45 protein-coding genes are annotated in these 47,706 nt (G+C 72.3%); 19 read left to right on the forward strand and 26 right to left on the reverse strand.

The window, feature by feature from the left end; all coding sequences use genetic code 11:
• Positions 1 to 46: 46 nt before the first annotated feature.
• Positions 47 to 556: a hypothetical protein gene (locus ACFXDE_RS32415; protein ID WP_380498156.1), complete on the reverse strand. Its 510-nt coding sequence runs from the start codon at positions 554 to 556 to the stop codon at positions 47 to 49.
• Between the two features lie 142 nt (positions 557 to 698).
• Between ACFXDE_RS32415 and ACFXDE_RS32420 the strand changes: the two genes are divergently transcribed.
• Together ACFXDE_RS32420 and ACFXDE_RS32425 are read left to right on the forward strand one after the other, a co-directional pair.
• Positions 699 to 1,277 (forward strand): NADAR family protein, encoded by a 579-nt coding sequence (locus ACFXDE_RS32420; protein ID WP_380498157.1) that lies wholly within the window; start codon positions 699 to 701, stop codon positions 1,275 to 1,277.
• Positions 1,278 to 1,474: 197 nt separating this feature from the next.
• Positions 1,475 to 2,530, forward strand: a complete 1,056-nt coding sequence (locus ACFXDE_RS32425; protein WP_380498158.1) for a hypothetical protein — start codon at positions 1,475 to 1,477, stop codon at positions 2,528 to 2,530.
• Positions 2,531 to 2,606: 76 nt separating this feature from the next.
• Here the strand turns inward: ACFXDE_RS32425 and ACFXDE_RS32430 are convergent, their stop codons facing one another.
• Positions 2,607 to 3,989 carry a glycine--tRNA ligase gene (locus tag ACFXDE_RS32430; RefSeq protein WP_359969788.1) on the reverse strand — a complete coding sequence of 461 codons (1,383 nt, stop codon included), beginning with the start codon at positions 3,987 to 3,989 and terminating at the stop codon, positions 2,607 to 2,609.
• A gap of 212 nt (positions 3,990 to 4,201) precedes the next feature.
• Between ACFXDE_RS32430 and ACFXDE_RS32435 the strand changes: the two genes are divergently transcribed.
• From ACFXDE_RS32435 to ACFXDE_RS32450, 4 genes are read left to right on the forward strand one after another with little or no spacing between them, the layout of a single operon-like run.
• On the forward strand, positions 4,202 to 5,245 hold the full coding sequence (locus ACFXDE_RS32435) for a metal ABC transporter substrate-binding protein (RefSeq protein ID WP_380498159.1): 1,044 nt from the start codon (positions 4,202 to 4,204) through the stop codon (positions 5,243 to 5,245).
• A gap of 11 nt (positions 5,246 to 5,256) precedes the next feature.
• Positions 5,257 to 6,021 carry a metal ABC transporter ATP-binding protein gene (locus ACFXDE_RS32440; protein WP_380444819.1) on the forward strand — a complete coding sequence of 255 codons (765 nt, stop codon included), beginning with the start codon at positions 5,257 to 5,259 and terminating at the stop codon, positions 6,019 to 6,021.
• Positions 6,018 to 6,947, forward strand: a complete 930-nt coding sequence (locus tag ACFXDE_RS32445) for a metal ABC transporter permease (protein WP_380444818.1) — start codon at positions 6,018 to 6,020, stop codon at positions 6,945 to 6,947. The genes ACFXDE_RS32440 and ACFXDE_RS32445 overlap by 4 nt, the downstream gene beginning before the upstream one ends.
• Positions 6,948 to 6,982: 35 nt before the next feature.
• Positions 6,983 to 7,393 (forward strand): Fur family transcriptional regulator, encoded by a 411-nt coding sequence (locus ACFXDE_RS32450; RefSeq protein WP_329931091.1) that lies wholly within the window; start codon positions 6,983 to 6,985, stop codon positions 7,391 to 7,393.
• Positions 7,394 to 7,465: 72 nt separating this feature from the next.
• Here ACFXDE_RS32450 and ACFXDE_RS32455 read toward each other — a convergent pair whose 3' ends face one another.
• The 4 genes from ACFXDE_RS32455 to leuA all read right to left on the reverse strand — a co-directional run bounded on the left by ACFXDE_RS32455 (position 7,466) and on the right by leuA (position 12,014).
• Complete coding sequence (locus ACFXDE_RS32455; protein WP_380444817.1) at positions 7,466 to 8,302, reverse strand: isoprenyl transferase; 837 nt, start codon at positions 8,300 to 8,302, stop codon at positions 7,466 to 7,468.
• Between the two features lie 4 nt (positions 8,303 to 8,306).
• Positions 8,307 to 9,053, reverse strand: a complete 747-nt coding sequence (gene recO / locus ACFXDE_RS32460; protein WP_359969802.1) for a DNA repair protein RecO — start codon at positions 9,051 to 9,053, stop codon at positions 8,307 to 8,309.
• A 231-nt stretch (positions 9,054 to 9,284) separates the two neighbouring features.
• On the reverse strand, positions 9,285 to 9,977 hold the full coding sequence (locus ACFXDE_RS32465; RefSeq protein ID WP_380444816.1) for a TerB family tellurite resistance protein: 693 nt from the start codon (positions 9,975 to 9,977) through the stop codon (positions 9,285 to 9,287).
• A 240-nt stretch (positions 9,978 to 10,217) separates the two neighbouring features.
• A complete protein-coding gene (gene leuA, locus ACFXDE_RS32470) occupies positions 10,218 to 12,014 on the reverse strand; it encodes a 2-isopropylmalate synthase (RefSeq protein ID WP_380444815.1) in 1,797 nt (598 codons plus the stop codon).
• 349 nt (positions 12,015 to 12,363) lie between these two features.
• Here leuA and ACFXDE_RS32475 point away from each other — a divergent pair, with 349 nt between their 5' ends.
• Positions 12,364 to 13,413: a M4 family metallopeptidase gene (locus ACFXDE_RS32475; RefSeq protein WP_380498160.1), complete on the forward strand. Its 1,050-nt coding sequence runs from the start codon at positions 12,364 to 12,366 to the stop codon at positions 13,411 to 13,413.
• 143 nt (positions 13,414 to 13,556) lie between these two features.
• Complete coding sequence (locus ACFXDE_RS32480; RefSeq protein WP_329931097.1) at positions 13,557 to 13,823, forward strand: protealysin inhibitor emfourin; 267 nt, start codon at positions 13,557 to 13,559, stop codon at positions 13,821 to 13,823.
• Between the two features lie 46 nt (positions 13,824 to 13,869).
• On the opposite strand, the gene era is transcribed toward ACFXDE_RS32480, so the two are convergent.
• The 15 genes from era to hrcA form a co-directional block, all read right to left on the reverse strand.
• Complete coding sequence (gene era, locus ACFXDE_RS32485; protein WP_359969813.1) at positions 13,870 to 14,799, reverse strand: GTPase Era; 930 nt, start codon at positions 14,797 to 14,799, stop codon at positions 13,870 to 13,872.
• A gap of 49 nt (positions 14,800 to 14,848) precedes the next feature.
• Positions 14,849 to 15,010 (reverse strand): hypothetical protein, encoded by a 162-nt coding sequence (locus ACFXDE_RS32490; protein ID WP_380444812.1) that lies wholly within the window; start codon positions 15,008 to 15,010, stop codon positions 14,849 to 14,851.
• A gap of 102 nt (positions 15,011 to 15,112) precedes the next feature.
• Positions 15,113 to 15,466 (reverse strand): cytidine deaminase, encoded by a 354-nt coding sequence (locus ACFXDE_RS32495; protein WP_380498161.1) that lies wholly within the window; start codon positions 15,464 to 15,466, stop codon positions 15,113 to 15,115.
• A 46-nt stretch (positions 15,467 to 15,512) separates the two neighbouring features.
• Positions 15,513 to 16,058 carry a DUF4383 domain-containing protein gene (locus ACFXDE_RS32500; protein ID WP_380498162.1) on the reverse strand — a complete coding sequence of 182 codons (546 nt, stop codon included), beginning with the start codon at positions 16,056 to 16,058 and terminating at the stop codon, positions 15,513 to 15,515.
• Positions 16,059 to 16,096: 38 nt separating this feature from the next.
• Positions 16,097 to 16,333 carry a hypothetical protein gene (locus tag ACFXDE_RS32505; RefSeq protein ID WP_380444808.1) on the reverse strand — a complete coding sequence of 79 codons (237 nt, stop codon included), beginning with the start codon at positions 16,331 to 16,333 and terminating at the stop codon, positions 16,097 to 16,099.
• A 43-nt stretch (positions 16,334 to 16,376) separates the two neighbouring features.
• The gene (locus tag ACFXDE_RS32510; RefSeq protein ID WP_380444806.1) at positions 16,377 to 17,702 is read right to left on the reverse strand and encodes a hemolysin family protein; all 1,326 of its coding nucleotides are present in this window, start codon (positions 17,700 to 17,702) and stop codon (positions 16,377 to 16,379) included.
• A gap of 19 nt (positions 17,703 to 17,721) precedes the next feature.
• Positions 17,722 to 18,216, reverse strand: coding sequence for an rRNA maturation RNase YbeY (ybeY, locus tag ACFXDE_RS32515; protein ID WP_359969828.1), 495 nt, complete (start codon positions 18,214 to 18,216; stop codon positions 17,722 to 17,724).
• A gap of 14 nt (positions 18,217 to 18,230) precedes the next feature.
• Entirely contained in the window at positions 18,231 to 19,367 is a 1,137-nt protein-coding gene (locus ACFXDE_RS32520; RefSeq protein WP_380444804.1) for a PhoH family protein, read from the reverse strand.
• 206 nt (positions 19,368 to 19,573) lie between these two features.
• Positions 19,574 to 20,497, reverse strand: coding sequence for a ribonuclease Z (locus ACFXDE_RS32525; RefSeq protein ID WP_380498163.1), 924 nt, complete (start codon positions 20,495 to 20,497; stop codon positions 19,574 to 19,576).
• A 5-nt stretch (positions 20,498 to 20,502) separates the two neighbouring features.
• Positions 20,503 to 20,856, reverse strand: a complete 354-nt coding sequence (locus ACFXDE_RS32530) for a histidine triad nucleotide-binding protein (protein WP_380444801.1) — start codon at positions 20,854 to 20,856, stop codon at positions 20,503 to 20,505.
• A gap of 65 nt (positions 20,857 to 20,921) precedes the next feature.
• Positions 20,922 to 21,719 (reverse strand): RDD family protein, encoded by a 798-nt coding sequence (locus ACFXDE_RS32535; RefSeq protein WP_380498164.1) that lies wholly within the window; start codon positions 21,717 to 21,719, stop codon positions 20,922 to 20,924.
• Positions 21,720 to 21,819: 100 nt separating this feature from the next.
• Positions 21,820 to 25,068 carry a S41 family peptidase gene (locus ACFXDE_RS32540; protein ID WP_380498165.1) on the reverse strand — a complete coding sequence of 1,083 codons (3,249 nt, stop codon included), beginning with the start codon at positions 25,066 to 25,068 and terminating at the stop codon, positions 21,820 to 21,822.
• Positions 25,069 to 25,248: 180 nt separating this feature from the next.
• Positions 25,249 to 25,998 (reverse strand): 16S rRNA (uracil(1498)-N(3))-methyltransferase, encoded by a 750-nt coding sequence (locus ACFXDE_RS32545; protein WP_380498166.1) that lies wholly within the window; start codon positions 25,996 to 25,998, stop codon positions 25,249 to 25,251.
• Positions 25,999 to 26,125: 127 nt separating this feature from the next.
• Entirely contained in the window at positions 26,126 to 27,268 is a 1,143-nt protein-coding gene (dnaJ, locus tag ACFXDE_RS32550) for a molecular chaperone DnaJ (protein WP_380498167.1), read from the reverse strand.
• 77 nt (positions 27,269 to 27,345) lie between these two features.
• A complete protein-coding gene (hrcA, locus tag ACFXDE_RS32555) occupies positions 27,346 to 28,380 on the reverse strand; it encodes a heat-inducible transcriptional repressor HrcA (RefSeq protein WP_380444794.1) in 1,035 nt (344 codons plus the stop codon).
• Positions 28,381 to 28,629: 249 nt separating this feature from the next.
• On the opposite strand from hrcA, the gene htpX reads away from it, so the two are divergent.
• Genes htpX through ACFXDE_RS32570 form a run of 3 tightly spaced genes read left to right on the forward strand, consistent with a single transcriptional unit; the run spans position 28,630 to position 31,037 of the window.
• Positions 28,630 to 29,550 (forward strand): zinc metalloprotease HtpX, encoded by a 921-nt coding sequence (gene htpX / locus ACFXDE_RS32560; protein WP_380498168.1) that lies wholly within the window; start codon positions 28,630 to 28,632, stop codon positions 29,548 to 29,550.
• A gap of 44 nt (positions 29,551 to 29,594) precedes the next feature.
• Positions 29,595 to 30,179: a hypothetical protein gene (locus ACFXDE_RS32565; protein WP_380444792.1), complete on the forward strand. Its 585-nt coding sequence runs from the start codon at positions 29,595 to 29,597 to the stop codon at positions 30,177 to 30,179.
• Positions 30,180 to 30,203: 24 nt separating this feature from the next.
• On the forward strand, positions 30,204 to 31,037 hold the full coding sequence (locus tag ACFXDE_RS32570; protein WP_380498169.1) for a DUF3097 domain-containing protein: 834 nt from the start codon (positions 30,204 to 30,206) through the stop codon (positions 31,035 to 31,037).
• On the opposite strand, the gene ACFXDE_RS32575 is transcribed toward ACFXDE_RS32570, so the two are convergent.
• Genes ACFXDE_RS32575 through ACFXDE_RS32585 form a run of 3 tightly spaced genes read right to left on the reverse strand, consistent with a single transcriptional unit; the run spans position 31,028 to position 34,836 of the window.
• Complete coding sequence (locus ACFXDE_RS32575) at positions 31,028 to 31,585, reverse strand: Uma2 family endonuclease (RefSeq protein WP_380498170.1); 558 nt, start codon at positions 31,583 to 31,585, stop codon at positions 31,028 to 31,030. The two genes, ACFXDE_RS32570 and ACFXDE_RS32575, sit on opposite strands and share 10 nt — an antisense overlap.
• 40 nt (positions 31,586 to 31,625) lie before the next feature.
• Complete coding sequence (gene hemW, locus ACFXDE_RS32580) at positions 31,626 to 32,855, reverse strand: radical SAM family heme chaperone HemW (protein WP_380498171.1); 1,230 nt, start codon at positions 32,853 to 32,855, stop codon at positions 31,626 to 31,628.
• Positions 32,856 to 32,913: 58 nt separating this feature from the next.
• Positions 32,914 to 34,836 carry an AMP-dependent synthetase/ligase gene (locus tag ACFXDE_RS32585; protein WP_380498172.1) on the reverse strand — a complete coding sequence of 641 codons (1,923 nt, stop codon included), beginning with the start codon at positions 34,834 to 34,836 and terminating at the stop codon, positions 32,914 to 32,916.
• Between the two features lie 346 nt (positions 34,837 to 35,182).
• Here ACFXDE_RS32585 and ACFXDE_RS32590 point away from each other — a divergent pair, with 346 nt between their 5' ends.
• The 4 genes from ACFXDE_RS32590 (at position 35,183) to ACFXDE_RS32605 (ending at position 41,241) form a co-directional block, all read left to right on the forward strand.
• Entirely contained in the window at positions 35,183 to 36,916 is a 1,734-nt protein-coding gene (locus tag ACFXDE_RS32590; protein WP_380498173.1) for an ABC transporter ATP-binding protein, read from the forward strand.
• A 134-nt stretch (positions 36,917 to 37,050) separates the two neighbouring features.
• Positions 37,051 to 38,949 (forward strand): ABC transporter ATP-binding protein, encoded by a 1,899-nt coding sequence (locus ACFXDE_RS32595; RefSeq protein WP_380444826.1) that lies wholly within the window; start codon positions 37,051 to 37,053, stop codon positions 38,947 to 38,949.
• Between the two features lie 211 nt (positions 38,950 to 39,160).
• A complete protein-coding gene (gene sigJ / locus ACFXDE_RS32600; protein WP_380498174.1) occupies positions 39,161 to 40,072 on the forward strand; it encodes an RNA polymerase sigma factor SigJ in 912 nt (303 codons plus the stop codon).
• 89 nt (positions 40,073 to 40,161) lie between these two features.
• Positions 40,162 to 41,241 (forward strand): NAD(P)/FAD-dependent oxidoreductase, encoded by a 1,080-nt coding sequence (locus ACFXDE_RS32605; protein ID WP_380444783.1) that lies wholly within the window; start codon positions 40,162 to 40,164, stop codon positions 41,239 to 41,241.
• Between the two features lie 118 nt (positions 41,242 to 41,359).
• On the opposite strand, the gene lepA is transcribed toward ACFXDE_RS32605, so the two are convergent.
• Positions 41,360 to 43,228, reverse strand: a complete 1,869-nt coding sequence (lepA, locus tag ACFXDE_RS32610; protein WP_380444782.1) for a translation elongation factor 4 — start codon at positions 43,226 to 43,228, stop codon at positions 41,360 to 41,362.
• A gap of 214 nt (positions 43,229 to 43,442) precedes the next feature.
• Between lepA and ACFXDE_RS32615 the strand changes: the two genes are divergently transcribed.
• Positions 43,443 to 43,748, forward strand: coding sequence for an antibiotic biosynthesis monooxygenase family protein (locus ACFXDE_RS32615; RefSeq protein WP_380444781.1), 306 nt, complete (start codon positions 43,443 to 43,445; stop codon positions 43,746 to 43,748).
• A gap of 239 nt (positions 43,749 to 43,987) precedes the next feature.
• Positions 43,988 to 44,257 (forward strand): 30S ribosomal protein S20, encoded by a 270-nt coding sequence (rpsT, locus tag ACFXDE_RS32620; protein ID WP_218205877.1) that lies wholly within the window; start codon positions 43,988 to 43,990, stop codon positions 44,255 to 44,257.
• Positions 44,258 to 44,583: 326 nt separating this feature from the next.
• Here the strand turns inward: rpsT and holA are convergent, their stop codons facing one another.
• Positions 44,584 to 45,582, reverse strand: coding sequence for a DNA polymerase III subunit delta (gene holA, locus ACFXDE_RS32625; RefSeq protein WP_380444780.1), 999 nt, complete (start codon positions 45,580 to 45,582; stop codon positions 44,584 to 44,586).
• Positions 45,583 to 45,665: 83 nt separating this feature from the next.
• Between holA and ACFXDE_RS32630 the strand changes: the two genes are divergently transcribed.
• A complete protein-coding gene (locus ACFXDE_RS32630; protein ID WP_380444779.1) occupies positions 45,666 to 45,959 on the forward strand; it encodes a hypothetical protein in 294 nt (97 codons plus the stop codon).
• Between the two features lie 286 nt (positions 45,960 to 46,245).
• Positions 46,246 to 47,655, forward strand: coding sequence for a M14 family zinc carboxypeptidase (locus tag ACFXDE_RS32635; RefSeq protein WP_380498175.1), 1,410 nt, complete (start codon positions 46,246 to 46,248; stop codon positions 47,653 to 47,655).
• The last annotated feature ends 51 nt before the right edge of the window (positions 47,656 to 47,706 follow it).

Below are 47,706 nucleotides of genomic sequence, written 5' to 3' on the forward strand. Positions count from 1 at the left end.
GGCCCGGATCGCGGGGATCCGGGCCCTCGGGGAGTCGAGTGCGGGCTCAGGCGGTGGCGGCCGGCTCGGCGTCCAGTTCGGCGAAGAACTCGTCGGCGATCGCGCGCGTGCGCGGCAGGTCACCCAGCGGCTCACCCACCACACGGCCCGCCAGGTCGACGGCGACGGCGATGACGTCCTCCTTGAGCGCGGCCTCCGCGAGCACGCGGTCGGCCTCCAACTGCACCTTGGCCGCCGCGACGATGCCGTCGCGCTGCGCCTGGCCCTCGGCGCGCACCGCCGCGATCAGGGCCGCGCCCTCCTCGGCGGCGTTCTGGCGGATCTCCGCGGCCTCGTGCCGGGCCGCGCTGAGCTCGGCCTGGAGCTGGTCGTGGACGGCCCGCGCCTCCGCCTGCGCGGCCTCCGCCCGCTCGGCCCCGCCCTCGATGGCGTCCGCACGGGCGGCGAGGTTCTTCTCGATGCGCGGCAGCAGCACCGCACCGAGAACGCCGAATATCAGGAAGAAGCAGACGAGGCCGACGACGAGTTCAGCTGGATCTGGCTGCAGTGGTCCCATGCGGCGCATGCTAGTGGGAGCTTTCAACACCCCGGGCGGCGCCCCCTTGGTGACGTCCAGTCAGCCTTGTCCCGCCCGGCTGCTCCGGGTCCGATCGAAATGCGGTTGCGCCGCCTCCGGGACTTCGTGTCAGAATGACGATATGAGCAACGAGCACATGGGGGACCCGGTCGACACCCGCGACCGGACGGAGCTGGCGGCGCTCGTGGACGCCGGCGCCCGGCCGAAGTGGCTGATGTTCTGGGGGCACCGGGCCCGGCAGGACGGCGCGATCGGGCAGGGCGCGCTGAGCCAGTGGTGGCCGTGCCGGTTCACCGTGGACGGCGTGGAGTACGCGAGCGCCGAGCACTGGATGATGGCCGGCAAGGCGCGCATGTTCGGGGACGCCGCGATCGAGCGGCGCGTCCTGGCGGCCCGCACGCCCGCCGAGGCCAAGAAGCTCGGCCGACTGGTCGCGGACTTCGACGAGGCCACCTGGACGGCCGGGCGCTTCGAGCTCGTCGTGGCGGGCAACGTCGCGAAGTTCGGCCAGGACGAGGCCCTGCGCAGCTACCTGCTCGGCACCGCGAACCGCGTCCTCGTCGAGGCCAGCCCGGTCGACCGCGTCTGGGGCATCGGCCTCGCCGCCGACGACGAACGCGCGGAACGCCCGGCCGAGTGGCGCGGGGAGAACCTCCTCGGCTTCGCCCTCATGGAGGCCCGCGCCCGCCTCACCGCCTGAGGCCGGTCGCCCCCCTCACCGCCTGAGGCCGGTCGCCTCCCCCGGAGCGCGACCGGCGCACTTCTCGCAACGACCGCCGTCCGCGCGCTCCTTGACACCAGCCGGAGACGGCCGGACGTGCCCCCGTAACCGCCCCGCCACATTCCGACACCAGGATGTCTCGCAGTCAGGGACCAGATGGACAGGGTGGGGCGATCATGCGCATGCGGTCGAGCGCGCAAGAAAGCGAACTGCAGGCTCACGAACTGCGCGCGGAGCTGGACGAGTTACTCCGCGCCAGCCGGTACGCCGGGCAGCGCGAGCGACGGCTCACCGAGGCGATACAGGCCTCCCCGGACCGGCAGTGGCCGGACGGGGAGCTCATGCGGCAGCTCGCCCAGGCGCGCACGCTGCGCGAGGGCCTGGGCGCCCGGTGCATCCAACTGAGCGACCAGCTACAGCAGTTGGAGTTCGACCTGCGCCAGCACCCGGCGCAGGCGCCGCAATTCGCCACCCCGGAGCCGCCACCGCTGCGCCCGGACATCGGGGCGCTGGCGGGGCGGGTGACCACGCTCCACCGAAGCGGTGCCCTCACCGAGGTGGCCGACCTGCTGACCCAGGCCGCCGTCCGGCTCACCCCGGACGAGACCGCCCAGCTCGCCGGCCTCCTGGCCCGAAGAGGCCCGGGCGAGGCCTCCCGGCAACTCGCCCGCAGCGCCGCGCACACGGCCCCCGAGCACGCCGTCGCGGTGCTCGCCGAACTGCGCGAGGCGGGGCTCGCCGACGAGGCGGCCGAACTGTTCCACGCCTTCTGGGGCTACCCGGCCACCGCCCTGCCCGCCCTCCTCGCGGCCCTGGAGCACGCCGGCCAACTCGCCGACGGGGCCACGCTCCTGTGGGAGTGGGGCTCCGCCCCGACGCCCGAGCTGACCGTCCTCGCCGCCGGCCTCCGGCAGGCGGGCCGCCACAACGACGTCCGGACGCTGCTGCGCCAGGCCGCAGGCCGCCCGACGGCCGACCTCGCGGCCCTCGCGACGGACCTCCCGGCGCCCCTGCCCGCCGTGCTGCTGCACGAGCTCGCCGCGCTCCGCCCGCCCGTCGAACTCGTCCGGCTGGCGGCCTCGCTGGACCACCACCGCGGCCTCTACGACCTGCTCCTGTCCGCCCTGCACGCCGACCCGGCCAGGCACCGCGCGACCCTGGCCGCCCTCCGCGCGGCCGGCCTGCCGACCGAACCCGCCGTGCCCGCCCGCTCCCGCTGGGGCCGGCGGTAGGGCGCCGAGCCCGAACGCGAGGGAGCCCCCGCCCGTCCCGCAGGACGAACGGGGGCTCCCCGGAGAGCGAGCGGCCTCAGCAGCCGATCAGGCGCGCGGCCAGGTACGACTTGACCTGGTCGAGCGAGACGCGCTCCTGCGCCATGGTGTCGCGCTCGCGCACGGTCACCGCGTTGTCCTCAAGGGTGTCGAAGTCGACGGTGACGCAGAACGGCGTGCCGATCTCGTCCTGGCGGCGGTAGCGCTTGCCGATGGCGCCGGCGTCGTCGAACTCGACGTTCCACGCGGTGCGCAGGTCGGCCGCGAGGCCGCGGGCCTTCGGGGACAGCTCGGCGTTGCGCGACAGCGGCAGGACGGCGACCTTGACCGGGGCCAGGCGCGGGTCGAGCCGCATGCCGACGCGCTTCTCCAGGACGCCCTTGGCGTTGGGCGCCTCGTCCTCGAAGTAGGCGTCGATCAGGAAGGCCAGCATGGCGCGGTTGAGGCCGGCCGCCGGCTCGATGACGTACGGGAAGTACCGCTCGCCGCTCTCCTGGTCGAAGTACTTGAGGTCCTGGCCGGAGGCCTCGCTGTGCACCCGCAGGTCGTAGTCGGTGCGGTTGGCGACGCCCTCAAGCTCGGAGAACTCGCTGCCGCCGAAGTTGAAGCGGTACTCGATGTCCACCGTGCGCTTGGCGTAGTGGGAGAGCTTCTCCTTCGGGTGCTCGAAGAAGCGCATGTTCTCGGTGCGCAGGCCGAGGCCGACGTACCAGTCCCAGCGCTGCTGGAGCCAGTACTCGTGCCACTGCTCGTCCTCGCCCGGCTTGACGAAGAACTCCATCTCCATCTGCTCGAACTCGCGGGTGCGGAAGATGAAGTTGCCGGGGGTGATCTCGTTACGGAAGCTCTTGCCGGTCTGGGCGATGCCGAACGGCGGCTTCTTGCGCGAAGTGGTCTGGACGGCCTTGAAGTTGGTGAAGATGCCCTGGGCGGTCTCGGGGCGCAGGAAGGCCAGGCCGCTGGCCTCCTCGGTGACGCCGAGGTGGGTCTTCAGCATGCCCGAGAAGTCCTTGGGCTCGGTGAACTGGCCCTTGGTGCCGCAGTCGGGGCAGTTGACGTCCTTGAGGCCGTTCGGCGGCGGGAAGCCGTGCTTGGCCTCGTACTTCTCCTCAAGGTGGTCGGCGCGGTGGCGCTTGTGGCAGGAGAGGCACTCGGTCAGCGGGTCGTTGAAGGTGGCGACGTGGCCGGAGGCCTCCCACACCTCGCGGGCGAGGATCACCGACGAGTCCAGTCCGACGACGTCCTCACGGGCCTGCACCATCGTGCGCCACCACTGGCGCTTGATGTTCTCCTTGAGCTCGACGCCCAGCGGCCCGTAGTCCCAGGCGGCACGCGTACCGCCGTAGATCTCGCTGCAGGGGTAGACGAAGCCACGGCGCTTGCTCAGGCTGACGATCGTGTCGATCTTGTCGGCGGCCACAGTGCTCTCTTCAGTACGTAAGGCACGGTCAGGGCACGGCTGGTTGCTCGTACCCGAATACCTCAGATTACCGGCCCCATGGGTACGGGGTTCAAATCGGTATCGTCGGACCGGCCCCACTGATTCCCATCGCACCACCCGAGCCGGTCACCCGCCGTTCACCCACCCGAGTGATTTGACAATCGTTTCCAATCAAGATGAGAATGATTGTCATGATGATCCGACGACACGCTCGCACCTCCATAGCCTTGGCCGCCACCACGATCGCCGCCGCGCTCACGCTCACCGCGTGCGGCGGCAGCAGCAGCGCCAAGGACGCGGACGGCAAGCTGAACGTCGTCGCCTCCTTCTACCCGATGGAGTTCCTCGCCCAGCAGATCGGCAAGGACCACGTCGCGGTCACCGACCTCACCGCCCCTGGCGTCGAGCCGCACGACCTGGAGCTCACCGCCAAGCAGGTCGCGAGCGTCCAGAAGGCCGACGCGATCCTCTACCTCAAGGGCCTGCAGCCGACCGTCGACCAGGCCGTCGGCCAGTCCTCCGCGAAGGCGAAGATCGACGCCACCGCCGCCAGCCCGCTGGTCGACCACCACCTCGACGAGGACACCGCCGCGGGCGACGGCCACAAGCACGACGGCCCGGCCGGCGACCCGCACATCTGGCTCGACCCGGCCCGCTACGCGGCGATCGCCAAGAGCGTCGGCGACTCCTTCGCCAAGGCCGACCCGGCCCACGCGGACGACTACCGGAAGAACACCGACGACCTCGTCAACCGGCTCGGCGCCCTGGACAAGGAGTTCCAGACCGGGCTGAAGGACGCCAGGACCAGGACCTTCGTCACCAGCCACGCCGCCTTCGGCTACCTCGCCGACCACTACGGCCTCACCCAGGTCGCCATCAACGGCGTCGACCCGGAGTCCGAGCCCACCCCGGCCCGCCTCGCCGCGGTGCAGAAGGCCGCCAAGGACAACGGCGTCACCACGATCTTCTTCGAGGCCCTCGTCGACCCCAAGCTCGCCAACACCGTCGCCAAGGACCTCGGCCTCAAGACCGCGGTCCTGGACCCGCTGGAGGGCGTCAAGACCGATGCATCCAACGGCGTGGCCAAGGACGACTACCTGAGCGTGATGCGGCAGAACCTGGCCAACCTCCAGGCCGCCCTGGGCGCAGCTCCTGCCGCCGCCCCGACCGGCACTGCCCCGACGACGGACGCCCCGACCAGCCCCGCCCCGACCCCCGCGCCCACCGCCAGCTGACGGGACCCCCGATGAACCACCCGATACCCCCGGCCGTCCGCCTCCACAGCGCCGTCGCCTCGCGCGGCGGCCGGCCGGTGCTGCGCGGGATCGACCTCACGGTCGAGCCCGGCGAGGTCGTCGCCCTGCTCGGCGCGAACGGCTCCGGCAAGTCGACCACCGTCAAGACCGTGATCGGCTCCGTCCCGCTGGAGCAGGGCGCGCTGGAGCTGTTCGGCATCCCCTTCGCCAAGTTCCGCGCCTGGCACCGGATCGGGTACGTCCCGCAGCGCACCACCGCCGCCTCCGGCGTCCCGGCGACGGTGCGCGAGGTCGTCTCCACCGGACGGCTCCCGCAGCACCGCCTGCTGCCGTTCCGCCGCAGGGACCGGGACGCCGTGGACCGCGCGCTCGCCGCCGTCGGCATGCTCGACCGGGCCGGGGACGGCGTCGGCGACCTCTCCGGCGGCCAGCAGCAGCGCGTGCTCATCGCCCGCGCCCTGGTCGGCTCCCCCGACCTGCTGATCATGGACGAGCCGATGGCCGGCGTCGACGCCGCCAGCCAGCAGGTGCTCGCCGACACCCTGCGCGCCGAGGTCGCCCGAGGCGCCTCCGTGCTCCTCGTCCTGCACGAACTCGGGCCGCTGGAGCCGCTGATCGACCGCGCCGTGGTGCTCCGGGACGGCTGCGTCGCGCACGACGGCCCGCCGGTCCCAAACACCGGCCTGCACGCCCTGCCCGGCCACGACCACGTCCACCCGCACGCCGACCACACCCCGCCGAGGCTGCTCGCATGACCGAGATGCTCTCCTACGACTTCATGCAACGCGCCCTGCTCGCCGCCGTACTGGTCGGGATCACCGCCCCCGCCGTCGGCATCTACCTGGTGCAGCGCCGCCAGGCCCTGATGGGCGACGGCATGGGCCACGTCGCGATGACCGGCGTCGGACTCGGCTTCATCTTCCAGACCAGCCCGGTCTGGATGGCCGTCCTGGTCTGCGTGCTCGGCGCCGTCACCATGGAGCTCGTCCGCTCGCGCGGCAACCAGCGCGGCGACATCGCCCTCGCGATGCTCTTCTACGGCGGCATGGCCTGCGGCAAGCTCCTCGTCTCGCTCTCCGCCCAGGCCGGGGCCGGCTCGCTGGAGAGCTACCTGTGGGGCTCCATCCTCACCGTCGCCCCCGCGGACCTCGCCGCGATCGCCGCACTCGGCGCGGTGGTCATCGCCGTCACCGTCGGCCTGCGCCGCCAGCTCTTCGCGATCTGCCAGGACGAGGACTTCGCCCGGGTCACCGGCCTGCCGGTGCGCACGCTCAACCTGCTGCTCGCGGTCATGGCCGCGGTCACCGTCACCGTCGCCATGCGGGTCGTCGGCCTGCTGCTGGTCAGCGCCCTGATGGTGGTCCCGGTGGTGGCCGCCCAGCAGCTCACCCGCTCCTTCGCCGCCACCCAGGCGGCCTCGATCGCGCTCGGCGTGGTCGTCTCGCTGGCCGGCGTCACCGGCTCCTACCAGCTCGACGTGCCCTCCGGCCCGGCCATCGTGCTGCTCGCCATCGCGGTCTTCGCGGTGTTCAGCGCGATCGCCGCGCCGCTGGCCCGACGCCGCCACCGGGCGGGCGCCGACCCGGGGCCGCGCGAGTGCGACGTCCAACTGCCCGGACGGGCTTCTTCGAACACCTCTGACGCGGGCACGCCGGAGGGGCGGGCGGGGCTGGCACAATGAGGTGCGAGACGCCCACCACCCCAGGAGGACCCACGGTGACCACCGCCGGCCCGTCGCCGCGTGCCCGATCGACCCGGCAGCGTGCCGCCGTCTCGGCGGCCCTGGACGAGATCGAGGACTTCCGCAGCGCGCAGGAGCTCCACGACATGCTCAAGCACCGCGGAGACTCCGTCGGGCTGACCACGGTCTACCGCACGCTCCAGTCCCTCGCCGACGCCGGCGAGGTCGACGTGCTGCGCACCGCCGACGGCGAGGCGGTGTACCGGCGCTGCAGCAGCGGTCACCACCACCACCTGGTCTGCCGGCACTGCGGCGCGACCGTCGAGGTCGAGGGCCCGGCGGTGGAGCGGTGGGCCAACTCCGTCGCCTCGGAGCACGGGTTCAGCGACATCGCGCACACGCTGGAGATCTTCGGCACCTGCGCGGAGTGCGCCAAGAAGGCCTGACGGGCCGCACACGCCTGACGGAACGACGGAAAGGCCCGTGGGAACGGATCCCACGGGCCCTTCGTCGTGTCCTCAGCGCTGCGCGGGGACTCCCTGCGCGGGCACCTCGTTCGGGATGGCCCCGCCGAAGCGCCGGTCGCGCATCGCGTACTGCTCGCAGGCACGCCACAGGTCGCGGCGGTCGAAGTCCGGCCAGAGCACGTCCTGGAACACGAACTCGGCGTAAGCGGACTGCCAGAGCAGGAAGTTGGAGGTGCGCTGCTCGCCGCTGGGGCGCAGGAACAGGTCCACGTCCGGCATGTCCGGGTGGTACAGGTACTTGGCGATGGTCTTCTCGCCGACCTTCTTCGGGTCGAGCTTGCCGGACGCGACGTCGGCCGCGATGGCCTGCGCCGCGTCCGCCAGTTCGGCCCGGCCGCCGTAGTTGACGCACATGTAGAGCGTGACGGCGTCGTTGTCCTTGGTCTGCTCCTCGGCGACCTTGAGCTCCTGGACGACGCTCTTCCACAGCTTGGGCATCCGGCCGGCCCAGCGCACCCGCACGCCCATCGCGTCCATCTCGTCGCGGCGGCGGTGGATGACGTCCCGGTTGAAGTTCATCAGGAACTTCACCTCGTCGGGCGAGCGCTTCCAGTTCTCGGTGGAGAACGCGTACAGCGAGATGTTCTTCACGCCGAGCTCGATCGCGCCCTTGAGCACGTCCAGCACGACCGCCTCGCCGACCTTGTGGCCCTCGGTGCGCGGCAGCCCGCGCTCCTTGGCCCAGCGGCCGTTGCCGTCCATCACGATGGCGACGTGGTTCGGCACCAGCTCGCCGGGGATCTTCGGGGGCCGGGCGCCGCTGGGGTGCGGGGTCGGGGGGAGGTACTCCCGCTGCTTGCCGCCGCCGAAGAGCCGTCGCGCTGCCATGTGCTCACTTCTCCACGTATCTCATCGAGCGGATTCCCCGCTCCAGGTGCCACTGCAGATAGGCCGCGACGAGGCCGCTGCCCTCCCGCCAGTACCGCGGCTCGCAGGAATCCGCCGTCTGCCAGTCGCCCGACAGCAGCGCCCCGAGCAGTACCAGTGTCTCAGGGGAGGGTACGGCACATCCGGGCACTCGGCAGTCCGCGCACAGGACCCCGCCCGCCGGGAGCGAGAAGAAACGGTTCGGCCCGTCCAGCCCGCACTTGGCGCAGTCGGTGAAGCTCGCGCCGTACCCGTTCACCGCGAGCGAGCGCAGCAGGAAGGCGTCCAGCACCAGGTGCGACTCGTGCAGCCCCGCCGCGAGCGTGCGCAGACCCCCCACGAGCAGCAGGTACTGCTGGACGGCCGGCTCGCCCTCGTTCTCGGCGAAGCGCTCGGCCGTCTCCAGCATCGCCGTCCCGGCGGTGTACCGGCCGTAGTCGGTGACGATCGAACCGCCGTACGGCGCGATCGTCTCGACCTGGGTGCACAGCGGCAACCCGCGGCCGATCAGCTCACTCCCCCGGCTGAAGAACTGCACGTCCACGTGCGAGAACGGCTCCAGCCGGGCGCCGAACTTGGACTTGGTCTTGCGCACCCCGCGCGCCACCGCGCGCACCTTGCCGTGCTGGCGGGTCAGCAGGGTGATGATCCGGTCGGCCTCGCCGAGCTTCTGCGCCCGCAGCACCACGCCGTCGTCCCGGAACAAGCTCATGCGCCCGCCTCGCTACGCTCGGCAGGGGCATTCGCCCACTCGCACCTGTTCAATGACTCGCTCGCTCCGCCATGCCCACCATTGTCGCCCACCCGGGCGCAGCCGTGTGCCCGCACCCAGGCCGTGGGGGAGGACCTGTGCGGTGCGGGTCACGGCGGGCCCGGAGGGGGGAGACGGGCCCGTTTGTGGGGGTTGGTGATGGCTCTGCGGCAGTGTGTGGAGAGAGCAGGTCTAGTACGGCGCCCGGGTGGCCGCCTCCAGCAGCGCCGAGACCCGGGTCTGGGGCAGGTCCAGGCAGCGCCCGACCGCGGCCAGCGCCTCCCGCTCCTGCGGCAGGTAGCGCCCGTCGGCGAGCGCGATCGCCGCGCCCTGGAGCAGCAGCCGCTCGCGGCCCTGGTGGGCCAGGTGCGGGGCGAGCGGTTCGAGCACCGCGTGCAGTTCCACGGCGAGGCCGCCGGCCTCCCCCAGCCTCCGGCCGGGAGGTGCCCCCAGGTCCTGGGCGTCGTAGAGTTCGCCGCCGAGCCCGGACAGGGCGGCGAGCGCGGCCAGCACCTGGGCCTCGCCGCAGTCCTCGAACCCGGCCTCGCGCACCGCCGCGCAGGCGGCCTCGCGGGCCGCGCGGTGGGCGGTGCCGCCGGCCGCGAGCAGGGCCAGCGCGATCGTGTACTGGGCGTCCCGCAGCATGCCGCCGAGCCGGACGCAGGTGGGCTGTTCGAGGCTCTCGACCCCGTACCGGCCGTCGCAGCCGGTGCACTGCACGCTGCCGATCACCGGTCCGAGCGGGAGCACCGGGGTGCCCAGCAGCCGCAGCCACCGCCGGCCGTGCTGCCGACGGTAGTTGCGGTCCCCGCCGCAGCCCGGGCAGAAGAAGTCACCGAGAACGTCGGTCCGCCACCTCGGGCGAACACCCCACAAGCTGGTCACGGCGCCACTCCCCAGACATGGCAGGCGGCCTGCACAACTATGGGCAGGTCACGCGACCGGACACCGAGGCCGTCCCACCGACCCGGCTTTCCGGTGGATCGATGTTGCCACGCCCGGAGGCGGGTGTCAGTACCCCGAACGCCTTCCGGAGCGAAAAAATGTGGCCCAGGACACAGTCGGGGCGGGCAACGCCGAGGGCCGCCCCGCAGGACGGCCCTCCGTGCGTGCCACTCGTACGAACTACCCGCGCTGCGCCCGGTTGACGGCGCTGATCATCGCCTTCAGGGACGCCAGCACGGTGTTGGCGTCGATGCCCACGCCCCACAGCACCTTGCCGTCCACCGCGCACTCGACGTACGCGGCGGCCTGGGCGTCGCCGCCCTCGCTCAGCGCGTGCTCGGAGTAGTCCAGAACGCGCACGTCCACGTCGATCCGGCCCAGCGCGTCGGCGAACGCGGAGACCGGGCCGTTGCCGACACCGGTCAGGGTGACCGGCACGCCGTCCACCACGGCGCCGGCGATCAGCGCGTCCCGGCCGTCCTCGGTGGTCAGGGTGCGCGAACCGCTCAGCGTGATCCGGCCCCACGGGTTGTCCGTGGTCGGCAGGTACTCGTCCTCGAAGACCCGCCAGATCTCGGCCGGGGTGACCTCGCCGCCCTCGGCGTCGGTCTTGGCCTGGATGATCCGGGAGAACTCGATCTGCATGCGGCGCGGCAGGTCCAGCTTGTGGTCGTTCTTCAGGACGTACGCGACGCCGCCCTTGCCGGACTGGCTGTTGACCCGGATGACCGCCTCGTAGGTGCGACCGACGTCCTTCGGGTCGATCGGCAGGTACGGCACGCCCCAGGTGTGCTCCGCCACCGGCACGCCCGCCGCCTTCGCGTCCGCCTCCAGGGCGTCGAAGCCCTTCTTGATGGCGTCCTGGTGCGAGCCCGAGAAGGAGGTGTAGACCAGGTCGCCGGCGTACGGGTGGCGCGGGTGCACCTCCATCTGGTTGCAGTACTCGGCGGTGCGGCGCACCTCGTCGATGTCGGAGAAGTCGATCTGCGGGTCGACGCCCTGCGAGAACAGGTTCATGCCCAGGGTCACCAGGTCGACGTTGCCGGTCCGCTCGCCCTGGCCGAACAGGCAGCCCTCGATGCGGTCCGCACCGGCCATGTAGGCCAGCTCGGCGGAGGCGACGGCGGTGCCGCGGTCGTTGTGCGGGTGCACCGACAGACAGACGAACTCGCGGCGCGACAGGTTGCGCGACATCCACTCGAACTGGTCGGCCTGGACGTTCGGGGTGGCCCGCTCGATGGTGGCCGGCAGGTTCAGGATGATCTCGCGGCCCTCGCCCGGCTGCCAGACGTCCATGACCGCCTCGCAGACCTCCAGCGCGAAGTCCAGCTCGGTGTCGACGAAGATCTCCGGCGAGTACTGGTAGCCGAAGACGGTGTCCTCGCCCAGCAGCTTCTCCGCGTACTCCATCACCAGCCGGGTGCCGTCGGTGGCGATCGCCTTGGTGGCCGCCATGTCGTTGCGGAACACCACCCGGCGGAACAGCGGCGCGGTCGCGTTGTACAGGTGGACGGTCGCGCGCGGGGCGCCGACCAGCGACTCGACGGTCTTCTCGATCAGCTCCTCGCGGGCCTGCGTCAGCACCGAGATGGTGACGTCCTCGGGGATCGCCCCCTCCTCGATCAGCGACCGTACGAAGGCGTGGTCGGTGGCCCCGGAGGACGGGAAGCCGACCTCGATCTCCTTGTAGCCCATCGAGACCAGCAGGTCGAACATCTTGCGCTTGCGGGCCGGCGACATCGGGTCGATCAGCGCCTGGTTGCCGTCCCGCAGGTCGGTGGACAGCCAGCGCGGCGCCTTGGTGATCACCTTGTCCGGCCAGGTGCGGTCGGGCAGGTCGACCGTGCCGAACGGCAGGTAGCGCCCGTGGCGCATGCCGGACGGCTGCTGGCGCACGCTCGCGGCGGTGATCGGGGTGGGACGGTCGACGAAGGCCCGGCCGGCGGGGATGGGCGCGGCGGAGGTCTGCTCGGTCATGGAACGGCTCTCGGCTTCCTGTGGGTGCGGGGCTGGTCGGGTCCTGTGAAAGGGGGGAAAACACCGACTGGCCGGCCTGCTGCCGCTCACGATCCGCCGTTGGACCGCCGGATGACGCGCACAGCTCGATCCCCGCGGCGAGGGAGCCGGCCCCAGTGGACTACAGGCCCTCGACGCGGCAGCTAAGAAGAAGCAGCCCGTTGCGCATGATGATCCCCAGCGTAACCGAGGCACGTGCGCCCCCGAAGTGATCCGGGCAACCTTCCCACTCCTTGAGACGGCGGCACCGGCGCCTCCGCTTGCGCGCGCGCCGGTGACAACTGGTCATCGAAGCCTCACTCTGGGCCACATGACTGCCGCGCCGCCGCTGTGCACCATCGTTCCGCCGTACGTCCTGGACCACCTCGCCGAGGCCGGTCACGAGCCCGCCGCCCGCTCCCTGCTCCTCGACGCCGCCCACCGCTCGACCCGCCACGCCGCTCCCCCGGCCGCCCCCGCCGGCCCCGCCCGCCCTGCCGATCCGGGTGCCACCGGGCTCAGCCGGGTGATCGCCGACACCGGCCACAGCGAGCGGCTGCCCGGACGGACCGTCCGCACCGAGGGCCAGGCCCCGGTCGCCGACCGGTCCGTCGACCACGCCTACGACGGCCTCGGCGCGACCTTCGCGCTGTACGCCGACGCCTTCGGCCGCCGCTCCGTCGACGGCCGCGGGCTGCGGCTGGACGCGACGGTGCACTACGGCCAGGACTACGACAACGCGTTCTGGAACGGCAAGCGGATGGTCTTCGGCGACGGCGACGGCGAGGTGTTCGGCGACTTCACCGCCTGCATCGACGTCATCGGCCACGAACTCACCCACGGCGTCACCCAGTTCACCGCCGGCCTGGAGTACCGGGACCAGCCGGGGGCGCTCAACGAGTCGGTCTCCGACGTCTTCGGCTCGCTGGTCAAGCAGTACGCGCTGCGCCAGGGCGCGGCCGACGCCGACTGGCTGATCGGCGCCGGCCTGCTCGTCCCCGGCGTGCAGGGCGTCGCGCTGCGCTCGATGAAGGCGCCCGGCACCGCCTACGACGACCCGCGCCTCGGCAAGGACCCGCAGCCGGCGCACATGCGGGACTACGTGCAGACCTCCGGGGACAACGGCGGCGTGCACATCAACTCCGGCATCCCCAACCACGCGTTCTACCTGCTGGCCACCGCGCTCGGCGGCTCGGCCTGGGAGTGCGCCGGACGGATCTGGTACGACGCGCTGACCGGCCGCCGGCTGCCCGCCGACGCCGACTTCACCGCCTTCGCCCGGGCCACCGTGGCCGCCGCCAAGGCCCGTTACCCCGACCGGAGTTCGATCGCGGACACCGTGACGGCCGCATGGGCGCAGGTGGGCGTCAGCCCCGGCTGACGGCACCCCGGCCCCCGAACTCCCGTTCCCCGGGCCGGGGAGCGGGAGTTCGGGACCGGCCGAGACCAGGTTGAGCCGGGCTTAAGGTCACGGTCCGGGAAAAGCCCGGCAAAAACCCATCCCTACGTAGCACCATGGCCACCATGCGTATCCAGGTGACCCGGACCGGCGGCCTCGCGGGAATCGTCCGCCGCGCGGAGCTCGACACCACCGACCGTACGGACGCCCCGCACGTCCACGCGCTCGCCCGCGAGGCCGTCGCGGGCGGGCTGCGGGCCCCGTCGTACGGGGTGCCGGACGGCTTCCACTACGAGATCACCGTCGACGGCCGCACGGTCCACTGCGCCGACCCGAAGCTCACCGACTCGCAGCGCGAGCTGGTGTCGCTGGTGCTGCGCGAGGGCGCGTAGGACGTTCCCCGGGCACCCCCCGCGCGGCACCCGGCCCCGCGGCCGGTCAGAACCCGAGCTTGCGCAGCTGCTTCGGGTCGCGCTGCCAGTCCTTGGCCACCTTGACGTGCAGGTCGAGGAAGACCGGCGTGCCGAGCAGCGCCTCGATGTGCTTGCGGGCCGTCGTGCCGACGTGCTTGAGCCGCGCGCCCTTGGCGCCGATGACGATCGCCTTCTGGCTCTGCCGCTCGATGTAGACGTTCGCGTGGATGTCCAGCAGCGGACGGTCCGCCGGGCGGCCCTCGCGCGGCAGCATCTCCTCGACCACGACGGCCAGCGAGTGCGGCAGCTCGTCCCGCACGCCCTCCAGGGCGGCCTCGCGGATCAGCTCGGCGACCATGATCTGCTCGGGCTCGTCGGTGAGGTCGCCGTCCGGGTACAGCGGCATGCCCTCCGGCAGCAGCTTGGTGATCAGGTCGGCGACCAGCTCCACCTGCTTGTCGCCCACCGCCGAGACCGGGATGATCTCGGCCCACTCGATGCCCAGCTCGACGCCGAGCTGGTGGACGGCGATCAGCTGCTCGGCCAGCCGCTTGGAGTCGACCAGGTCGGTCTTGGTGACGATGGCGACCTTGGGGGTCTTCTTGATCTCGGCGAGCTCCTTGGCGATGAACTTGTCGCCGGGGCCGAGCTTCTGGTCGGCGGGCAGGCAGAAGCCGATCACGTCGACCTCGGCCCAGGTGGAGCGGACCAGGTCGTTGAGGCGCTCGCCGAGCAGGGTGCGGGGCTTGTGCAGACCGGGGGTGTCCACCAGGACGAGCTGGGCGTCCGGGCGGTGGACGATGCCGCGCACGGTGTGCCGGGTGGTCTGCGGACGGTCGGAGGTGATCGCGACCTTCGTCCCCACCAGGGCGTTGGTCAGGGTCGACTTGCCCGCGTTGGGCCGGCCGACGAAGCACGCGAATCCGGATCGGTACGGGGAGGAAGGGGCACTCATGCGCTCCATTCTCCCTGATCACCGGGAGCCGGCCGACCCGACCGCGCGGTCAGCCCTTGGAACCGCCGCCGCGCGAGGTCAGCGCGGCGACGATCAGCAGCAGGAGGAAGGCCAGCGAGCCCCCGAGCCACCAGGGCGAGCCGGTCTCCTGCCACTTGCCCATCCCCATCACGAACAGCAGCAGCCCGGCGAAGAACGCCACCGTGCCCATGTCCCCAGCCCCCTCACCGATTCCCCTCCGGTGAGATTATCTGCTGAACGCAGGAGCGTTCCGCCGGGCCGCCGACGCGTCGGGAACGCGCGAGAAGGCCCCTCAGGAGGCCTGGACCGCCACCCGGAGCGTCCCGTCCGGACCGGCCAGCAGCAGCGGCGTCCCGGCCCCGCCGAGGTCCCGCACGGCCGCCAGGTCGGCCTCGGCCGGCCGCTCCGCCTCGCTCACCACGGCCGCCGCCTCCAGCGACTTCGCCCCGCTGGCCACCGCCATCGCGACGGCCGTCTGCAGCGCGCTCAGCCGCAGCGACTCCAGCGCGACCGTCCCGGCCACGTACGTCCGCCCGGTCTCGTCACGCACCGCGGCCCCCTCGGGGACGCCGTTGCGGGCGCGGGCCGAGCGGGCCAGGGTGATGATCTTCTTGTCTTCGGGGTCGAGCTCGACGTTGTCACTCATGCGCCGAGCATAGGCGCCGACCGGCCCGCGGGGCCCGGGGCGGCCCTCAGTGGCCGACCGGCTGGGTCGGTCCCGGGTTCGGGTTGAGGACCTTGACGAAGGTCTTCGGACCGGACGGCAGCGGCGTCTCCCGCTCGATGCGCCCGCGCCAGAACGGGTTGTCGTGCGGCAGGTGACTGCTCACCCGTCCGTACATCCCGAACGTCGTCACGACGGTCCCGAACACGAAGGCGAACAGCACGTTCGACATCCGGAAGTTGAGGATGTTGGCGTCCGGCCGGCCGAGCACCGTCAGCCCGTAGAACCCGGACAGCACGAACAGCACGCCGACCACCATGTTCAGGTTCGACGCGAAGTTCCCGCCGATCACCGCCCCCACCACCAGGATCGCGCCCACCACGATGGACAGGATGCTCAGCGCCCCGTTGGTCGACAGCCCGGCGACGCGGTCACCGTGCGTCGCGAGGAACCCCGGGTGGTCGGCCAGGCCGAGGCACCCGAACACGATCAGGAAGATCCCCCCGAGCCCCGCCCCGGCCCGCCACACGGTGGCGAGCTTCGAGTCGACGGGCAGTTCGTCTTGCAGCTTCATGGCGACCTCCACCATGGGCCGGCCGGGCGGCACCCGGCCTAGCTGTAGGGATGGCTCCCCTGCATGTGCGGGACCTCGTGCATGTAGAGCGAGCCGCACTGCTGACAGCAGCGCAACCCGGTGCCCCATTCCTGCTCGGGCCGGGTCTCGGCCTCGTCCGCCATGGTCCGGCCGCACAGCGCCATCGCGAGGTCGCCGTCCCGGACCACGTGCCAGACCTTGACCCCGCCCGCCGCCCCTTGCGGGCCGTACTCCGCGCGAAGTTGATGCGTCATGCCCTCCATGGTCGCTCCGCCGCCCCGCCGCCGCTACTCGCGGCTACTCGCCCTGGTCGTCCGAGGGGTCGTCGGCCCGGCGGACGGGGGTGGCGACCATCGAGCCGATGCGGTTGCGGCGGCCGGCGGAGGACTCGGCGGTCAGCAGGATGCCGGTCAGACCGGTGTCGGCGGGTTCGGGCAGCGGGATCTCGCAGGCGGAGCCGGGGATCGGGACGCGGCCGAGGTGTTTGGCGAGCAGGCCGCCGACGGTCTCGACGTCCTCGTCCTCCAGCTCGATGCCGAAGAGTTCGCCGAGGTCCTCGACCAGGAGGCGGGCGGTGATCCGGTAGGAGCCGTCGCCGAGGTCCTCCACGGGCGCGATCTCCCGGTCGTACTCGTCGGTGATCTCGCCGACGATCTCCTCCAGGACGTCCTCGATGGTGACCAGGCCGGCCGTGCCGCCGTACTCGTCGATCACGATCGCCACGTGCGAGCGGCGCTGCTGCATCTCGCGCAGCAGGTCGCCGGCCGGCTTGGAGTCCGGGACGAAGACGGCCGGGCGCATCACCGCGCCGACCTCCTCCGACTCGGCCTCCCGGTTGATGTGGGTGCGCCGGACGAGGTCCTTGAGGTAGACGATGCCGACGACGTCGTCCTCGTTGTCGCCGACCACCGGGATGCGCGAGAAGCCCGAGCGCAGCGCCAGCGTCAGTGCCTGCCGGACGGTCTTGTGCCGCTCGATCATCACCAGGTCGGTGCGCGGCACCATGACCTCGCGGACGATGGTGTCGCCCAGCTCGAAGACCGAGTGCACCATGCGGCGCTCCTCGTCCTCGATCAGGTCGTCCTTCTCGGCGAGGTCGACGAGGGCGCGCAGCTCCGCCTCGGAGGCGAACGGCCCCTCGCGGTAGCCCTTGCCCGGGGTCAGCGCGTTGCCGAGCAGGATCAGCAGCCGCGGGATCGGGCCGAGCACGGCGGCCAGCGGCAGCAGCACGAAAGAGGCCGCGGTCGCCGTGGTCAGCGGGTGCTGGCGCCCGATCGTGCGTGGCGAGACGCCCACCGCGACGAACGACACCAGCACCATCACGCCGAAGGCGAGCAGCACGGCCTGCCACGTCGGGGCCACGTTGCGCACGCACACCACGGTGACCAGGACGGCCGCCGCCATCTCGCTGGCCACCCGGATCAGGGTGGCCAGGTTGAGGTAGCGGATCGGGTCGGAGGCGACGGTCAGCAGCCGGGCCGAGCCGCGCCGCCCGGAGCGGACGGCCTCCTCGGCCCGGAACCGGGACACCCGGGAGATGCCCGCCTCGGCGCACGCGGCCAGCCAGCCGAGCACGACGAGCAGCACGGCACCGAGGATGAAGCTCGTACTCTCACCACTCACAGGAGTTCGGGCTCCGCGCTCAGTGGGTGGTGGGGGCCGGCGAGAGGCCGCCGAGCCCGCGACCGGCCCGCCAGTCGTCGAGGATCCGCTTCTGGAGGGCGAACATCTCTTCCTCCTCCTCGGGCTCCTCGTGGTCGTAGCCGAGCACGTGCAGCACGCCGTGGACGGTGAGCAACTGGAGCTCCTCGTCCATCGAGTGCTTGGACGGGGCCGCCTTGCCCTGCTGCTCGGCGACCTCGGGGCAGAGCACGATGTCGCCGAGCAGGCCCTGCGGCAGCTCCTCGCCCTCCTTGCCGGGGCGCAGCTCGTCCATGGGGAAGGACATCACGTCGGTGGGTCCGGGGAGGTCCATCCACTGGATGTGCAGCTCCTCCATCGCCGCGCCGTCCACCAGGATCACGGACAGTTCGGACTGCGGGTGGATCCGCATCTTCTCCAGGGCGAAGCGGGCGACGTCGAGGATGGCTTCCTCGTCGGCGTCCCAACCGGACTCGTTGGCGATGTCGATCGACATGACGGGCTGTTCGCTCAGCTTTCGGTGCGATGGGACTGTCGGGGTGCGCGGGGCGCCGTGGCCTTGCTCGCCGCGCGCCGCTGGGCGGGCTTGCGGGCGGCCGGGGCGTTGTCCTCGGCCTCCTGCCGGGCGTCCCAGCGTTCGTACGCGTCCACGATCCGGCCGACCAGCTTGTGGCGGACCACGTCGGTGCTGGTGAGGACGGAGAAGTGGATGTCGGGCACGTCGGCCAGGATCTCCTGGACGACCTTGAGACCGCTGCGGGTGCCGCCCGGGAGGTCGATCTGGCTGGTGTCGCCGGTGACCACCACCCGGGAGTTGAAACCGAGGCGGGTGAGGAACATCTTCATCTGCTCGGGCGAGGTGTTCTGGGCCTCGTCCAGGATGATGAAGGCGTCGTTGAGGGTCCGGCCGCGCATGTAGGCGAGCGGGGCGACCTCGATGGTGCCGGCCGCCATCAGGCGCGGGATGGAGTCCGGGTCCATCATGTCGTGCAGCGCGTCGTACAGCGGGCGCAGGTACGGGTCGATCTTCTCGTAGAGGGTGCCGGGCAGGAAACCCAGCCGCTCCCCCGCCTCGACGGCCGGGCGGGTCAGGATGATCCGGTTGACCTCCTTGGCCTGCAGGGCCTGGACGGCCTTGGCCATCGCGAGGTAGGTCTTGCCGGTGCCGGCCGGGCCGAGGCCGAAGACGATCGTGTGCCGGTCGATCGCGTCGACGTAGCGCTGCTGGTTGAGGGTCTTGGGGCGGATCGTGCGGCCGCGGTTGGACAGGATGTTCGCGGTGAACACCTGGGACGGCGCCGGGCTGTCCGGGTCCTCCTCCTGGCTGCGGAGCATGGCGATGGAACGCTCCACGGAGTCCTCCGTGAGGGGCTGGCCGGTGCGCAGCACCAGCATCATCTCGTTGAAGAGCTTCTGCACGAGGCCGACCTCGGCGGGCGCCCCGGTGGCGGTCACCTCGTTGCCGCGGACGTGGATGTCGGCGGCGGGGAAGCCCTGCTCGATCACGCGCAGCAGCGAGTCCGCCGTGCCGAGCAGGGTGACCATCGGGTGCTTCTCGGGAATGACGATCCGGGCGCTGACGCGGCCGTCGTCGGCCGGTTCGGGGCGCGACTGACCATTGGTACGGGTCTGCGATGTGTCACTCATAGGTCGGCGCTGGGGCCTGCCTCATCCCATCCGTGGTGTCGTGTGCCGCTCGGTGTCTCCGGGGCACCAGGGTACGCCGCGAGCGTGATCGCCGCGGCGGGCGGCGGGGCCGCACCCGACGATGCTGCGGCAGATCGGGGGACGGCGCGAGCCCTTTTCGGCGCTCCCGGCCTCACCACGGGTTCCGCGAGCGCGAAGGCGGACGCTCAGGGCAGCCGCCGCGGCGGGACGGGCACCCGGGCGAGGTCGCCGGCGAGCACCAGTTCGCCGTCGAAGTGCTTGCGGGCGTCGGCCAGGTGCTGGCCGAGGTCGGGGTAGCGCTGGGAGAAGTGGGTCAGCACGAGGGTGCGCACACCGGCCTCGGCGGCGGCCTTGGCGGCCTGCCCGGCGGTGAGGTGGCCGTGGTCCTCGGCGAGGTGGGCGTCGGCGTCGGTGAAGGTGGACTCGACGACCAGCAGGTCGGCGCCCTCGGCCAGTTCGTGGACGCCCTCGCAGAGCCGGGTGTCCATCACGAACGCGAACTTCTGGCCGGGCCTGGGCTCGCTGACCTCGTCCAGGGTGACCGTCCGGCCGTCCGCCTCGATCGCGCCCTCGTGCTGCAGCCGGCCGACCGCCGGGCCCCGGATGCCGAGGGCGGCGAGCCGTTCGGGCACCAGGCGGCGGCCATCCGGCTCGGACAGCCGGTAGCCGAAGGACTCCACCGGGTGCGAGAGGCGCACCGCGTCCAGCGCGAAGCGCGCGCCGGGCGCGGGCAGCGGGCCCGGCTCGTCGATCGGGCGCGGGCGCAGCACCGCCGTCTCGTGGTAGGCGGTGGCGTGCCGCAGCCGCTCGAAGTAGACCTCGCCGGAGGCGGGGAAGTAGACGTCGACCGGGTGCGGGACGCGGTCCAGGTTGATCCGCTGGATCACCCCGGCGAGGCCCAGGCAGTGGTCGCCGTGGAAGTGGGTCACGGCGATCCGGGTGATCTGGGTGGCCGAGACCCCGGCGTGCAGCATCTGCCGCTGGGTGCCCTCGCCGGGGTCGAACAGCAGTCCCTCGCCGTCCCAGCGCAGGAGGTAGCCGTTGTGGTTGCGGTGCCGGGTGGGCACCTGGCTGGCGGTGCCGAGGACGACGAGTTCGCGCTGCGACACGTAGGTCAGACCATGCTCTCGGTCATCGGCTTGCCGCCGAGCACGTGCACGTGCGCGTGGAAGACGGTCTGCCCCGCACCGGCGCCGGTGTTGAAGATCAGCCGGTAGTCCTCGACGCCCTCGTCCCTGGCCACCAGGCCCGCCTCGGCGAGGAGTTCGCCGGCGATCTCCGGCTCGGCGGCGGCCAGCGCGGCGGCGTTCGGGTAGTGGACGTGCGGGATGACGAGGACGTGCACCGGCGCCTTCGGGGCGATGTCGCGGAAGGCGAGGACGCGCTCGGTCTTGCGCACCACCGTGGCCGGGATGTCGCCCGCCACGATCTTGCAGAACAGGCAGTCGGGCTGCGGCTCGCCGGCCATCGGATTCTCCTCGGGATCGCGTTCGGGGTCGTGCTTCGTCTGCGCTGGGGCCGTACGGCCGCAGCCTAGCCGAGCCGCCCGGTGGCCTGCTCGTACTCCCGCAGGTGCTTCCAGCGCACGATCCGCACGCCGACGATGTCGCCCTCGCCCTCGAACTCCTCGCTGAGCCAGCTGACCAGCAGGACGACGAAGCCGATCAGCCAACGCCGGGTGAGCCGCCAGGTGTTGGGGTGCATGACGCGCTTGCGGCGGATCACCCGCAGCGCCATGACGCCCTTGCCGACGCTGAAGCCGGTGAGGCGGGCGAGCAGCACCTGGTTGACGAACGACAGGACGAGGCCGGTGGCCAGCAGGCCGACGATCCACGGCACGCCGGCGACCGCGCCGTGCTTGCCCGCGTGGCCGGCCTTGTTCGCGACGGCGAAGGCCGGGCCGACGGCGACCAGGAAGTCGATCAGGATGGCCGGAAAGCGCCGGTAGTTGCTGGTCTCCGGCGGCGTGGGCGCCGCGGTGGCGGCGTCGAACCCCTGCCCGTGGGCCGCGTACGGCTGCGCGGGCTGCGGCTGTTGGGCCGGCTGCGGCTGGTACGGCTGGCCGTGCGCCGGGTACGGGTTCTGCCCGTGCGGCGGGTACGGATTCTGACCGTACTGCGGCTGGGGCTGCTGGTACTGCTGCGGCGACTGTGGCTGCTGGTATGGCTGTGGCGACTGCTGCGGCGGCTGCTGGTACTGCTGCTGCGGCGGCGGCTGCTGCCCGTACGGATTCGGCGGGTACCCCTGCGCCGGGTACGCCTGCTGCGGCGGCTGCGGCTGTGCGTAAGGGTTCTGGCCGTACTGCTGCGGTGATGGATAGCCCTGTGCCATGTGCTCCCCCGTAGAGCTGTCGAGCAAGATCAGCCCCGCATCCTACTCACCGCCCGGAGCGGGAAGTCGGCCCACCCGACTTCCCGCTCCGGACCCGCCCCTACTGCCAGGGCAGCGGCGGCGCCGTCCGGGCCGGCGCCTCGGCGAGCGCGGCCAGCGCGATGCGCACGCCGGCGGCCAGCTGCGGGTCCTCGCCCGCGGCCCACTCGTGCGGCGCGATCGGCACCTCGACGTCCGGGTCGACGCCGTGGTTCTCCACGCCCCAGCCGTAGTTCTCCAGCCAGAACGAGTACTTGGGCTGGGTGACCAGGGTGCCGTCGACCAGGTGGTAGCGGCTGTCGATGCCGATCACCCCGCCCCACGTCCGGGTGCCGACCACCGGGCCGAGCCCCAGTGCCTGGATCGCGGCGTTGACGATGTCGCCGTCCGAGCCGGAGTACTCGTCGGCGAGCGCGACGACCGGTCCGCGCGGGGCGTCCCCGGGGTAGGGCTGCGAGCTGGTGATGTCCCGGGCGACGTTCCAGCCGACGATCCGGCGGGCCAGCTTCTCGATCACCAGCTGGGAGGTGTGGCCGCCCCGGTTCTCCCGGATGTCGACGATCACGCCCTCCTTGGCCATCTCCGAGCGCAGGTCGCGGTGGAGCTGGGCCCAGCCGGCGCTCTGCATGTCCGGGATGTGCAGGTAGCCGAGCCGCCCGCCGGACAGCTCGCGGGTCTCGGCCCGGCGCCCGGCCACCCAGTCGTGGTAGCGCAGCGCCTCCTCGTCGGCGAGCGGGACGACCACCGGGTGGCGCTGGTCGGTGCCGTCCTTGCCGGCCACGGTGAGCTCGACGGGCTGCCCGGCGGTCCCGGCCAGCAGCGGCGCCGGGCCGGTGACCGGGTCCACCGGGCGGCCGTTGACGGCGAGGACGGCGTCCCCGGGGCGGATCGCGGCGCCGGGCGCGGCGAGCGGCGAGCGGGCCCGGGGGTCGGAGGACTCGCCGGGCAGGATCCGGGCGATCCGCCAGAGGTCCCCGTCCTTGGCCAGGTCGGCGCCGAGCAGGCCCTGGCGCCGCGCGGGCTCGGTGTGCAGGCCGTAGGGCATGACGTAGGCGTGCGAGGTGGCGAGTTCGCCGTGCACCTCCCAGAGCAGGTCGACCAGGTCGTCGTGCGAGCCGACCCGTTCGACCAGCGGGCGGTAGCGCTCCAGGACGCCGTCCCAGTCGACGCCGGCGAGGTCCGGGCGCCAGAAGTTGTCGCGCATCAGCCGGCCGTTCTCGGCGTACATCTGACGCCACTCGGCGGCCGGGTCGACCGTCACCCGCAGCCGGGCGAGGTCGACGGCCGTCTCGTCCTCGTCGCCCGCCTTGTGGTCGGCCGGGAGGATCCGCAGCTCGCCCTCGTCCACGACCGCCAGCCGGCTGCCGTCCCCGCTGACCGCGAACCAGTCCAGGCCGTGCACGAGCGGCTCGGCCCGGCGCTTCTTGAGGTCGAAGCGCTCCAGCGTGGCCCGGGGCCGTTCGTCCTCCAGCGAGGCCGCCTCGTCGCCGAGTTCGCCGAGCAGCGGCAGGCGCGTCCACAGCACGCCGTCCTTGCCCGCCTTGAGCGCGCCGAAGCGGCCGCCCTCCACCGGGAAGGGGACGATCCGGTCGGCGATGCCGTCCAGGTCGACCCTGGTCACCGGCGCGGCGTCGGCGCCGCCCTCCTCGCCGTCGCCCTTCTTGCCGCGCGGCTCCTCGTCCTCCCCGCCGAGCGGGCGCCCGGCCCGCTGCGGGCCGAACGGGGACGGCGTGTCGGCGGCCAGCGTGATCAGGTACGGGCGGCAGCCGTTGGGGAAGGACAGGTCGAAGACGTGCGAGTCGTAGACCGGGTCGAAGTTGCGCACCGACAGGAAGGCCAGGTAGCGGCCGTCCGCGGTGAAGGCCGGCGCGGTGTCGACGAAGCGCTGCTGGGTGACCTCGCCGACCGTCCGGGTGGCCAGGTTCGCCAGCACGATCTGGCGCAGCGACCACGCCCCGCTGCCCGGCACCGGGCGCGACCAGGCCAGCCACGCGGAGTCCGGGCTGAACACCAGGCCGCTGACCTCGCCGTCGGTGCTGCGGGCCAGCTCGTGCACGGCGCCGTCGGCGAGCGTCACCAGCAGCACCCGGCCGTCGTGCACGCCGAGCGCCGCCTGCTTGCCGTCCGGGGAGACCACCAGCGAGTTGACCCGGCCGAGCTGTCCGGCGGCCAGCCGGCGGCGCTCGGCGCCGTGGACGGCGGGGGCGAACTCCAGCCCGTCCTCGCCTCCGGCGTCCGACACCCACAGCACGCCCTGGGCGCCGTCCTCGCCCGGCACCACGCGGGCCAGCCGGCCGCGCACGCCCGGCGTCTCGTCCAGCACCCGGGCCGGGCCCTCGCGGTGGGTCAGCCAGTGCACGCTCCCGCGCACCACGACGGCGCTGGCCCGGCCGGTGCGGTCCGGGGCGACGGTCTCCAGCCAGTGCGCGGCGTGCACCGGGCGTGGGCGGCGGCCGGTGCGCGGCCCGGCCAGCCGGACGTCCAGGCGGCGCGGCTCGGCGCCCTCGGCCAGGTCCTCCAGGAGCCACAGGTCGCCGGCCCGGTGCCAGACCACCCGGGTGCCGTCGGTGGCGGCGTTGCGGGCGTAGAAGCCGTCCGGGGAGGTGGTGTGGCGGCGCAGGCCGGTGCCGTCCGGGAGGCTGGAGTAGAGCTCGCCGACGCCCTCGTGGTCGGACAGGAACGCGATCCGCGAGCCGTCCGCGCCGGCCACCCACAGCGGCGAGGAGAGCTGCCCGTCGAGGTCCTCGTGGATCCGGACGAACTCGTCCCGGCCGATCCACAGCTTGCCCGCCCGGCCGCCCCGGTAGCGCTTCCACCAGGCCGGTTCGCGGTTGTTGACGGTGCCCAGCAGCACCCGGTCGCCGTCCGGCTCGAAGGCCAGCCCGCCGACCGGCCCGTACGGCAGCCGCACCGGCTCGCCGCCGTCCAGCGGCACCGCGTGCGCCCAGGTGCGGCGCAGGGTGGCCTGCCCGGCGGTGGTGGTGGCGATCGGACGGCCGTCGGCGCTCCACCCCTGCAGCTGGGTCTGGCCGCTGCCCCAGTGGGTGAGGCGCCGCGACGGGCCGCCGTCCACCGGCACGACGTGCACCTCGGGCGCGCCGTCCCGGGCGGAGGTGTAGGCGATGTGCCGCCCGTCCGGGGAGAACCGCGGGTGGTGGACGGGCAGGTGATCGGCCGTCAGCCGCCAGGCCCGGCCACCGTCCAGCGGGGCGAGCCAGACGTCGTTCTCGGCGACGAAGGTGACCAGGTCACCGTGCAGATGCGGGTGGCGCAGGTATGCGCCGACAGGGTTGCTGAGGGGTTCCGTCACGCCGCCAGCGTAGGCACGTACGCGGACGGGGCGGGCCGCTTTTACCCGACTCCACCCGGGTGAGACCGGGGCGGGATCCGGACGGAATCCGAGTGGGAACCGGGCGAAAACCGGACGGGATCCGGACGGGGACCGGGCGAAAACCGGACGGGATCCGGGCGGCCCCCGACGCAGGGGCCGTCAGGCCCAGCGCCCGGTGCGCCCGAGCAGCAGCGCCCCGGCGGCCACGCCGGCCGTCGAGGTGCGCAGCACCGACGGGCCGAGCCGGTGCGGCTTCGCACCCGCCTCGGCGAAGGCGGCCAGCTCCTCCGGGGAGACTCCGCCCTCGGGGCCGACCACCAGGACGACGTCCCCGGCGGCCGGCAGCGCGGCGGCGGCCAGCGGCTCGGAGCCCTCCTCGTGCAGCACCGCGGCGAACGCGGCGCCGGCCAGGACGGGGGTCAGCTGGCGGGTCGTCATCAGGTCCCGCACCTCGGGGAAGCGCAGCCGGCGGGACTGCTTGCCCGCCTCCCGGGCGGTGGCGCGCCACTTGGCGAGCGCCTTGGCGCCGCGCTCGCCCTTCCACTGGGTGATGCAGCGCGAGGCGGCCCACGGGATCACGACGTCCACGCCGACCTCGGTCATGGTCTCCACGGCCAGCTCGCCGCGGTCGCCCTTGGGCAGCGCCTGGACGACGACGATCCGCGGCGCCGGCTCCGGCTCGCGGCGCACGGCGGCCACCGTGACGTCGATCGCGTCCTTGCCGAGCACCTCGGCGACCGTCCCGTCCACGCCGAGCCCCAGCCCGTCGGCCAGGGTGACCGCCTCGCCCGCCGTCAGCCGCTTCACCGCGGCCGCGTGGCGCCCCTCCGGCCCGTCCAGCCGCACCACGGCCCCGGGCGCGGCGGCGGCGATCCGCTCGGTCTCTACGACGAACACGGGGGCGGTCATGAGGGGGAACCTTTCCGGGGTGGGACCTGCGGCCCGGGCCGGCAACCACGGCCAGGGCCCGCGACCAGGGGGGACGGAACGCGAAAGGGGTGCCGGGGCGAGGACCCCGGCACCCCTCCGCGGACGGCTAGCGGCCGTTGAACGCGTCCTTCAGACGCGAGAACAGGCCCTGCTGGCCCGGCGCGAACTGGCCGGACGGGCGCTCCTCGCCGCGCAGCACCGCGAGACGGCGCAGCAGCTCCTCCTGCTCGGCGTCGAGCTTGGTGGGCGTCTGCACCTCGACGTGCACTATCAGGTCGCCCCGGCCGCCCCCGCGCAGGTGGGTGATGCCGCGGCCGTGCAGCGGGATCGACTGGCCGGACTGGGTGCCGGGCCGGATGTCGACCTCCTCCAACCCGTCCAGGGTCTGCAGCGGCACCTGGGTGCCGAGCGAGGCGGCCGTCATCGGGATGGTGACGGTGCAGTGCAGGTCGTCCCCGCGCCGCTGGAAGACGGTGTGCGTGGTCTCGGCGATCTCGACGTACAGGTCGCCGGCCGGGCCGCCGCCGGGGCCGACCTCGCCCTCGCCGGCCAGCTGGATCCGGGTGCCGTTGTCGACACCGGCCGGGATCTTGACGGTCAGGGTGCGGCGGGCGCGGACCCGGCCGTCGCCGGCGCACTCCGGGCACGGGGTCGGCACGACGGTGCCGAAGCCCTGGCACTGCGGGCAGGGGCGGGAGGTCATGACCTGGCCCAGGAAGGACCGGGTGACCTGGGAGACCTCGCCCTTGCCGCGACACATGTCACAGGTCTGCGCGGAGGTGCCGGGCGCGGCGCCCTCCCCGCTGCACGTGGTGCAGGTGACGGCCGTGTCGACCTGGAGCTCCTTGGTGGTGCCGAACGCGGCCTCCTCCAGGGTGATCTCCAGCCGGATCATGGCGTCCTGCCCGCGGCGGGTGCGCGAGCGCGGGCCCCGCTGGCCGGCCGCGGCGCCGAAGAAGGCGTCCATGATGTCGGAGAAGCCGAAACCGGCCGCGCCGGCGCCGAAGCCGCCCGCGCCACCGCCGCCGCCCGGCGAGAGCGGGTCGCCGCCGAGGTCGTAGACCTGCCGCTTCTGCGGGTCGGAGAGCACCTCGTAGGCGGCGTTGATCTCCTTGAACCGCTCCTGCGTCTTCGGGTCCGGGTTGACGTCCGGGTGCAGTTCGCGTGCCAGGCGCCGGAACGCCTTCTTGATCTCGTCCTGCCCCGCATCCCGTCGGACGCCGAGTACCGCGTAGTAGTCCGTGGCCACCTAATGCTCCGCTTGTTCCGCCTGTAGTAGTGCTGCGACAGGGCACCACCGCTGGTCTGTCCAGCGGTGGCTGATTGCTACGACTCGGCCAGGATCTGACCCACGTACCGCGCCACCGCTCGCACCGCCCCCATTGTGCCCGGATAGTCCATCCGGGTCGGACCGATCACACCCAGTTTGGCCACGCTCTCGTCGCCCGAACCGTAGCCGACGGACACCACCGAGGTGGAATTCAGCCCCTCGTAGGCGTTCTCCCGGCCGATCCGGACCGTCATCGCCGCGTCCGTGGTCTCACCCAGGAGGCGGAGCAGGACGACCTGCTCCTCCAGGGCCTCCAGGACCGGCTGGATGGTGAGCGGGAAGTCGTGGCCGAAGCGGGTCAGGTTGGCCGTGCCGGCCAGCATGATCCGCTCCTCGTTCTGCTCGGCGAGCGCCTCGAACAACGTCGCCAGGACCGTGGTGACGGTCGGCCGGTCGACCTGTTCGAACATCGCGGGCAGCTCCTCCAGCGCCGCCGGGACGTCCGGCAGGCGCTGGCCGACGGCCCGCGCGTTGATCCGGGCCCGCAGGTCCGACAAGGCCGTCTCGCCGACGGTGCCCGGGCAGTCCACCATCCGCTGCTCGACCCGGCCGGTGTTGGTGATCAGGACCAGCATCACCTTGGCCGGGGCGAGCGCGACGAGTTCGATGTGCCGCACGGTGGAGCGGCTCAGCGAGGGGTACTGCACGACGGCGACCTGCCGGGTGAGCTGGGCGAGCAGCCGCACGGTGCGTGCGACGGTGTCGTCCAGGTCGACCGCGCCCTCCAGGAAGTGCCGGATCGCGCGCCGCTCGGGCGCGCTCATCGGCTTGACCTCGGCGAGCCGGTCGACGAACAGCCGGTACCCCTTGTCGGTGGGGATGCGCCCGGCGCTGGTGTGCGGCTGGTGGATGTACCCCTCCTCCTCCAGCGCCGCCATGTCGTTGCGGACGGTGGCCGGGGAGACCCCGAGGTTGTGCCGCTCCACCAGGGCCTTCGAGCCGACCGGCTCCTCGGTGCCCACGTAGTCCTGGACGATCGCGCGCAGCACGGCGAGCTTGCGGTCGTCGAGCTGGCGGACCTCACCGGCCATGGGGCACGCACCTCCGTCTTCGCACGTTGTCCGTTGTGACGTATCGAGCTGATGCGGGCCTGGAAGGCCCGGGTTTGGCACTCTGAGCGCACGAGTGCCAGAACCCTACCTGCCAGTGTACGGCCCGGGTCCGACGGCAGGAACGGCGCAGCGGGGGTGATCCTGCCCGCAGTTCCCGGCGCGGGGGTGGTGCCCCGCGGCCGTCCGGGTGGCAGCATCGATAGCGGACGGCGAACGGAGGAGCAAGCGATGTCGAGCTCGGCCCAGCACACCCGATTCGCGCCCGACCGCGGCCTGACCGGCCGGATGGTCGGGACCATGTTCGTGATCGGGCTGTTGTACGTCGGATTCACCGGCCTGCTGATCGTGCTGCTGCGCGGCGCCTGGCCCCTGATCGTGCTGATCTCCGGCGGGCTGTTCGTGGCCCAGTTCTGGTTCAGCGACAAGATCACCGAACGGGCCATGGGCGCCCGCCCGGTGTCCCCCGAGCAGTACCCGCAGCTGCACGGCACCGTCGACCGGCTCTGCGCGCTCGCCGACATGCCCAAGCCCAGGGTGGCGGTCGCCGACAGCGACATGCCGAACGCCTTCGCCACCGGCCGCAACCCGCAGAACGCCGTCGTGTGCGTCACCACCGGCCTGCTGCGCCGGCTGGAGCCCGAGGAGCTGGAGGGCGTCCTCGCGCACGAGCTCTCGCACGTCGCCCACCGGGACGTCGCCGTGATGACGATCGCCGGGTTCCTCGGCGTCCTCGCCGGGGCGATGACCAGGATCGCCATGTACGGCGGGTTCATCGGCGGCGGGCGCAACAACAACGACCAGAACGCGGCGATCGCGGCGCTGGTCATCCCGCTGGTGTCGATCGTCGTCTACGCGATCAGCTTCCTGCTCACACGGCTGCTGTCGCGCTACCGCGAGCTCGCCGCCGACCGCGCCGCCGCCCAGCTCACCGGCCGGCCCAGCGCGCTCGCGTCGGCGCTCACCAAGGTCACCGGGCAGATCGCCGCGATCCCGTCCAAGGACCTGCGCCAGGCCCAGCCCTACAACGCCTTCTACTTCGCCCCGGCGCTGAGCGCCAAGGAGACGGCCTCCCAGCTGCTCTCCACCCACCCGACGCTGGAGAAGCGGCTGGAGCAGCTGGCGAAGATCTCCGCCCAGCTGGGCCGCTGAGCCCCGCCGACCCGCCGACCCGCCGACCGCCTGAAGGGACCGCCGTGGGAATCCTGGACGCCCTGTTCGGCCGCACCAAGCCCGTCAAGCCCGACCTCGACCAGCTGTTCGGCGTCCCCTCGGCCGCGCTCACCCTGGAGGCCGGCGCCGGGTTCCTGCCCACCGGGCTCGGCTCGGTGTGCTTCGCGGCCGTCGAGGGCGCCGCGTTCGTCCAGGTCGAGCAACAGGTGCGGGCGCTGCTCGACGCCGACACCGAGCGCGGCGGCGTCCCGGTGGAGGCCTCCAAGGACGGCTACGGCTACTCGTGGCTGCTCGCCCGGCACACCGCGGAGGAACTGCCGGAGCTGGTGAACGACCTGCACGCGGTCAACAGCGAGCTGGAGGCGAACGGCTTCGGGCCGCAGCTGCTCTGCTCGCTGGTGGGCTTCCGGAACGGGGAGGGGCAGTCGCTGGCGCTGGTCTACCTGTACAAGCGCGGCACGTTCTACCCGTTCGCGCCGATGCCCGGCGGCGGGGAGCGGCGCAACAGCCCGCTGGAGCTGCAGATCAACGCGATGCTGGCGAACGACCTGCGGCTGGAGAAGGACCTCGGCCGCTGGTTCCCGGTGTGGGGCGCGCCCGGGCTCTGACGGTCCGTCCGTAGACTCGCCGGCATGCGCAGCCGCCAGTACGGACCCGACCTGACCCCGCCGTGGAAGAAGCAGGCACCCGCCCCGGAGGTGCCCGCCGAGCGGGACCTGGTGGTCGAGGAGGCGGCGACCGGCTTCTGCGGGGCGGTGGTGCGCTGCGAGAAGACGGCGGAGGGGTTCACCGTCACCCTGGAGGACCGTTTCGGCAAGCACCGGGTGTTCCCGATGGTGCCGCGCGGCTTCCTGCTGGAGGGCAGGGTCGTCACCCTGGTCCGCCCGTCCGGCCCGGCCCCCGTCCGCGCCCCGGCCCGCACCGCCTCCGGTTCGGTCGCCGTCCCCGGCGCCCGCGCCCGGGTGGCGCGCGAGTCCCGCATCTACGTCGAGGGCCGGCACGACGCCGAACTGGTCGAGCGGGTCTGGGGCGACGACCTGCGGATCGAGGGCGTCGTGGTCGAGTACCTGGAGGGCGTGGACGACCTGCCCGCGATCGTCGCCGACTTCGCCCCGGGCCCCGGCCGCCGCCTCGGCGTCCTGGTCGACCACCTGCTGCCGGGCACCAAGGAGCACCGCATCGCCGCCCGGGTCACCGGCGAGGACGTGCTGGTCGTCGGCCACCCCTACATCGACATCTGGCAGGCGGTGAAGCCGTCTTCGGTCGGCATCCCGGCCTGGCCGACGGTCCCCCGTGGCGAGGTGTGGAAGGAGGGCGTCTGCCGCCGCCTGGGCTGGCCCGTCGACACCCCGGCGGCGTGGAAGCACATCCTGTCGAAGGTGAACTCCTACAAGGACCTGGAGCCCGAACTCCTGGGCAGGGTGGAAGAGTTGATCGACTTCGCGACCCTCCCGGGTCAGGCGTAGGTCTGGAACTCCGAGGTGTCCAGCGTGACGCCCAGCAGATCCACCGGAATGGGCTCGCCGAACTTGGTGGTCCGCTCGGACACGTAGTCCGGCAGACCCGAGGCGCTCGCCCGGGTGGGTTCGGTGAGCAGCACGCAGACGGCCTTGATCGGGTCGACGATCAGGTAGACGGGGATCATGCCCTCGGCGTAGAGCTCCCGCTTGGTCCGGTAGTCGCGCAGCACGCTGGTCTTCGACACCACCTCAAGCACCAGCGTGAGGAGAGGCGCAGGAACCAGGCGACCAGGGCCTTCGACGGCGTCTCGCTCGTAGACGACCAAGTCGGGCTGAGGTTCGCTCGTGAGCCCAGGGAGGTCAATATCCTGCGTGACCGAGCGATGCCATCGCGCCCGGGGAATCTGGTCCTGGATCGACTCAACAATCCAGTTGTGGACCCGATCAGGTCCGGCCATCATCACGATTTCCCCCCTGATGAGCTCGGCCTTGAAACCCTCCGGGACCTCAAGGTTCTCGAAGATCCCTATCACCCGGTCATCGATGGCGGTCATCCCACACTCCTTCTGACGGCTGATACCACGTTAACGACATTCAGTCGACGAGGTCACGCACGACCGCGTCGGCCAGGAGACGGCCCTGGAGGGTGAGGGTGGCGCGGCCCCCGGCGTAGGTGTCGGGGGCGAGGAGGCCGCTCGCGAGGGCCTCGGCGGCCGCCTTGCGGGCCGTGTCGGTGAGGAGCGTGAGCGGGATGCCCTCGGCGAGGCGCAGTTCGAGGAGGATGCGCTCGACGCGGCGGTCCTCGTCCGTCAGCACCTCGCGGGCCAGGGCGGGGGTGCGGCCCTCGGCCAGCGCCCGGGCGTAGGCGGCGGGGTGCTTGGCGTTCCACCAGCGGACGCCGCCGACGTGGCTGTGGGCACCGGGGCCGGCGCCCCACCAGTCGGCGCCGGTCCAGTACAGCTCGTTGTGGCGGCAGCGGCCCTCGGGGGTGGTGGCCCAGTTGGAGACCTCGTACCAGTGGTAGCCGGCGGCGGCGAGCGCCCGCTCGGCGATCAGGTAGCGGTCGGCGTGGACGTCGTCGTCGATCATCGGGAGCTCGCCGCGCTTGACGCGGGCGGCGAGGCGGGTGCCTTCCTCGACGATCAGCGAGTAGGCGGACACGTGGTCGGGCCCGGCGCCGATGGCGGCGTCCAGGGAGGCCCGCCAGTCGTCGTCGGACTCGCCGGGGGTGCCGTAGATGAGGTCGAGGTTGACGTGCTCGAAGCCGGCCGCGCGGGCCTCGGCCACGCAGGCCTCGGGGCGGCCCGGGGTGTGGTGGCGGTCGAGCAGCTGCAGCACGTGCGGGCGGGCGCTCTGCATGCCGAAGGAGATCCGGTTGTAGCCGCCCTCGCGCAGTTCGGCGAGGTACGCCGGGCCGACGGACTCCGGGTTGGCCTCGGTGGTCACCTCGGCACCGTCGGCGAGCCCGAACTCGTCGCGGATCGCGGCGAGCATCCGCACCAGGTCGCGGGCGGGCAGCAGCGTCGGGGTGCCGCCGCCGAGGAAGACCGTCTCCACCGGGAGGTCCGCGTCGCCCAGGACGCGACGGGCGAGCCGGATCTCCGCGATCACGTTGTCGGCGTACGTCTCCTGCGAGGCGACCGCGCCCGAGGAGCGGAGCTCGGTGGCGGTGTACGTGTTGAAGTCGCAGTAGCCGCAGCGGCTGGCGCAGTACGGCACGTGCAGGTAGAAGCCGAACGGCCGGGTGCCGAGCCCGTCGAGGGCGTGCGCGGGCAGGGAACCGTCGGACGGCACCGGATCGCCGTCGGGGAGTGCGGAGGGCATGACCCCATTGTCCCGTACGGCCGGGGCGAACCCGCGGGCCGTACGGGACGGGGGCGGCTCAGGCCTCGTTGGCCCCCGCGTACATCGCGGTCACGGCGTCCGCGTAGGTCCGCTCGACCACCGGGCGCTTGATCTTCAGGCTCGGGGTGAGCTCGCCGTGCTCGATGTCGAGGTCGCGCGGCAGCAGGTGGAACTTCTTGATCGTCTGCCAGCGCTGGAGGTCGCCGTTGAGCTTCTTCACGAAGCCCTCGATCAGCTCGTGGACCTGCGGGTCGGCGGTCACCTCGGCGTAGGACTTGCCGGCCAGGCCGTGCTCGGCGGCCCACGGCATGATCACGGCCTCGTCCAGGCCGATCAGCGCGGTGCAGAAGTTGCGGCCGTTGCCGATCACCAGGATGTTGCTGACGAACGGGCACACCGCCTTGAACTTGCCCTCGACCTCGCTCGGCGCGACGTACTTGCCGCCGGAGGTCTTGAACAGGTCCTTCTTGCGGTCGGTGATCCGCAGGAAGCCGTCGGCGGTGAGCTCGCCGATGTCCTCGGTGTGGAACCAGCCGTCCGGCTCCAGCACCTCGGCGGTCTTCTCCGGCAGGTTGTGGTAGCCGCGCATGACGCCCGGGCCGCGCAGCAGGATCTCGCCGTCCTCGGCGATCCGCACCTCGGTGCCCGGCAGCGCGCGGCCGACCGTGCCGATCCGCACGTCCTCCTTGCGGTTGACGCAGGAGCCGGCGCTGGTCTCGCTCAGACCGTAGCCCTCCAGGATCGGCACGCCGGCGCCGAGGAAGAAGTAGCCGATCTCGGGGGCCAGCGCCGCGCTGCCGGAGACCGCGCCGCGCAGGCGCCCGCCGAAGGCGGCGCGGATCTTCGCGTACACCAGCTTGTCGGCGACCGTGTGCTGCGCCCGCAGGGCGAACGGCGCGCCGTCCACCCCGGTGGCGATCCGGTTCTCCTGGACGACCCGGGCGTACTCGCGGGCCACCCCGGCGGCCCAGCGGAAGATCTTGTACTTCGCGCCGCCCTCGGCCCGGGCCCGCCCGGCGATGCCGTTGTAGACCTTCTCGAAGATGCGCGGCGCGGACGCCATGACGGTCGGCCGGATGGCCGGCAGGTTGTGGATGATCCGGTCGACCCGGCCGTCCACCGCCATCACGTGGCCGGTGGCGATCTGGCCCGAGATCAGCGTCTTGCCGAACACGTGCGACAGCGGCAGCCACATGAACTGGACGTCGTCCGGGCCGAGCAGCCCGCTCGCCTCCTGGGCACGCGCCTCGTACGCCCAGCAGTCGTGCACCAGGCGCACGCCCTTGGGGCGGCCGGTGGTGCCCGAGGTGTAGATCAGGGTGGCCAGCTGCTCCTTGTCGAGCGCGGCGACGGCCTTCTCGACGGCGTCCGGGTGCTCCTCGAGGTACGCGGCGCCGCGCTCCTCCAGCTCGGCCAGGGTGATGAGGTCGAGCCCGGCCGTCTCGGGCGCCGCGGCGGGGGCGTCGAACAGGATGACGGTGCGCAGTTCGGGCAGTTCCCCGATCTGCTCGACGGCCTTGGCGAGCTGCGCGGCGTTCTCCGCGAACATCGCCCGGCAGCCGGAGTCGGAGAGGATGAAGGCCGTCTCGTCGGCGTTGGTGCTCGGGTAGACGGTCGTGGTGGCCGCGCCCGCGCACATGTTGCCGAGGTCGGCGACGATCCACTCCAGGCGGGTGGAGGAGGCCAGGGCGACCCGGTCCTCGGGCTGGATGCCGAGCGCCATCAGGCCGGCGGCCACCGCCTTGACCCGGGCCGCGGTCTGCGCCCAGGTGAGCGAACGCCACTGCTCGGCGCCGGGGGCGCTGTCCGCGGCCTGCTCGTCGACCGGGGCGGGGTAGCGGTAGGCCTCGGCGTTGGGGGTCGCGGCGACCCGCTCCAGGAACAGGTGGGCGACGGAGGCGGGACGCCCGGCGACGATGTCGGCGCTGCCGGAGTCGATCAGGGACTGCGCGGAACTCAACGAGGACCTCCGGGGGCGGGTGGCCGTCTGAGGGATTTGTCGCGGCTCCCGTGGGGGCGGTCGCCGGTCCCCCGTTACGCGTGCGGTACCGGCGAGTAACAAGGGGGCAATCAGCAGCCTAGGGGGAAACCGGTCATTCCGTAAGGGGGTCTACCCGCCAGGCACCCCGCCACCACCCCGGTGCCCCGCGGACGGCACCCGCGTGAACCCCGCAACCCGGCCCGCCCGGCGGTTCGGCAAAGGACTGGACAAACCTCATGTCCCGGCCGGGGGAATCGTCTGTACGAGTGCACGAAGGAACGAGAATTGGGATGCGAATCCACCCGTCGACGACAAGAGTGTGCAAGTGCTGATCAGACTGCTCAGGGCGTACCTGCGCCCGTACTCCCGACCGATCGCCCTGCTGGTCGTCCTCCAGCTCGTATCGACCCTCGCCGCGCTCTACCTGCCCACTCTCAACGCCGACATCATCGACAGCGGCGTCGTCAAGGGCGACACCGGCTACATCCTCAGGGTCGGCGCCGTCATGATCGGCGTGACCCTCGTCCAGGCCCTGTGCTCGATCGGCGCCGTCTACTACGGCGCGCACACCGCCATGGCCTTCGGACGCGACGTCCGCGCGGCCGTCTTCGACCGCGTCCAGAGCTTCTCCGCCCGCGAGGTCGGCCAGTTCGGCGCCCCCTCCCTGATCACCCGCACCACCAACGACGTCCAGCAGGTCCAGATGCTGGCCCTGATGAGCTTCACCCTCATGGTCGCCGCACCGATCATGTGCGTCGGCGGCATCATCATGGCCCTCAACCAGGACGTCCCGCTGTCCGGCCTGCTGCTCGCCGTCATCCCCCTCCTCGGCACCGTCGTCCTCCTGCTCGTCCGCGCGCTGCGCCCCAAGTTCCGCAGCATGCAGGAGAAGATCGACACGGTGAACCGCGTCCTGCGCGAGCAGATCACCGGCATCCGCGTCATCCGCGCCTTCGTCAAGGACGACCACGAGCAGGCCCGCTTCGGCGAGGCCAACGGCGACCTCACCGACGTCGCGCTCCAGGTCGGCCGGCTGATGTCGTTCATGTTCCCGGCCGTCATGTTCGTCGTGAACGCCTCCAGCGTCGCCGTCCTGTGGTTCGGCGCCCACCGCATCGACAGCGGCGGCATGGAGATCGGCGCCCTGACCGCGTTCCTCTCCTACCTCATGCAGATCCTCATGAGCGTCATGATGGCCACGTTCATGTTCATGATGGTGCCGCGCGCCGAGGTCTGCGCCGAACGCGTCCAGGAGGTCCTCGGCACCTCCTCCAGCGTCGTGCCGCCCGCCGCGCCCGTCACCGAGGTCCTGCGCCGCGGCAACCTCGAACTGCGCGACGTCGACTTCCGCTACCCCGGCGCCGAGGCCCCCGTGCTGCGCGGCATCGCCATCACCGCCCGCCCCGGCGAGACCACCGCCGTCATCGGCTCCACCGGAAGCGGCAAGTCCACCCTCCTCGGCCTCGTCCCCCGGCTCTTCGACGCCACCACCGGACAGGTCCTGCTCGACGGCGTCGACGTCCGCGAACTCGCCCCCGAGGCGATCGCCGAGAGCGTCGGCCTCGTCCCCCAGAAGCCCTACCTGTTCACCGGCACCGTCGCCAGCAACCTCCGCTACGGCCGGCCCGACGCCACCGACGAGGAACTCTGGCACGCCCTCGACGTCGCCCAGGCCAAGGACTTCGTCGAGAAGCTCCCCGAAGGCCTCGACGCCCCCATCGCCCAGGGCGGCAGCAACGTCTCCGGCGGCCAGCGCCAACGCCTCGCCATCGCCCGCGCCCTCGTGCGCAAGCCCGACGTCTACCTCTTCGACGACTCCTTCTCCGCGCTCGACTACGCCACCGACGCCCGGCTGCGCAAGGCGCTCTCCCACGAGACCTCCGACGCCACCGTCCTGATCGTCGCCCAGCGCGTCTCCACCATCCGCGACGCCGACCGCATCATCGTCCTCGACGAAGGCGCCGTCGTCGGCAGCGGCACCCACCACGAGCTCATGGCCGGCAACCCGACCTACCGGGAGATCGTCCTCTCCCAGCTCACCGAGCAGGAGGCGGCGTGACCACCCCCCGCAAGCCCAGCGCCCCCCAGCAGCCCGCCGGGCAGCAGCCGTCGGACCGGGCGACGGCCGACGAGCTCCCCAGCGACTCCCAGGCCGCCGCCGCCCGCCGCGGACCGGCCGGCCCCGGCCGCTTCATGGGCGGCCAGGGCACCGAGAAGTCCATGGACTTCAAGGGCTCCGGCAAGCGCCTGCTCGGCCTGCTGCGCCCCGAACGCCCCCTGCTCGCCGCCGTCCTCGGCCTCGGCGTGCTCAGCATCGGCTGCGCCGTCACCGGCCCCAAGGTCCTCGGCAACGCCACCGACCTGATCTTCGCCGGCGTCGTCGGCGCCCGCTTCGAGCCCGGCACCTCCAAGGCGCAGGCCGTCGAGGGGCTGCGCGCCCACGGCCAGGGCGGCATCGCCGACCTGCTCTCCTCCGTCGACTTCACCCCCGGCCAGGGCATGGACTTCGGCGCCATCGGCACCGTCCTGCTCTGGGTGCTCGCGATCTACGTCGCCTCCGCCCTGTTCGGCATCGTCCAGGGCCGCCTCGCCACCAAGGCCATCCAGCGGGCCGGCTACCGGCTGCGCCAGGACGTCGAGGCCAAACTCGCCCGCCTGCCGCTGAGCTACTTCGACAAGCAGCCGCGCGGCGAGGTCCTCAGCCGGGTCACCAACGACATCGACAACATCAGCCAGTCGATGCAGCAGACGCTCGGACAGGTCGTCAACTCGCTGCTCACCGTCGTCGGCGTGCTCGCGATGATGTTCTGGATCTCCCCGCTGCTCGCGACGATCGCCCTGGTGTCCGTACCGCTGTCGGTGGTCGTCGCCGCCAAGGTCGGCAAGCGGGCGCAGCCGCAGTTCGTCCAGCAGTGGGCCTCCACCGGCAGGCTGAACGCCCACATCGAGGAGATGTACACCGGGCACGCCCTGGTCAAGGTCTTCGGCCGGCAGCGCGAGTCCGCCGAGACCTTCCGCGAGCACAACGAAGCACTGTTCGCCTCCAGCTTCCGCGCCCAGTTCATCTCCGGCATCATCCAGCCCGCGATGATGCTCATCGGCAACCTGCAGTACGTGCTCGTCGCCGTCGTCGGCGGCCTGCGGGTCGCCAGCGGCGCGCTGTCCATCGGCGACGTGCAGGCGTTCATCCAGTACTCGCGGCAGTTCAGCCAGCCGCTCACGCAGGTCGCCAGCATGGCCAACCTGGTGCAGTCCGGCGTCGCCTCCGCCGAGCGCGTCTTCGAACTCCTCGACGCGCCCGAGCAGACCCCCGAACCGGCCATGCCCGAGAAGCCCGACGTGATCCACGGCCGGGTCGCCTTCCAGGACGTCTCCTTCCGCTACGAGCCCGACAAGCCCCTCATCGAGGACCTCTCGCTCAAGGTCGAACCCGGCCAGACCGTCGCCATCGTCGGCCCCACCGGCGCCGGCAAGACCACCCTCGTCAACCTGCTGATGCGCTTCTACGAGGTCAGCGGCGGGCGGATCACCCTCGACGGGGTCGACGTCTCCGCGATGTCCCGCGAGGACCTGCGCTCCGGCATCGGCATGGTGCTCCAGGACACCTGGCTGTTCGGCGGCAGCATCGCCGACAACATCGCCTACGGCGCCCAGGGCGCCACCCGCGAGCAGGTCGTCGAGGCCGCCAAGGCCGCCCACGTCGACCGCTTCGTGCGCACCCTGCCGGACGGCTACGACACCGTCATCGACGACGACGGCGCCGGCGTCAGCGCGGGCGAGAAGCAGCTCATCACCATCGCCCGGGCCTTCCTCGCGCAGCCCTCCATCCTCGTCCTCGACGAGGCGACCAGCTCCGTCGACACCCGCACCGAGGTGCTCATCCAGCGGGCCATGGCCCGGCTGCGCACCGGGCGCACCAGCTTCGTCATCGCGCACCGGCTCTCCACCATCCGGGACGCCGACGTGATCCTCGTGATGGAGAACGGCTCGATCGTCGAGCAGGGCTCGCACGACGAACTGATCTCCGCCGGCGGCGCGTACGCGCGGCTGTACCAGGCGCAGTTCGCGGAGGCCGTGGCCGAGGTGGACTGACCGGAGGTCGCGTTCGGGCCGGGGCGGGACTCTCCCGCCCCGGCCCTCCGCGTTCCCGGGCCCTTCGCGTTCGCCGGCCCTTCGGACGGCCCGGGCCGTTCACGCCCCGGCCCTCCGCGTGTCCCGGCCGTCCCGGCGGCCGGGACCCGCTCACCCGGTCTTCGCTCACCCGGCCTTCGCTTTCCCCGTGCGGACCGCTACCTTTGGGCCCGTGATCGACGAGGAGGCCCCGGACGCGTTCGAGGCGAACCGACGCTACCTGGGCTCGGTCGCCTACCGGCTGCTCGGCACGTTCACCGACGCCGAGGACGTCCTCCAGGAGGCCTGGCTGCGCTGGCGGGCCGCCGACCGCGCCGCCGTCGCCGACCCGCGGGCGTTCCTCACCACCGTCGTCACCCGGCTCTGCTACGACCAGCTCGGCTCCGCCCGGGCCCGCCGCGAGTCCTACAGCGGCGAGTGGCTGCCCGAGCCGTCCGTCTCCTACGCGAGCGCCCCCGACTCCCCCGCCGAACTCGCCGAACGCGGCGAGTCCGTCTCGCTCGCGCTGCTCGCCGTCCTGGAACAGCTCACCCCCGCCGAGCGGGCCGCGTTCGTGCTGCACGACGTCTTCGCGGTCGGGTTCGACGAGATCGGCGACTCGCTCCACCGCACCCCCGACGCCGCCCGCCAGCTCGCCTCCCGGGCCCGCCGCCGGGTCCGGGACGGCGGCCGCCGCGCGAGCGCCGACCGGGCCGAACACCGGCGCGCCGTCGAGGCGTTCGCCGCCGCGGCACTCGGCGGCGACCTCCAGGGGCTGATGGCCGTCCTCGACCCGGACGTGGTGTGGACCGCCGACGGCGGCGGCATCGTCCGCGCCGCCGCCCGCCCGGTCCGCGGCGCCGACAAGGTCACCCGCCTGATCGCCGGCTCGGTCGCGAAGTGGTTCACGCCGGAGCTGCGGCTCGCCCTCGCCGAGGTCAACGGCGAACCCGGCATGGTCTGGTACGACTCGACCACCGGCGCCGTCGCCGGCGTGCTGGCGTTCACCGTCGCCGACGGCCTGATCACCGGGACGTACGTCGTGGTCAACCCCGGGAAGCTCACCCACCTCGGCCCCTTCGAGGGGCCGAGCACCGGGGCGTGACGCAGGTCACTGTCACACCCCGTCCGGCTGCGTCGTCCCCTTGCCGAACCGCGCTGAACGACAGCGCACCTCGCAGGGAGGCGGACGAGATGAGCAGCACCACCACCGAGAAGCGGATCGTCGTCCTGGGCGCCGGCTACGCCGGACTCAGCACCGCCAAGGGCGCCGGCCGGCACCACGCCGTCACCCTCGTCGCGCCCGAGGAGCGGCTCCTCCACCGCGTCCGCCAGCACGAGACGGCGGCCGGCGGCGGGCGGGACTGGCCCGCCATCGCACGGCTCGCGCGCGGCCGGCGCATCGAGCACCGCCGCGCCAGGGCCGTCGGACTCGACCTCGACGGCCACAAGGTCCAGCTCGACGACGGCACCGTCCTCGGCTACGACACCCTCGTCTACGCCCTCGGCAGCCGCACCGCCTGGCACGACGTCCCCGGCGCCGCCGAGCACGCCTACGGCGCCGAACGCGCCGCCGAACTCGACCACCGCCTGCGCGACGCCGGCGAACCCGGCACCCTCGCCGTCGTCGGCGGCGGCGCCACCGGCATCGAGCTCGCCGCCGAGCTCGCCGAGGCCCACCCCCGGTGGCGGGTGCGGATCGTCACCGCCGGCCGGGTCGGCGGCATCTACTCCCCCAAGGGCCGCGCCCACGTCCGCCGCGTCCTCGACCGGCTCGGCGTGGCCGTCCACGAGGACGCCACCGTCACCGAGGTCACCCCCACCGGGCTGCGCACCACCACCGGCCCGGTCGACGCCGACGTCACCGTCTGGGCCGCCTCGATGGAGCCGCACCCGCTGGCCGCCGCGGCCGGACTGGCCGTCGACGACCGCGGCCGGGCCCTGGTCGACGAGTACCTCCGGTCGGTGTCCCACCCGGACGTCCACGTCGTCGGCGACGCCGCCGCGGTGACCGTCCCCGGCACCGGGACCCTGCGGATGGGCTGCGCCACCGCCCTGCCGATGGGCCAGTACGTCGGCAAGCTGCTCGACGGGCGCACGGACGGGCCCTTCGCGTACAAGTACGTCGCGCAGTGCCTGAGCCTCGGGCGGCACGACGGGATGCTCCAACTGGTCCGCGGGGACGACTCGATGCGGCCCACCGTGCTCACCGGGACGGCGGGGCGGCTGGCCAAGGCCGCGATCGTCGCCGGGGTGCTCGCCGCACTGAAGTGACCGCCCGGCGGGGAGCCGAAGTGACCCTCCCCGGACGGGAAGTGACCGTCCCCGAACGCGCGGAAGGGCCCGGAGTGCGATCGCTCCGGGCCCTTCCGCCGCTGCTACTTCTCTTCCGTTACTTCTTTTCCTTGGGGGCCTCGGCGTCGGTGGACAGCGCGGCGATGAAGGCCTCCTGCGGGACCTCCACGCGGCCGACCATCTTCATCCGCTTCTTGCCCTCCTTCTGCTTCTCCAGCAGCTTGCGCTTGCGCGAGATGTCACCGCCGTAGCACTTGGCGAGGACGTCCTTGCGGATCGCGCGGACCGTCTCGCGGGCGATCACCCGGGAGCCGATGGCCGCCTGGATCGGCACCTCGAACTGCTGGCGGGGGATGAGCTTCTGCAGCTTGCCCGCCATCATCACGCCGTAGTTGTAGGCCTTGTCCTTGTGCACGATCGCGGAGAACGCGTCGACCGCGTCGCCGTGCAGCAGGATGTCGACCTTGACCAGGTCGGCGGTCTGCTCGCCGATGGGCTCGTAGTCGAGGGACGCGTAACCGCGGGTCTTGGACTTCAGCTGGTCGAAGAAGTCGAAGACGATCTCCGCGAGCGGCAGGGTGTAGCGCAGCTCGACCCGGTCCTCGGAGAGGTAGTCCATGCCCTGGAGGCTGCCCCGGCGGGACTGGCACAGCTCCATGATCGCGCCGACGAACTCGTTGGGCGCGAGGATCGTGCCGCGCACGACCGGCTCGTACACCTCGGCGATCTTGCCGCTCGGGAACTCGCTCGGGTTGGTGACGGTGTGCTCGGTGCCGTCCTCCATGATCACCCGGTAGACCACGTTCGGGGCGGTGGAGATCAGGTCGAGGTTGAACTCGCGCTCCAGGCGCTCCCGGATGATCTCCAGGTGCAGCAGGCCGAGGAAGCCGCAGCGGTAGCCGAAGCCGAGCGCGACCGAGGTCTCCGGCTCGTACACCAGGGCGGCGTCGTTCAGGCGCAGCTTGTCCAGGGCGTCGCGCAGCAGCGGGTAGTCCGAGCCGTCCAGCGGGTACAGGCCGGAGAACACCATCGGGCGCGGGTCCTTGTAGCCGCCGAGCGGCTCGGTCGCACCCTTGTGCATCGACGTGATCGTGTCACCGACCTTGGACTGCCGGACGTCCTTCACACCGGTGATGATGTAGCCCACCTCGCCGACGCCGAGGCCGTCGGCGACCTTCGGCTCGGGCGAGATGACACCGATCTCCAGCAGCTCGTGGGTCGCGCCGGTGGACATCATCGCGATGCGCTCGCGCTTGGTGAGCTGGCCGTCCACGACACGGACGTAGGTGACCACGCCGCGGTAGGAGTCGTACACCGAGTCGAAGATCATCGCGCGGGCCGGGGCGTCCTTGACGCCGACCGGGGCCGGGATGGTGTTGACGATGTGGTCCAGCAGGTCCTCGACGCCCAGACCGGTCTTGGCGCTGACCTGGAGCACGTCTGAGGGGTCGCAGCCGATGATGTGCGCGATCTCGGCGGCGTACTTCTCCGGCTGGGCGGCCGGCAGGTCGATCTTGTTGAGCACCGGGATGATCGTGAGGTCGTTCTCCAGCGCCAGGTACAGGTTGGCGAGGGTCTGCGCCTCGATGCCCTGGGCCGCGTCGACCACCAGGATGGTGCCCTCGCACGCGGCGAGGGAGCGGGACACCTCGTACGTGAAGTCCACGTGGCCGGGGGTGTCGATCATGTTGAGGATGTGCGTCGACCCGGTGTTCGGCCCGGTCTTCGGCGCCCACGGGAGGCGGACCGCCTGCGACTTGATGGTGATGCCGCGCTCACGCTCGATGTCCATGCGGTCGAGGTACTGGGCACGCATCTGCCGCGGGTCGACGACGCCGGTGATCTGCAGCATCCGGTCTGCGAGCGTCGACTTGCCGTGGTCGATGTGGGCGATGATGCAGAAGTTGCGGATCAGCGCCGGGTCGGTACGGCTGGGCTCTGGCACATTGCTGGGGGTCGCGGGCACCTTGGTCCGATTCTCCGTTGGTCCGGGGCCGGGGGCGTCCGGGTCATCGCTGACCGGCTTCCCGGGGGGACCGGACAGTCTCGTCCGATCGAAATAGTTCCTCCCATCCTCCCACGACCCCGGCGCGGGCCGCCGTTCGGTCCGGCCCGGGTCGTTCGTGGGGGTGCGGAGCAGGCCTTCCCACCCGGACCGGACGGCGACAGGATGGCGTCCCATGATCCTGGAAAGCGCCCTGCTCGACGTCCTGCCCGGCCGGGAGGACGAGTTCCTCGCCGCCTTCGCCGAGGCCCGGCCGCTGATCGCCGTCCAGCGCGGCTTCCGCTCGCTGCAGCTGCGGCGCTGCCTCGACGAGGGGCGCGGCTCGCGCTTCCTGCTCCAGGTCGAGTGGGAGACCCTCGCCGACCACACCGAGGGCTTCCGCGGCTCCGCCGAGTACGAACGCTGGCGGGACCTCCTGCACCGCTTCTACCGGCCCTTCCCCGAGGTCGAGCACTACGGCGAGCCGGTCCTCGACGCGTAGCTCGGTGCGCGGGCGGTCGGGATGCGGCCGGCCGGGGTGCGGGCGGTCGAGGTGCGGCCGGCCGGGGTGCGGCGCTCCGGCCGGTTTGGGGCGGGCGGCGGGCCCCTGGTAGCGTAGTCAGCTGCACCTGGCCTCGGCATGCCCTCTCAGCTGGTCCGACGGCCCGAAGGTGCAACCCTCCCCCAGCCTCCGGCCGGGGGGACCCCCAGATACCTTTTAGACAAGACTGAGGCTCCTTCGTGGCGAACATCAAGTCCCAGATCAAGCGCAACAAGACCAACGAGAAGGCGCGCCTGCGCAACAAGGCCGTCAAGTCCTCGCTGAAGACCGCTCTGCGCAAGGCCCGTGAGGCCGCTGCCGCCGGCGAGACCGAGAAGGCCGTCGTGCTGGCCCGCGCCGCCTCCAAGGCGCTGGACAAGGCCGTGAGCAAGGGCGTCATCCACGCCAACCAGGCCGCCAACAAGAAGTCGGCCATCACCAAGCGCGTCAACACCGCCGTCCAGGCCTGACGCCACCGGGGGCCACCGGCCCCCGACGCCGCAGGGTGACCCGGCCCTCTACCCGGACCCCTGAGGCGCGCGAGACTCGCACCGCACGCGGCCTGCGTTCGCCACGCGGGTGCGGTGCACACAGCACTACGGCAGGCGCCGTGACCCCCCTCTTCTCCAGAGGCCGGTCACGGCGCCTGTCGCGTTGGGCCCATGCGAGCGGTGGGAGTGACGCCCCCGAGGGCGCGTGGGAGCGTGGGACCGTGCGGGGGCGCGGGGGCTTTCGAGGCGCCCCTGGCCGCGCTCGTCGGTACGGGTCAGTACGGCCCAGGACGGCCCAGGACGGCTCAGTACGACGGACGGCTGCCCGCCCGGGCCGCTCGGGCCACCGCGACCACCGCGCGCTCCAGGGCGAAGGCCGGATCGTCCGAGCCGCCCTTGACCGCGGCGTCCGCCTGCGCGATCGCCGTCAGCGCGACGGCCACGCCGTCCCCCGTCCAGCCGCGCATCTGCTGGCGGACCCGGTCGACCTTCCACGGCGGCATGCCCAGCTCGCGCGCCAGGTCCCCCGGGCGCATGTTCCGCCCGGCGCTCGCCAGCCGCCCGATGCTGCGCACGCCGGACGCCAGCGCGTAGGTGATGCCCGTCGGCGGCTGCCCGACCGCCAGCGCCCAGCGCAGCCGCTCCAGCGCCTCCGCCGCCCGGCCGGTGACGGCCAGGTCCGCCACCTCGAAGCCGGTGGCCTCGGCCCGGCCGCTGTAGTAGCGGGCCACGACGGTCTCGTCGATCGTGCCCTCGACGTCCGAGGTGAGCTGGCTGCACGCGGCAGCCAGCTCGCGCAGGTCGCTGCCGAGCGCGTCCAGCAGGGCCTGGCAGGCCTCCGGCGTCGCGGAGCGCCCCAGCGTGCGGAACTCGCCCTTGACGAAGGCCAGCCGCTCGCTCGCCTTCGCCAGCTTGGCGCAGGCCACCTCCCGGCCGCCCGCCTTGCGCCCCGCGTCCAGCAGGCCCTTGCCCTTGGCACCGCCCGCGTGCACCAGCACCATGATCACTTCTTCGGCCGGGGCCTCGATGTACGCCTTGACCTCCTTGACGGAGTCGGCGGAGAGGTCCTGGGCGGCCCTGACCACGATCACCTTGCGCTCGGCGAACAGCGACGGCGTCGTCAGCTCGGCCAGGCTGCCGGGCTGGAGCCCGCCCGGCGGGACGTCCCGCACGTCGGTGTCCGGATCCGCCGCCTTCGCCGCCGCCACCACCTGGGCGACCGCACGGTCGAGCAGCAGCTCCTCCTGGCCGACCGCGAGGGTCAGCGGGGCGAGCAGGTCGTCGGGTGCACTCTTCCTGGCCATCCCCACCAGCATCCCACGGAGCGCGGACAGCCCCGGCCGGACCTGGGCGACGGCAGCGCCCGGCGGACCTGGAGAATGGGCCGGTGACCGAAGACCTCACCACCGACCAGCCGGACGTCGACGACCCGCACGCCCGGCAGCTGCTCGTCCTGCCCGACCGCGACGCCGCCGACGAGGCCGCGGAGGAACTCAGCGCCACCCAGCCCGATCTCGGCGAACTGGAGGTCGTCCGCGACGCCCTGGCCGGCGAGGACGACGCCGAGGACGCCCAGTGGCTGGTCGTCGTCGAACCCCCGGAGGACGGGTGGACCCCGGCCAGGCTGCGCGCCCTGGACGCGCTCGCCGCCGAGTACGAGGGCTGGCGCGAGGAGGGCTGACCACACCCGGGGCGGCTCGACCGCCTGGGCGCCCGGGGCGACTTGCACGCTCTGGCGGACTTGACCGTTCCGGCGGGCTTGACCACTCTGGCCGCAACGGAAAACTCCCCGCCGGGAGTTGACGGGCGGTCAGGGCGGCGCTTTGCTTCATGGACGGTGGTGGTGGCGTGCGGCGCACTTGATGTCATGCCCCTGACACAAACGCATGGCGCTCCCTGCTTCCCGCTCCCCGCCCGCTCCACCACCCGTCCCCCACGCGACACCCCCACGACTTCGGAGGCCCCCCATGGCCAGGAAGCGTTCCATCGCCCTCGCGGCCGGCACCCTCGCCGCACTCACCGCGCTCGCCCTCACCGCCGTACCGAGCGCGACGGCCCAGAACACCCACCGGTCCGGCCCCGGGAACGTCTTCGTCTACCGCATCCCCACCCACACCGCGGCAGACGCGCAGACGCTCACCGGCGCAGGCTTCGACCTGCTCGAACACCGGCAGGGCGACGACCTGTTCGTCCTCGGCGACGCCCGCGACGGCACCCGGCTGCGACTGCTCGGCTTCACGCCGACGGTCGAGCGGACGATGCCCGACCCGGCCCAGGCGCCGCTCCAACTCCGTCCCAGGAGCGGCCAACTGGCGGCCGGCGACCCGAACGAGACGTACGACGGCGGCTACCACACCGTCAACGCCCACTACGCCCACCTCGACCAAGTCGCCTCCCAGCACCCCGACCTGGCGACCGTGGTCACCTACGGCCAGTCCTGGCGCAAGCAGAACGGCCGGCCCGGCGGCTACGACCTCAAAGCCGTCTGCATCACCAAACGGACCGGGAACGACTGCTCGCTCTCACCGAACTCGGCCAAACCCCGCTTCTTCCTGATGAGCCAGATCCACGCCCGCGAGATAACCACCGGCGAAACGTCGTGGCGCTGGATCGACCACCTCACCGGCGGCTACGGCACCGACCAGGACGTCACCGCGCTCCTCGACTCCACCGAACTCTGGGTCGTGCCGATCGCCAACCCCGACGGCGTCGACATCGTCCAGCAGGGCGGCGACAACCCGCTCTACCAGCGCAAGAACGCCGACGACTCGAACGGCTCCGCCTGCGACTTCTCCGGCCAGATCGGCGTCGACCTCAACCGCAACGCCGGCACCCACTGGGGCGGACTCGGCACCTCCCCCGACCCGTGCTCCGAGATCTACCTCGGGCCGCAGGCCGACTCCGAAGTCGAGAACACCGCCCTGGAAGGGCTGTTCCGCAACCTCTACCCGGCCGTGCGCGGCCCCGGCGACACCGACCCCGCCCCGGCGGACACCCGCGGCATCATGATCACCCTGCACAGCGACGCCAGCATGGTCATCTTCCCGTGGGCCCACGACCACACCGTCCACACCGGCAACGACGCCGCGCTGCGCGCCCTCGCCGGCAAACTCGGCACCCTCACCAACTACCAGTCCGGCCAGGCCGGCGAGATCCTCTACGACGCCGCCGGCGGCACCGACGACTGGGTCTACGACAAGCTCGGGACCGCCAGCTTCACCATCGAGGTCGGCGACAGCGACTCCCGCGGCTGCTCCGGCTTCATGCCCGCCTACTCCTGCCAGGACTCCTACTTCTGGCCCAAGATGAAGACCGCCCTGATGTACGCCGCCACCCACGCCCAGGCCCCGTACACGACCACGGCGACCGACGGCTGAACCCACCGCCACCCCACCCCCGGCCGCGGCGTTCCGGAATCCCCGGAACAC

It is taken from the genome of Kitasatospora sp. NPDC059408 (assembly GCF_042751525.1).
Lineage (GTDB): Bacteria > Actinomycetota > Actinomycetes > Streptomycetales > Streptomycetaceae > Kitasatospora.

Excerpts from the sequence above, each read along its gene's own strand:
- ACFXDE_RS32500 (WP_380498162.1), bottom strand. The coding sequence starts at position 16,058 with ATGAAGCTGCAAGACGAACTGCCCGTCGACTCGAAGCTCGCCACCGTG.
- ACFXDE_RS32605 (WP_380444783.1), top strand. The coding sequence starts at position 40,162 with ATGAGCAGCACCACCACCGAGAAGCGGATCGTCGTCCTGGGCGCCGGC.
- ACFXDE_RS32545 (WP_380498166.1), bottom strand. The coding sequence starts at position 25,998 with ATGACCGCCCCCGTGTTCGTCGTAGAGACCGAGCGGATCGCCGCCGCC.
- ACFXDE_RS32455 (WP_380444817.1), bottom strand. The coding sequence starts at position 8,302 with ATGGCAGCGCGACGGCTCTTCGGCGGCGGCAAGCAGCGGGAGTACCTC.
- htpX (WP_380498168.1), top strand. The coding sequence starts at position 28,630 with ATGTCGAGCTCGGCCCAGCACACCCGATTCGCGCCCGACCGCGGCCTG.
- era (WP_359969813.1), bottom strand. The coding sequence starts at position 14,799 with ATGAGTGCCCCTTCCTCCCCGTACCGATCCGGATTCGCGTGCTTCGTC.
- ACFXDE_RS32615 (WP_380444781.1), top strand. The coding sequence starts at position 43,443 with ATGATCCTGGAAAGCGCCCTGCTCGACGTCCTGCCCGGCCGGGAGGAC.
- ACFXDE_RS32505 (WP_380444808.1), bottom strand. The coding sequence starts at position 16,333 with ATGACGCATCAACTTCGCGCGGAGTACGGCCCGCAAGGGGCGGCGGGC.
- ACFXDE_RS32480 (WP_329931097.1), top strand. The coding sequence starts at position 13,557 with ATGCGTATCCAGGTGACCCGGACCGGCGGCCTCGCGGGAATCGTCCGC.
- ACFXDE_RS32440 (WP_380444819.1), top strand. The coding sequence starts at position 5,257 with ATGAACCACCCGATACCCCCGGCCGTCCGCCTCCACAGCGCCGTCGCC.
- recO (WP_359969802.1), bottom strand. The coding sequence starts at position 9,053 with ATGAGCTTGTTCCGGGACGACGGCGTGGTGCTGCGGGCGCAGAAGCTC.
- holA (WP_380444780.1), bottom strand. The coding sequence starts at position 45,582 with ATGGCCAGGAAGAGTGCACCCGACGACCTGCTCGCCCCGCTGACCCTC.
- ACFXDE_RS32535 (WP_380498164.1), bottom strand. The coding sequence starts at position 21,719 with ATGGCACAGGGCTATCCATCACCGCAGCAGTACGGCCAGAACCCTTAC.
- ACFXDE_RS32445 (WP_380444818.1), top strand. The coding sequence starts at position 6,018 with ATGACCGAGATGCTCTCCTACGACTTCATGCAACGCGCCCTGCTCGCC.
- ACFXDE_RS32595 (WP_380444826.1), top strand. The coding sequence starts at position 37,051 with ATGGGCGGCCAGGGCACCGAGAAGTCCATGGACTTCAAGGGCTCCGGC.
- ACFXDE_RS32575 (WP_380498170.1), bottom strand. The coding sequence starts at position 31,585 with ATGACCGCCATCGATGACCGGGTGATAGGGATCTTCGAGAACCTTGAG.
- ACFXDE_RS32635 (WP_380498175.1), top strand. The coding sequence starts at position 46,246 with ATGGCCAGGAAGCGTTCCATCGCCCTCGCGGCCGGCACCCTCGCCGCA.
- ybeY (WP_359969828.1), bottom strand. The coding sequence starts at position 18,216 with ATGTCGATCGACATCGCCAACGAGTCCGGTTGGGACGCCGACGAGGAA.
- ACFXDE_RS32425 (WP_380498158.1), top strand. The coding sequence starts at position 1,475 with ATGCGCATGCGGTCGAGCGCGCAAGAAAGCGAACTGCAGGCTCACGAA.
- ACFXDE_RS32570 (WP_380498169.1), top strand. The coding sequence starts at position 30,204 with ATGCGCAGCCGCCAGTACGGACCCGACCTGACCCCGCCGTGGAAGAAG.
- ACFXDE_RS32530 (WP_380444801.1), bottom strand. The coding sequence starts at position 20,856 with ATGGCCGGCGAGCCGCAGCCCGACTGCCTGTTCTGCAAGATCGTGGCG.
- ACFXDE_RS32420 (WP_380498157.1), top strand. The coding sequence starts at position 699 with ATGAGCAACGAGCACATGGGGGACCCGGTCGACACCCGCGACCGGACG.
- leuA (WP_380444815.1), bottom strand. The coding sequence starts at position 12,014 with ATGACCGAGCAGACCTCCGCCGCGCCCATCCCCGCCGGCCGGGCCTTC.
- ACFXDE_RS32495 (WP_380498161.1), bottom strand. The coding sequence starts at position 15,466 with ATGAGTGACAACGTCGAGCTCGACCCCGAAGACAAGAAGATCATCACC.
- ACFXDE_RS32490 (WP_380444812.1), bottom strand. The coding sequence starts at position 15,010 with ATGGGCACGGTGGCGTTCTTCGCCGGGCTGCTGCTGTTCGTGATGGGG.
- ACFXDE_RS32415 (WP_380498156.1), bottom strand. The coding sequence starts at position 556 with ATGGGACCACTGCAGCCAGATCCAGCTGAACTCGTCGTCGGCCTCGTC.
- ACFXDE_RS32520 (WP_380444804.1), bottom strand. The coding sequence starts at position 19,367 with ATGAGTGACACATCGCAGACCCGTACCAATGGTCAGTCGCGCCCCGAA.
- hemW (WP_380498171.1), bottom strand. The coding sequence starts at position 32,855 with ATGCCCTCCGCACTCCCCGACGGCGATCCGGTGCCGTCCGACGGTTCC.
- ACFXDE_RS32475 (WP_380498160.1), top strand. The coding sequence starts at position 12,364 with ATGACTGCCGCGCCGCCGCTGTGCACCATCGTTCCGCCGTACGTCCTG.
- hrcA (WP_380444794.1), bottom strand. The coding sequence starts at position 28,380 with ATGGCCGGTGAGGTCCGCCAGCTCGACGACCGCAAGCTCGCCGTGCTG.
- ACFXDE_RS32435 (WP_380498159.1), top strand. The coding sequence starts at position 4,202 with ATGATGATCCGACGACACGCTCGCACCTCCATAGCCTTGGCCGCCACC.